Here is a 57,101-nt window from a genome sequence, read left to right on the forward strand (position 1 = left end):
GGGTGGCCGCCTCGTCGCGGCGGCCGGATTGGCCGCCCAGCCTGGCGGAAGCTTTTGAACAGGTGTGGCAGAAGGCTTGCGACGAAGCGGAGCAGCAATTGAGCGCGGTCCGGCAGGAGGTGGAGGCGGAGGCAGCCGAGCTGCGCGCGGCGCTGGATGCCAGCCGGGAGCAGGCGCAAAAAACCGAGGCCGAGCTGCAATCGTTGCGCCATGAGCTGGAATTGCGCGCCGCGCGGCAAGTCGAGCTGGACAGCCAGTTGCAGCGGGAGCGGCTGGAGGTGGAGTCGCTGCGGCGTGAGCGGCAGGAATTGCGGCAGACCGCCGAGTCGCAACGCCAGGCCCTGACCGTGGCGCACAGGGAGGCGGAATCCCGGCTGCTGGAAATGGCGGACCGCCACGAGCAGCAGCTGCGCGAGGTGCAGGAGGAGGCGAACCGCAAGGAGGCGTTGGCCTATGAACGCCTGGAAGGCTTGCGCGTTCGTCTGTATCAGCAGGTGGAAGACGAGCGCCAGGAAATGAAGGGGCAGCAGCAAAAGCTGGAGGGCGCGCTGCTGCAGGCGCGGCAGGACGCAGCCAAGGTGGAAAACCTGTGGCGCGAGCGGGTGCTGGAGCGGGAAAGGGAAAACGGCGGCCTGCAGGCCCGGCTCGATCTGCAGCAACAGCAGGGCGATTCGCTGCGGCAGGAGGCGCGCCAGCAGGAGCAGGCGGCGGAGGCCGCGCGGGAGAGGCTGCTGGGCGTGACGGCCGAACTGGCCGGGCTGCAGGCGCTGCACGCGATGCGGCGCGAGCAATGGCTGGAGCGGCTTGGCGCGGCGCTGCGCGCCGGCGCCTTGCCGGCGGAGCCGGAGGCGGTGCAGCCCTGGCTGGCCGCGCTGTTGGCCGAGCCTGTCCGGTAGCCGCGCGACCTGTCCTGTGGGACATGCCGGTTTTTCCGCGGCCGGCGCGGCCTTGGCTATGCTGAATGGGTTTCATCCCATCCAAGAAAGGAGCCGCTATGACTGTGCAAGGATATGCCGTTCTCTACCTGGCGTTCATCATCGTGCTGTTTGCCGCTTTGGTTTGGAAAACCCCCGTTCTGCGCGACCGCGGGCCGTTGGCGCCGGGCGTGGCCGATGGCCAGCAAACCTTCAGCCTGGCGCGCAGCCAACTGCTGTGGTGGACGCTGTCGGTGGCGCTGGTGGCGGGCTGGCTGCTGATCGTCACCGGCAATCTGCTGTCGCCCACGCCGCAGGTGCTGGCGCTGCTCGGCATCAGCGCCGGCACTTCGGGGCTGGCCAGCCTGGTGGGTCAGCCTGATGGCGGCGCGCAGGCCGCCGCGCTCGGCGGCTCCCGCGGCTGGGTGCGGGATGTGCTGGAGGACGGCCAGGGCATTTCGGTCCACCGTTACCAGGCCTTGCTGGCCAATGCCGGCATCGGCCTGGTGTTCATCTACAAATCGCTGGAGCTGAAGGCTTTCTACGCGATTGATCCGATGTGGCTGGGCGTGTTGGGCGTCAGCAGCGTGCTGTATGTCGGCATGAAGTCGCGCGAAACCGCGGCCGTCGGCGCGGAGGCGCTGTCGGCGCCGGCGCTCATCCAGCCGCAGGCGGTCAAGCCGGGCAACACGCCGCCGGCGCTGCAGGTCTGACGCCGCGCCGCTTTTCGCAGGCAGAGGCCGCCGCGGCGGCCTCTGGTCATTTTGACGCGGACCATGGCCAGTCCCGCCCCGATCCCCTACAATAACGGTCAATTCAATCAAGGCGGCCTCTGCGTGCAACGCGACCGGAGTCCGCTTTTTCATTACGGAAAGACAAATGGAACCTGTACGCCTGTCAAAACGCATGGCCGAGCTGGGGCTGTGTTCGCGCCGGGAGGCTGACAGCTATATCGAGCAAGGCTGGGTCAAGGTGGATGGCGAAGTGGCGGTGTTGGGGCAGAAAGTGCTGCCGCACAACCAGATCGAGGTCGACAAGAAGGCGCAGGATGCCCAGTCGGCTCGCGTCACCATCTTGCTGAACAAGCCGATGGGCTATGTTTCCGGGCAGGCGGAAGACGGCTACGAGCCAGCGGTGGTGCTGATCACCCCGGAAAACCACTGGGCCGAGGACGGCAGCCGCAAGCGCTTCCAGGCCTCGCACCTGCGCGGGCTGGCGCCGGCCGGCCGGCTGGACATCGATTCGGTTGGCCTGCTGGTGCTGACCCAGGATGGCCGCGTGGCCAAGCATCTGATCGGCGAGAACTCGTCGGTGGAGAAGGAATACCTGGTGCGGGTGGAAGGCCAGCTGAACGCCAACGGCCTGGCCCTGCTCAATCATGGACTGGAGCTGGACGGCAAGAAGCTGCTGCCGGCCAAGGTGAGCTGGCAGAACGAAGATCAGTTGCGCTTCGTGCTGCGCGAAGGCAAGAAGCGGCAGATCCGCCGCATGTGCGAGATGGTGGGCCTACGTGTGGTGGGGCTGAAGCGCATCTCCATCGGCAAGGTCAAGCTGGGCAACCTGCCCACCGGCCAATGGCGCTATCTGCGCGACGACGAACAGTTCTGATTCGACGGGAGGGGCGGCATGTTCGAACGGCTGCGGCGCATCCTGGGGCTGGACCCCGAAGCCCGGCGCGAGGCTAGGGCGCTGGCCGGCCAGGTGGAACAATTGATAGACGCTTGCGACAAGCGCCTGCGGCTGCTGCCCGGCTATTTCGACGCGCTGGCGCCGGGCATGCGCGTGTCGCAGGCCTATCTGTCCACGCTGACGGCGCAACTGCCGCCGGTGCTGGAGCTGTCCTTGCCTGGCTTTGCGCGCGATCCGCGCCTGGGCCTCTTGTTCGCCGGCCCCTCCAGCCTGCTTGCCTTTCTGGAAAGTAGCGAAGTGCTGCGCGACTTCTTTCTTCGCGCGGGCAACGGCGACGAAGCCTGGGCCTTGCTGACCATGCAGCGCAGCGAAACCAATCGCTTTGGCGTGGCGATGGAAAACGGCGAGCTGCGCAACGACGTGGCGCAGGTGGTGGTGAGTTTCGACGGCCACCGGCTGATGATGCCCAGCCCCAGCCAGGAACGCTTCCGGCTGGATTCGGGCGCGCACGCGCTGGACGTGATGGTTTCGGTGATCGCGCGCCGGCTAAGCCTGATGGAACAGGCGCGCCAGCAGCTGGAGGCCGAACAGGCGCGCTTGCAACTGCGCCGGCTGTCGCTGCAATCGAGCAATTGCGTGGTGGTGGATTGCCAGTCCGGTGATGAGAGCCTGCCGGAAACGGCGGCCGCCGTCGATGCCCGGCTGGCGGAAATCAACCCGCAGCTGGACGAGTTGCGCGGCCATGCCAGCCTGGAAGGCCTGCTACGCACGGTGCGCGAAGTACTGGAGCAGCCAGCGGATTACTTCAGCCTGCAGACGGTGACGTTGCGGCTGAGCCGGATGGGCGTCAAGGTGGATGGGGATGCGGAGGACGCCACCGAGCTGGCGCTGGAGGAAGTGGTGTTGGGCAGAATGCTGCCGATCCGCCGGGCTTTGGTGCCGGTGCGCATCCGCCGCGACGACATCGCCGAATTGCGCCGCCAGTTTGGCGGCGATTGAGCGAAAAGCCGGTGCAGGCGCGGCGGGAGCGGCTATGCTGAATACAGTGAGAGTTTCAATCGGCCTCAGGGCGGTCGGTTGAATCTGCCCCGACCTCCTGGCCGGGGCTTTTTTATGCGCGTCAGCCGCGCGGCTTGCCGTCCTGGCCAAACAAAATGGCGCGCGAGGCCTCGGTGAGCGTGGGGGTGGTGTTGACGCTTTCCGCCAGCTTGTAGGCCCTCTGCACCGCCGGCCGCGCCGCGATGCGGTCGAACCAGCGTTTCAGCGCCGGAAAATCGTTCAGATCCTGGCGCTGTTTTTCATGCGGCACGATCCAGGGGTAGCAAGCCATGTCGGCGATCGAGTACTCGCCGGCGATGTAGTCGCGGCCATCCGACAGCCGGGTGTCCAGCACCCGGTACAGGCGGGCGGTTTCGCGCACGTAGCGGTCTATCGCGTACGGGAGCTTCTCCGGCGCGTACTGGGTGAAATGGTGGTTCTGCCCGGCCATCGGCCCCAGGCCGCCCATCTGCCAGAACAGCCATTGCAGGACGTCGTTGCGGCCGCGCAAATCTTGCGGGATGAAGCGGCCGGTCTTGTCGGCGAGATACAACAGGATGGCGCCGGATTCGAACAGGCTGATGGCGGCGCCGCCGTCGGCCGGCGCCTGGTCGACGATGGCCGGGATGCGGTTGTTGGGCGAGATGCGCAGAAAATCAGGCTGGAATTGCTCGCCCTGGGAGATGTTCACCGGGAGCAGCCGGTAGGGCAGCCCGGTTTCTTCCAGGAATAGGGTGATCTTGTGGCCGTTGGGCGTGGTCCAGTAATGCAGGTCGATCATGGCGGGCTTCCTGTGGCTTTGGGTATGAAGTCATGACATGAGGGCATGGGAGCGTTTTCAAAGGGGCCGCGCGGGATTTCGCCTGCGCGCCTGGCTGCGAGGGTCCGGTCTGGAAAACGCCCGGCATGCGGTATGATGCGCCCATGAAAATCAACGGCACACAATCATGAGCCAAACATTGGACTCGCACTCCCGCTTCATCAGCCTGGTGCTGCGGCATCAGCCGCAGGCCATCGGGCTGGCGCTGGACGAGCAGGGATGGGCGTCTTTGGATGAGCTGGTGGCCAAGGCGCGCGCGGCGGGCCGCCAACTGAGCCGGGAGGTGGTGTTGGACATCGTCCGGAATAGCGACAAACAGCGCTTCGCCATCAGCGCGGACGGCCTGCGGATCCTCGCCAATCAAGGGCATTCGGTGCGGGTGGATCTGGACCTGACGGCGCAGGAGGCGCCGCCGCGGTTGTTTCACGGCACGGCGCGCCGCTTTCTCGCGGCTATCCGCGCAGAGGGCTTGCGGCCGGGGCAGCGCCATCACGTTCACCTGTCCAATTCGGCGGAATTGGCGGCCTCGGTCGGCGCGCGGCATGGCGCGCCGGTGGTGTTGACGGTGGATGCCGCGGCGATGCAGCGCGCCGGGCTGGCGTTTTATCAGTCGGCAAACGGCGTATGGCTGGCCGACGCGGTGCCGCCGCAGTTTCTGGCATTCCCGGAATGACGGCGATGCCAGGCGGGGCCGGCCGCCGGCGCGCGGGAGAGCGGCGATGTGCGTGAATTTTTTGCCGCCGTCCCGGCGCCAGATGCGGGAATGCTTCGGCGCGGAGATCGGCGACTGGCAGTGGCGGGACGAGGCCTGGCAGGATTACCTGGCGCCGATTCTCACCCGCGACGGCGTGAGGCTGGCTTCCTACGGTTTCATTCCCAAACGCCATCAGCCGCTGGGCGCGCGGCTGTCCACCATGAACGCGCGCGCGGAAACCATAGGCGAATTGCGCAGCTACCGCGATGCCTGGCGCCGTTGCCAGCTGTGCCTGGTGCCGATGCAAGCCTTTTTCGAGCCCTGCTACGAGCGCGGTCGCGCTGAGCGTTATCGCATCGGCCTGGCGGACGGCGCGCCGTTCGCCGTGGCCGGCTTGTGGCGCGAATGGCGCGAGGCCGACGGCTCGATCAGCGCCGCCTTCACGCAGATCACCATCAATGCGGACGAGCACGCGCTGATGAACCGCATGCATAGGCCGGGCGAGGAAAAGCGCAGCCTGGTGATCATCGAGCCGTCGCAGTACGACGCCTGGCTGAATTGCCGCAATCCGGAGGCCGCGCGCGCCTTTTTGGCGGCGTGGCCGGCGCAGGACATGGCCGCCGAAGCGCCCGACTTGCCGAGCCAAGGCTCCTTGTTCGACTAGCCGTCCGGCTGGGAATCAGGGCGCCCCGTCATTTGACCCGCAATATCTGGTCCAGCCGGGTGGAGTAGCAAGGTGAGCGCTGATCCTGGCGCATCTCCCAGTTTTTCGTCAGCGCTTCAGCTCCCAGCCGCAGGCTGTTGCGGCCGTATTCGCGGTTGATCGCGTCCATGGTTTGCATCAGCTTTTGCCGGCGCGGGTCGGGCGCCTGCTGAAACAGATCGGTCTGGCGAATGCCGCGCGGCGAGATTTCCATCAGGATCACGCCCGCTTTCTGGTAAAGCAGCCCACGCCGGTAGACCGCGCGCAGGCCGGCGAGCGCGGCGCGCGCCAGCGTTATGGTATCGTCGCTGGGCTGCGCCAGCGGCATGGCGACATAGCCGTTGTAGGGGGCGCCCAGGAAGGGGCTGGTGCGTATGCTCACCGCCACCAGCCCGGCCACGCTGTTCTGCTGGCGCAGCTTTTCCGCGGCATGGCTGACGTGGTGGCTGATGGCGGCCGCCAGCACGTTCAGGTCGCGCGGTTTTTCGCCGAAGGAGCGGCTGGATAGGATTTGCTGCCGGGCCGGCGCCACTTCGCCCAGCCGCAGGCAGTTGACGCCGTTCAGCTCCGCCACGGTGCGTTCCAGCGTCACGCTGAACTGGCGGCGGATCTGATGCGGATCGGCCTGTTTCAGCTGCAGGGCGGTATGGATCCCCAGAACTTCCAGTTTGCCCGCCAGCCGCGGGCCGACGCCCCAAACCTTGCCCGCCGGCAGCGTGGCCATCATCGCGTCGGCGTCCGCCGCGGACAGCCAGTCCCAGGAAAACACGCCGTCCCAACGCGGTTGTTTCTTGGCGATGTGGTTGGCCAGCTTGGCCAGGGTTTTGCTCGGCCCCAGCCCGACGCAGGCGGGGATGCCGATGCGGCGCAGCACGTCGCCGCGCATGCGCCGGGCCAGCGCCTCGGCGTCCGCCACGCCGGTGAGATCGAGGAAGCATTCGTCTATCGAGTACACTTCCTGGCCGGGCGCGTGGCCGGCCAGGATGGCCATCATGCGCCGGCTCATGTCGCCGTACAGCGTGTAGTTGGAGCTGAACACCGTCACGCCGTGATGCTTGCAAAGGCCGGCGATTTCGAAAAAGGGGCCGAACATCCGCAAGCCCAGCGCCTTCGCCTCCGCGCTGGCGGCCACCACGCAACCGTCGTTATTGCTCAGCACCACGATGGGTTTGCCGGCCAGGTCGGGCCGAAACACCCTTTCGCAGCTGGCGTAGAAGTTGTTGCCATCCACCAGCGCGTACTGGCTCATCGGAATTTCCTCACGCAGGCGGTCACCACCCCCCAGATTTGCAGCTCCTGCCCGGCGGCGGGCACGATGGCGGGGTAGGCCGGGTTTTCCGCCAGCAGCATCCAGCGGCCGTTTTTGCCATGCAGGCGCTTGACGGTGAATTCGCCGTCCATCGTCGCCACCACGATATCGCCATGGACGGGGGGCAAGCCCTTGTCCACCACCAACAGGTCGTCTTCCAGAATGCCCGCGTCGCGCATCGAATCGCCGGCCACCCGCACCATGAAGGTGGCGGGCGGGTCGGATACCAGATAGGCCTGCAGGTCGATGCTGGCGTCCATGCAGTCGCTGGCCGGCGATGGAAAACCGGCGCGCACCGGACATAGCGCCAGCGGAAGCGGGCGGGCGGCGGCCGACGGGCGGAGAGAGAGGGGGAAGGTGTTCATGCGCTGCGCAATTTGAAAATGTACAAATTCAAATTACGCCATTTTCTTACCGTTGGCAAATCCTGAGCCTGCGCGGTCGGCTCAGCCTACCCGCTGCAGCCGGTAGGTGTCGCGGCCGGCGTCCTTGGCGCGGTAAAGGCTCTCGTCGGCGATTTCCAGCAGGCGTTCCGGCGTGATGTCCGGGGTAAGGGCGAAGGCGATGCCTATGCTGGTGGACATGCGCAGCGTCTGCCGGTTGAGCTCGACATCCCGGCGCACCGCCGCCAGCAGCTTTTCCACCACGCTGACCGCGGTGCGCTCGGCGTCCAGGCCGATCAGCAGGATGACAAACTCGTCGCCGCCGAAGCGGGCGACGTGGTCGGTGGCGCGCACATTGCCGCGCAGACGGCGGGCGAATTCGCGGATCAGTTCGTCGCCGGCGGCATGGCCCAGGGTGTCGTTGACCTGCTTGAAGTGGTCGATGTCCAGAAACAGCAGCGCCAGCGCCTGGCGCTTCATGTAGTGGTGCTTGATCTCGTCGCCCAGCAGCTCCATGAAGGCGGAGCGGTTGAGCAGGCCGGTCATCGCGTCCTGCGTCACCTGGCTGCGCAGCTGGATTTCCCGCGCCCGCGCCTGGGTGATGTCCCAGATCATCACGTAAAAGCCCGACACCGAGCCGTCGGCGTGTTGCTGCGGGATGTAGCGGCCTTCCACATAGCGGCTTTCGCCGCGGACGTCCATTTCCTGCTCGAATGAAACCGCTTCGCCGGCCAGCGCCTTGCCGACATGGGGCAGGACCGCCGCGTAGGCGTCCTCGCCCAGGAAATCGCGCATGCGCATGGAAATGATTTGCTCCGGCCCGATGCCGAACAGCCGCATATAGGCCTTGTTGCAATAGCGGTAGCACTCTTCCCGGTCGACGAAGGCCACCAGCGCGGGGATGGAGTCGGTCACGGTTTTGAGCAGCGCTTCGCGCAGCACCAGATCGAGTTCGGCCAGCTTGCGCTGTGTGATGTCGCGCACGCTGACGCTGACGCTATCGCCGGCGCGGACGATTTCATGGTGGATCCAGGCGGGGTGCGAGGCGTCGAACACCTTGGGCACCTCTTCGGAGATGGCGTTGCCGGTTTCGATCACCTTCTTGTAGCTGTCGAAGTAATTGGGTATCCGGTAATCGGCCATCAGCCGCTTGAGCCTGCGGCCTATGGCTTCGTCGCGGCGCAGGTGCCACATCCGCTCCGCCTCGGCGTTGATGTAGACCACGTGGAAATCCTCCACTTCGCCGCCGGCGCCGCGCAGCGCCTCCATGATGATGAAGGCGTCCATATTGGCCTCGGCGGCATTGCGAAAGCGTTCCGCCGCCAATTCGGCCATCCGGTTGGACTGCAATACTTCATGCAGCAGCGGATGGGTGCGCCAGCGCAGGATCAGCGATCCCAGCGTCACCATCGCCAGCATGATCAGCGCGCTGGTTTCCAGGTCTTGCCGGATCGGCTCCATCAGGTCGGCCACCCGGATCTTGTAGCTGAAGGCCAGGCCGGTGCTGCCGACCGGCTCGTAGGCGCCGATCACGTTGCGGCCGGAGTAGTCGATGGTGTGCAGGGTGCCGCGTTGGCCGGAGAACGCCGGCCAGACGGTGAAGCGCGGGATATTGCCGGCCAGCGGGATGGTACTGCCCTTGTCCTGCGGCGACTGCGAAAAGCAGCGCAGGTAGCGGCTGTCGCGTCCGCACAGCGAGTAAATGCCGCTCAGGCCGCGGCTGGGCGCGGTGTCGGCGACGATGCGGTCGAACATGTCCAGCCGCTGCTCCAGCAGCAGCCGCGCGCTGCCGCCGGAGGTGCGGTAGGTGTCCACGGTGCGGTACAGGTAGTGGCCATTCCATAGCAGAAGGGCGCCGGCAGGGGAGTTTAGCGCCACCGACTGGCGCGGCCGGTTTTCGAAATAGCCGACCTGCACCAGCGTGCGGCCGGCGCTGTCCTGTATCGCGATGCCGTTCAGGTTCATGTGGTTCAGCGCCGCCAGCTTGGCGCCGGCGCCGGCGTCCACATGGCCGCTGCTTGCGGCCTCCAGCAGCGCCTGCATGTCCGGGCGTTGGTACAGGCGGCGGGCGATGTCGTTGCTGATATTGAATTGGGCATCCAGCAAGGCGGCGCGTTGCCGCGCGCTGTACAGCATCACCGTGCGCAGGCTTTGCTCGTGCGCGTTGCTGGAAATGCGGTAAACCAGCAGGCCAGTGGCGAGCGAAATGGCCACCAGCAGCGCGGTGGCGGTGAGAGAGGCCGAGTTGGCCAGGTCCTGCGAGCGCAAATGGCGGCGCGGCTCCAATCGCGTCAACGAGTACAGCCCCAGGCTGGCGATCATGACGCCGGCTGCGGTGAGCAGCGCCATCCGGGCCACCGTGCCCCAGCTGTACAGCAACTCCAGGCTGATCAAGTAGGCCGCGGCGCCCAGAACCCCCAGCAGCAGGGCGAAGGCGGCGCAGGCGCGCGCTGCCCGCCGCCAGCCGGCGTGGCCGGGCAGCAGGCATAGCCCGGCGCCCAGCGCTAGCAGCGCCAGCGCGGTGGAGGGCGCCATCCGCCCCGGGTGGGGCACCAGATCGTGCTTCCAGGCATGCAGGCGCGGAAAATCTATCCACCAGGTCTGCCCGCTGGCGTGCTCCAGCAATACCAGAACAGCGATGGCCAGCGTCAGCGCGGCCAGCAGGCGGTGCGCTTGCCAGCGGGGCCGCCACAGCGCCAGCCCCAGGCCCAATCCATACAAAACCAGACAGACAGCAGTGGATATCACCATGTGGACATTGTCCGGCAAAATGGATTCCGAATGCGCCAGCCAGCCGGCGATCACGCTAGCGCCCAGCAAAACCAGAGCCAGGCTGGCTACGCAGATCAGCAGCCGATGCCGGCGGTGAAGCAGTTGGCGCCGGAATTCGGCGATCGACAGGCTTATTTTGGGCACCGCTTCCATTGGGTAAGCCGATAGTGAAGGTCTCTAAGCCGAATGTTAGGACAAATACGCGGCGCGGGACGGGGTGCGGTAAGTGAAATTACATACCCACCGTCGGATCATGTGCTTGTCCGATGATTTGCGGCAAAACATTCCATGGGTATAAATTGCGAGGCAGGCGGATCCGCGTCAAGACGGCAGCCTCCCACCATGGAAAGAGAGAAACCATCATGCAAGCATCCAGGCAACCGCAGGCTGGGCTGATCGAGCGCCGGTCGATAGATTTCATTCCCGAAGACGAACGCCACGGGCGGGTTTTCAGCCAGTTCACCCTGTGGCTGGCGGCCAATCTGCAGATCACCGCGGTGATGACCGGCGCGCTGGCAGTAGTGCTGGGCGGCGATGTGTTCTGGTCCATCGTTGGCCTGCTATTGGGGCAGGCGCTGGGCGGAACGGTGATGGCGCTGCACGGCGCCCAGGGGCCGCGGCTGGGCTTGCCGCAGATGGTGGCCAGCCGCGCCCAGTTCGGAATCAAGGGCGCGGTGCTGCCGCTGGCGCTGGCCTGCGTGATGTATCTGGGTTTCAACGCCACCGGCATGGTGCTGTCCGGCCAGGCGCTGGGTCAATTGCTGAGCATCAGCGACCGCGCCGGCATCGTGTTGTTCGCGCTGACGGTGCTGGCTGCCGCCGCGTTGGGTTATCGCGCCATCCACAAGCTGGGACGCTACGCCAGCGCGCTGGGCCTGCTGGCTTTTCTGTACTTGTTTGTCCGGCTGGCCGCCGGTGTCGACCTGCCGGCGCTGGCATTGACGCACAAGCACTTCGATCCGGCCGCCTTCCTGACGGCCGTGTCGCTGTCCGCCTCGTGGCAGATCGCTTTCGCGCCATATGTGTCCGACTATTCCCGTTATCTGCCTTCCGCCACCTCGCCGTTCTGGACCGCTTTGGCGATAGGCCTGGGCTCAGGGCTGGGCGCGCAGATCGCCATGTCGCTGGGCGTGCTGGTGGCGGCGGTGGGCGGCGCGGCTTTCCGCGGCCATGAAGTAGCGTATTTTGTCGGCTTGGGGGCCAGCGGCGCCATCGCCTCCGGCCTGTTTTTCTGCGTGGCCTTCGGCAAAGTCACCATTTCTACGCTGAACGCTTACGGTGGTTTCATGTGTTGCAGCGCCATCGCTTCATCCTTGGGCGGGGCGCAGGCGACAATCGGGCAGCGGCGGCGCTGGGCGACGGTGGCCGCCATGGTGTTGGCGTCGGCGTGCATCGCGATCCTAGCCCAGCATGGCTTCCTGTCGCTGTTCAAATCCTTCTTGCTGTTTTTGCTGGCTTTCTTTACGCCATGGAGCGCCATCAACTTGGTGGATTTCTACCTGATCGCCGGCGGCAAGGCGGACGCGGCGGCGTTGGCCGACCCGCAGGGCAGGTACGCCGGCTGCGACTGGACCGGCATGGGCGTGTACCTGGCGGGCATCCTGTTGCAGCTGCCCTTCATCGACTGCGCCTTCTTCACCGGCCCGGTCGCCAAGCTGCTGGGCGGAGCGGACATTTCCTGGCTGGTAGGCTGGCTGGCCCCGGCGGCGCTCTACTACTGGCTGCGCCGGCCACAACGCCGGCACGTGGTGTCCGGCGCCATGCGCTGAGCCAGCCGGGCAGGCGCCACGGTATTCGGAGCGCCCGTCTTGCGAATCACCATAGAGGCTGGGCCGAAGGGCAGGGCGGCGCCACTGGGGCGTTGCTGCCGGTATCGAGGAAACCGTCGCTGATCCAGTGGCCGGCTGCGGTGCGGTTCCAGATGTCGGTGCGGCCCCATACGCCGTTCACCATCTCGCCGCGGACATGGCATTGCAGCGCCACCTGCTCCCCGCGGGCCGCCGAGCCCGCGACGTCGGCGCTCAGGCTGGGCGCGCGGCGCAGGTTGACGCGGCTGTCGCCGTTGCCGGGCGTGGCGATGCCGCTGACGCCTCCCGGTGCTGGAGTAGAGTCGCCAGCGCCGTAGTTGACTAGCCGGCCGCCGACATTCACCCGGTTGCCATTGCGCTGCGCGTAGCCTTGGTAGGCGCGGTTGCCGGCGAAAAACTGCCAGCCGCCGATCTGCTTGCGGTGCACCGGCTCGGCCTGTCCCTGATGGATCAGGGAAAAGTGCACATGGGGGCCGGTGGTGCTGCCGCCGCAAGGCAAGCCGTTGCCTATCGTGCCGAGATACGCGCCCTTGGCCACCCGCTGGCCATCCGGCGCGGCGCTGAGCTTGACCATGTGGTAGTAGGTGGTCGAGTAGCCGTTGTCGTGCACCAGCTTGACCAGCGCGCTGCCGTTGCGCACGCAGCTTTTGTAGATGACGCCGGCCAGCGGCGCCAGCACCCGCCCATCGCCGCCGGCGAAATCTATCGAATCGTAGGGCTGGCTTTCGCCGCTGTAGCCATGCGCGCCGCCGGTCAGGCTCCAGGCGGCGCCTTCCTGCCAGGGCAGGCCCAGGCCGGTGGCGTCCGGCGCCAGCCGTTTGCCGCGGGCAGCCTGGCTTTGCCAGGCGCGCAGCTCATCATTGCTCAGCCAACCTGCCGGCGCGGCGGCCAGCAGCGCGGCGAATGCCTCGCTGCCTTCCGGCGCCACTTGCCAGCCTTGCGGCGTTTGGCGCGCCAGGAACTGGCGGGATGGCGGCACCATGTCCGCCGCCGCGTCGCCGGCAAGCATCGGCAGCGGCTGGGTGAGCGCGCCCAGCACCCACAGGCGGTCCGCGCTGACGCGGCTCTCTTCCACTAATGGTTCCAGGACCTGTTTGGCCAAGGACGGCTGCGGCGCGAACGCGGCGATAGCTGCCTGGCGCAGCGACAGGTCGCTGGTCTCGGCCGCGGCGAAAGCGGCTGGCGCCGCCAACATGGCGATCCAGGAGGACAGGCGGGCAATGGCGGGTTTCATCATTACGGGCTCCTTGTCTGGTGGCAATGGCCGGCCATGTGCCGGCCATTGCCACCATATGGGGAGCGGTTGCTATTTTCATCTGGCCTTAAGAGGTGGGCGGGCGCGGGGAACCTTTTGCCGCGGCGCGCTTTGCTTGCGTGGATGGCCTGGGTGATCCCGACGGCCAATGGGGCTATCATGTTCTGGCAAACTGGCCATCGTGCCTGTCGTTCAACTCGACTCAACTCGACCCTCTTCATGGCCAAACCGATCAGCGTGATGACGTACAACATCCACAAAGGCATGTCGCCGCTGAATCGGCACCTGCGGGTGGAGGACATGGCTGACGCGTTGGCCGAACTGGCGCCAGACATGCTGTTTTTGCAGGAAGTGCAGGGAAAGAACCTGGAGCGGGCCTTGCGGCACCAGCGCTGGCCGGCGCAGCCGCAGCACCATTTTCTGGCCAACCGGCTGTCGCACCGGGCGGTGTATGGTCTGAACGCCGCCTATGACCACGGCCATCACGGCAATGCCTTGCTGACGCGCTTCGCGGTGCGCGAGTGGTGCAACCGCGACATTTCCGTCAATCGCTTTGAAAGCCGCGGCGTGCTGCAGTGCGTGCTGCAGCCGGATGGCTGGCCGCAGCCGGTGGTGGCGCTGTGCGGCCATTTCAATCTGCTGGCGGCGGATAGGCGCAAGCAGTACCTGGGTTTGGCCAGCTATGTGCAGCAGGCCATCGCCGAGGATTTGCCGCTGATCCTGGCTGGCGATTTCAACGACTGGCGTGGCGAGGCCAGCGCGCTGCTGTACCGCGAGCTGGGGTTGGAAGAGGCGTTTTTGCAGACTCGCGGCGCGCATGCGCAGAGTTTTCCGGCGCGGATGCCTATGCTGACATTGGACCGCATCTATGTGCGCGGCCTGAAGGTGGAGGCGGCGCGGGTCTTGTCGGGCCGGCCATGGTCGGGCTTGTCCGATCATCTGCCTTTATGCGCCGAAATACGCCCTTGCTAGCCCGTTGCCGAGTCATTTTGATAACTAAAAAAACTATACAAATAACTAGGCCACCGTAATTCATAGCGTTTTTTGCAATAACGCGACGGTTGCTTATAATTTTTCAAAAGGTGGTTGACGCTAAGCGAAAAAACATGTTCAATCTCAATCAAATTTATCGCCGATTTGAACACAGCTTGCGGGCGTAAAACAGCTAAAGCGTGGGTAAACAGACCCAGTCATCAGACCAACCTGTTTACAAGCAATCTCCCGGACATTCCGAAGATTCCCACCGCAAAGCCCGCCGCAGCCATCGGCGGGCTTTATGCATCTGGGAGTGTTAGGAATGATTCATCTGCAAAATGTCTGCAAGCGGTTTCCCAGCCCCGAAGGCGGCTGGTTCGATGCCGTGGCGGAAACCTCGCTGACCATCCACGCCGGAGAAGTCTTCGGCCTGATCGGCTTCTCCGGCGCTGGCAAGTCCACCTTGCTGCGCCTGATCAATCTGCTGGAGCGTCCGGACGCCGGCGCGGTGATCGTCGACGGCCAAGACCTTACCAGCCTGTCTCCCAAGCAATTGCGCGCCGCGCGGCAAAACATCGGCATGGTGTTCCAGCAGTTCAATCTGCTGGCCAACCGCACCGTGGCCGGCAATGTGGCCTTCCCGCTGGAGATCGCCGGCTGGAGCAAGGCCGACATCGAAAAGCGCGTGGCGGAATGCCTGGCCATCGTCGGCCTGGAAGACCGCGCCAACCACTACCCGGCCCAGCTGTCCGGCGGCCAAAAGCAACGCGTCGGCATCGCCCGCGCGCTGGCGCCCCGTCCGCACGTGATCCTGGCCGACGAGCCGACCTCCGCGCTCGACCCCAAAACCACCCAGTCCATCCTGGACTGCTTGAAGGACATCAACGCCCGTTTCGGCGTGACGGTGGTGATCGTCACCCATGAAATGCATGTGGTGCGCAGCATTTGCCACCGCGCCGCGGTGCTCGATCAGGGCTGCGTGGTGGAAGTCGTCGATGTGAACAATCAAGAAGTGGCCGCCGATTCCGACTTGGCCCGCTCTTTGCTGGAGGCCGCGTAATGGATGCCGCAACCCTGAACGAAGCGCTGCAAAACCTGCAATCGATGGCCCCGGAAATCTGGCAGGCCAGCCAGGAGACCGGCGTGATGCTGGGCCTGGGGCTGGCGGCCGCCATCCTGTTCGGCGGCCCGCTGGGCGTCGTCCTGTACCTGTCGCAGCAGGGCCAGATGTTCGCCAACCGTTTCGTCAACGGCGTGCTCAGCTGGCTGGTGAACCTGGTGCGTTCCTTCCCCTTCATCATCCTGATGGTGTCGCTGGTGCCGCTGACCCGGCTGATCGTCGGCAGCACCATCGGCCCGGTGGCCGCGTCGGTGCCGCTGGCCTTCGCCGCCATTCCGTACTTTGCCCGACTGGTGGAGCAGACGCTGCGCGAGATTCCGCGCGGCGTGGTGGAGGCGGCCGAGGCGATGGGCGCGAGCCCGGCGCAGATCATCTTCAAGGTGCTGGTGAACGAGGCTCGCTCCGGGCTGATATCCAGCCTCACCATCCTGACCATCAGCTTCCTCAGCTACACCGCGGTGGCGGGCGTGGTGGGCGGCGGCGGCATCGGCGACCTGGCCATCCGCTACGGTTACTACCGCTTCCAGACCGACGTGATGGTGGCGATGGTGCTGATGCTGGTGGTGCTGGTGCAGATCATCCAGCTGCTGGGCAACCGCCTGGCGGCCAAGTTGGACAAACGTTGAGCTTCAGACGCGCAAATTTAAAGGAGAAAACCATGCGTAGATTCGTCATCAAGGCAGTTGCAGCATCCGTAGTGGGCCTGGCGCTGGCCGGCAATGCCCTGGCCGCCGACCCGGCCAAGAAGGAAATCGTCATCGGCACCACCGTCGGCGACTTCGGCGACATGGTCAAGCAGTCGATCAAGCCGCAGCTGGAAAAGCAGGGCTATTCGGTCAAGCTGGTGGAGTTCACCGACTACGTGCGCCCCAATCTGGCGCTGCAGGAAGGCTCGCTGGACGTGAACGTGTTCCAGCACAAGCCTTACCTCGACAACTTCGCCAAGGAGCACAAGCTGTCGCTGAAAGAGGCTTTCCAGGTGCCGACCGCGCCGCTGGGCATCTATCCGGGCAAGCTGAAGTCGCTGAAGGACGCCAAGCCGGGCGTGACCCTGGCCGCGCCTAACGATCCGTCCAACTTCGCCCGCGCGCTGGTGATGCTGAACGACCTGGGCTGGGTGAAGCTGAAGCCGGGCGTCAACCCGCTGACCGCCTCCGAGCGCGACATCGCCGTCAACATCAAGAAAGTGAAGATCGTTCAGCTGGAAGCCGCGCAGCTGCCGCGCTCGCGCAGCGATGTGGACTTCTCCGTGATCAACGGCAACTACGCCACCAGCTCCGGCATCAAGCTGACCGAAGCGGTCTACCAGGAAAAGAGCTACGCCTATGTCAACTGGGGCGTGGTGCGCGCGGCCGACGCCGCCAAGCCGTGGGCCAAGGACGTGATCGCCGCCTACAATTCGCCGGCGTTCAAGGCCTACACCAAGCAGAAATTCGCCGGCTACAAGCTGCCGCAAGGCTGGAACTGAGTTTTTCTTGTAACACTCCTGGCTACAAGACTTGACGGAGGGCTGCGGCCCTCCTTTTTTGCGTCTGTTTTTTGCCGGCAGGGCGAAGCGCGGCGGTGATTGCCAACTTATTCTGAAAACACTATCGACAAAGCTTGCGCGGCGGTGTTGCTTGCGGCGGCGGCAGGAGGGCTGCGTCGGGCGGGCGACAAACGCCGGCCGGGCGGGCATTTGCGCGGTGTTTCATGATAGAATGGCGGGATTGTTACATCCATCGGTTGTCGTTGCCTGAGCGCCGTTTTGCAAACGTGGCGCGCGCCGGGCGGGCGGCGGCCGGATCATCCTTACGAATCAAGACACTATGACCGATAACCTGTTCGCCAAGGAAACGATTCCCATCAGCCTCGAAGAGGAGATGCGCCGTTCTTATCTCGATTACGCGATGAGCGTGATCGTGGGCCGCGCGCTGCCGGACGTGCGCGACGGCCTCAAGCCGGTGCACCGCCGCGTGCTGTATGCGATGCACGAGCTGTCCAACGACTGGAACCGCGCATACAAGAAGTCGGCCCGTATCGTTGGCGACGTGATCGGTAAATACCACCCGCACGGCGACACCGCCGTGTACGACACCATCGTGCGCATGGCGCAGGACTTTTCCTTGCGCTACCCGCTGGTGGATGGCCAGGGCAACTTCGGCTCGGTGGACGGCGACAACGCCGCCGCGATGCGTTACACCGAAATCCGCATGGCGCGCATCGCGCATGAACTGTTGGCCGACATCGAAAAAGAGACGGTCGACTTCGGCCCCAACTACGACGGCTCCGAGCACGAGCCGCTGATCCTGCCGGCCAAAGTCCCGAACCTGCTGGTCAACGGCGCCTCCGGCATCGCCGTCGGCATGGCCACCAACATTCCGCCGCATAACCTCAACGAGGTGGTGGACGCCTGCCTGGCCTTGCTGGGCAACAGCGAACTGACCATAGACGAGCTGATTGACATCATTCCGGCGCCGGACTTTCCGACCGCCGGCATCATCTACGGCACCGCCGGCGTCAAGGAAGGCTACCGCACCGGCCGCGGCCGCGTGATCATGCGTGCGCGCACCCATACCGAACCCATCGGCAAGGGCGACCGCGAAGCGATCATCGTCGACGAGATTCCGTATCAGGTGAACAAGGCCCGCCTGCTGGAGCGCATCAGCGAATTGGTGCGCGACAAGCAGATCGAGGGCATCTCCGACCTGCGCGACGAGTCGGACAAGTCCGGCATGCGCGTGGTGATCGAACTGAAGCGCGGCGAAATGCCGGAGGTGGTGCTGAACCACCTGTACAAGATGACCCAGCTGCAGGACAGCTTCGGCATGAATATGGTGGCGCTGGTCGACGGCCAGCCGCGCCTGCTGAACCTGAAGCAGATCCTGGTTGAATTCCTGCGCCACCGCCGCGAAGTGGTGACCCGCCGCACCATCTTCGAACTGAAGAAGGCGCGCGAACGCGGCCACATCCTGGAAGGCCTGGCCGTCGCGCTGTCCAACGTCGACGAAATCATCGCGCTGATCAAGGCGTCCGACGCCCCGCCGCAGGCCAAGGCCGCGTTGATGGCTCGCGCCTGGCGCTCGTCGCTGGTGGAGGACATGCTGTCCCGCGTCGAAGGCGACAAGGCGCGTCCGGAAAACATCGATCCGGCTTTCGGCCTGAAGGACGACGGCTACCACCTGTCCGACGTGCAGGCCCAGGCCATCCTGGACATGCGCCTGCAGCGCCTGACCGGCCTGGAGCAGGACAAGATCGTCGGCGAATACCGCGAGATCATGGACGTGATCCTCGACCTGCTGGACATCCTGGCCAAGCCTGAGCGCATCAGCCAGATCATCGGCGACGAGCTGACCGCCATCAAGCTGCAGTTCGGCGACGCGCGACGCTCGGAAATCGAGCCGTACGGCGGCGACATCAATATCGAAGACCTGATCACCCCGCAGGACATGGTGGTGACCATTTCGCACAGCGGCTACATCAAGGCGCAGCCGATCGACGACTACAGCGCGCAGCGCCGCGGCGGCCGCGGCAAGCAGGCCGCCGCCACCAAGGACGACGATTTCATCGAAACGCTGTTCGTCGCCAACACCCACGACTACGTGCTGTGCTTCTCCAGCCGCGGCCGCTGCTACTGGCGCAAGGTGTACGACCTGCCGCAGGGCGGCCGCCAGAGCCGCGGCAAGCCGATGGTCAACGTGCTGCCGCTGGAAGACGGCGAGAAGATCAATGCGCTGCTGCCGATCAGCGAGTTCCGCGACGATCAATACGTGTTCATGGCCACGGCCGACGGCACGGTGAAGAAAACGCCGCTGCGCGCCTTCTCCAAGCCGCGCGCGGCCGGCATCATCGCCATCAATCTGGACGAAGGCAATTATCTGGTCGGCGTGGCGCTGACCTGCGGCAAGAGCGTGGCCGGCCAGGGAGATGAGGAAGACGAAGTGGCGTCCGAAGACGACACCATCATCGAGGGCGAGCTGATCGAGGACGCGCAGTCCATCGAAGGCGATCAGGTGATGTTGTTCTCCGACGCCGGCAAATCGGTGCGCTTCAGCGAAAGCCAAGTGCGTCCGATGGGCCGCACCTCGCGCGGCGTGCGCGGCATGAAGCTGGGCGAAGGCCAGAAGCTGATCTCGCTGCTGGTGACCAACTCCGCGGACCAGATGGTACTCACCGCCAGCGACGGCGGCTACGGCAAGCGCACCCGCGTCAGCGACTTCCGCCTGACCAGCCGCGGCACCCAGGGCGTGATCGCGATGGACCTGACCGACAAGACCGGCTTCAAGCTGGTGGCGGCCAGCCTGGTGGAGGAAAGCGACGACATCATGCTGATCACCACCGGCGGCGTGCTGATCCGCACCAAGGTGGCGGAAGTGCGCGAAACCGGCCGTTCGGCCCAGGGCGTGCGCCTGATCAATCTGGACGACGGCGAAAAGCTGATCGGCCTGGAGATCGTGGCCGAAGCCGAGTGCGCGGATGCCGAAGGCGAGGGCGATGCCGCGCCGGAGCAGGGCGAAGCGTAATGATCCCGACTCCTGCCAACCCGCAGGTGCTGGAGGCGATGAGCCAGCTCTTCGTCTCCTTCCCTCATTGCGCGACGCTGGGCTTCGAGTATGTCGGCACCGAGGGCCGCAAGCCCACGCTGAAGCTGTCCTGGCGCGAAGACCTGGTGGGCAATCCCGCCACCGGCATCCTCCACGGCGGGGTGATCACCTCGCTGGTGGATACCTGCAGCGCCATCGCCGTCACCGCGCAGCTGCCGGGGGCGGAAACCATCGCCACGCTGGATCTGCGCATCGATTACCTGAAGTCCGCCACGCCGGGCAAGGCCATCCACTGCACTGCCGGATGCTACCGGCTGGCCAGCCAGATCGCCTTCACCCGCGCGGTGTGCTATCACGATAATCCGACCGACCCCATCGCCCACGGCGTGGCCACCTTCATGCGCGAGTCCAGCCGGACGCCGATGCTGCCGGAGGAGGGCCGCGAATGAGCGAATTCATGCAACGCTTCGCCGAATGGCGCGAGCGCAAGGCTTACGCCGAGATCGTGGACGCGCTGCCGTATGTCAAGTTGATGGGAGTGCAGCTGCGCGAGGACGAACAGGGCGAGCTGCGCTTCGATCTGCCTTTCGCCGAGCGCAACGTCGGCAATACCACGCTGCCGGCGCTGCATGGCGGCCTCATAGGCGGCTTCATGGAAAGCGCGGCGATGATACACCTGATGTGGAACCGCGAGTCGCTGGAAGCGCCGAAGATAGTGGATTTCTCTCTGGACTACCTGCGCCCGGGGCGCCCGCAAACGCTGAGCGCCCAGTGCGAAATCACCAAGCAGGGCAAACGGGTGGCCCACGTGCTGATAGAAGCCTGGCAAGACGACCGCCGCAAGCCGGTCGCCGTGGCCCGCGCCCATTTTCTGCTGAGCAACTGAGCCGCCCGCGATGGCGGCCCATGGAAAACCGGCGCATCCCTGGCGGGACGTGCCGGTTTTTTTATACACTCGTAGCGACAGCCGCAGCCGGCTGACCCCGCGCACGCAATAGATAAAGGATAGACATGGCCAAGGTTTACAACTTTTCCGCCGGTCCCGCCGTCCTGCCGCACCAGGTGCTGGCCGAAGCCCAGAGCGAACTGCTGGACTGGCACGGCTCCGGCATGAGCGTGATGGAGATGAGCCACCGCGGCAAGGAATTCATGAGCATCATCCATGACGCCGAGCATGATCTGCGCGAGTTGATGCGGATTCCCGCCAATTACAAGGTGCTGTTCCTGCAGGGCGGCGCTTCGCTGCAGTTCGCGATGGCGCCGCTGAACCTGCTGGGCGACAAGGACAGCGTCGACATCGTCAACACCGGCCATTGGTCCAAGCTGGCCATCAAGGAGGCGAAGCGCTACGCCAAGGTCAATGTGGTGGCCAGCAGCGAAGACCGCGACTTCAGCCTGGTGCCGGAAGAGGCGAGCTGGCAGCGCGATCCCAATGCCGCCTACCTGCACTACACCTCCAACGAAACCATCGGCGGCCTGCAGTTCCCCTATGTGCCGGGTTCGCTGCCTGGCGTGCCGCTGATCTGCGACATGTCGTCAGATTTCCTGTCGCGCGAGGTGGACGTCAGCCGCTTCGGCATGATCTACGCCGGCGCGCAGAAAAACATCGGCCCGTCCGGCCTGACGGTGCTGGTGATCCGCGAAGACCTGCTGGGCAAGGCCAGGGCGGACATTCCCACCATGATGAATTACCAGGTGCATGCCGACGCCGACTCGATGTACAACACGCCCGGCACCTACCCGATCTACATCGCCGGACTGGTGTTCAAATGGCTGAAGGAGCAAGGCGGCGTCAAGGGCATCGCCACCCGCAACGAAGAGAAGGCCGGCCTCTTGTACCATGCGATAGACAGCAGCGAAGGCTTTTACTCCAGCCATATCGAAGCGCCGTTCCGCTCCAGGATGAACGTGGTGTTCAAGCTGAAGGACGAGGCGCTGGACGAAATCTTCCTGCTGGAAGCGCGCAAGAACGGCCTGGCCCAATTGAAGGGCCACCGCGCGGTGGGCGGCATGCGGGCGTCGATCTACAATGCGATGCCGATCGAGGGCGTGAAATCGCTGGTCAATTTCATGCAGGATTTCGCGCGCCAGCATAGCTGACCGTAGAACGTCGTCTGGCCGAATGCGCCGCCGCCGTGACCGTCATGGCGGCGGCGGATTTTTTCCCTGCTTGTCGTTGGTGCAGCTGGGATAGGGAGGCGCTTCGCCAGGCGTGCGGTTGCAAAGCCTGATCGGTTCGACTAAAAGCTGGTAACGGGCGGTCCATTTATCGGTGTCGATAGGCAGCGGCGCGCTCGAGGGGCTGGATCGCTCCGCCCATTGCACGGTGTAATAGTCGCGCGCCCCCTTGATGACGGTGATCAGCGCCGATTCGCTGGTGCGCCCGCCTGTGGCCGGCGAAGTGCCGCATTGCATCAGCATGGTGAAAGCGTCGTATCCGTCCAGTTTGCCTTGTCGCAAGGCCTGGGCGCTGAACGAGTCCGGGCAGTCTTTTTTAAACCCGCCGGCTATCGCCATAGCCAGTTTTGGCAGCGTGACGTTGGGATTCAGCGCCAGATCTTTCCTGCCGGTTAGCGTGATCATTTGCGACCATCGTTCCACCGTTTCTCCACTCAGGACCGACTCCTGGATATAGGCGACAGGTTTTGCCTCTTCATAGGCTTGATCGAAACCCCGAGGCATGGGCACTAGCAGCAATTGGCTGTAAATCGGGGTGATGGTTTTGACCGAATAGCCTGGCGCGGCAGTGGGTCTGCTTGCCGCCGGCTTGGCGTCGTCGGCTGCGGCGAAAGCGGAGTATCCCCAAAAAGCGCAGCATAGCGCGCCGATGATGGCTTGGTTTCGCATGGTTGCGTAGCGCCGGTGATGAACGTGGGTGTTTGCGGCCGCGTCTGGCCATTGAGATGGCGAAGCGGAATGATAGCGCCCAAGCAACCCGCCTCCAAGTTCGCCGTGGGGAAAGCTGCGGTGCCGGAGCTTAGCGCGCCTTGGGCTCGGCGCTGGCTTGCAGCGCCAGCCGGATGCCTCGGCTGATGTTGCCGTCGCCCAACGCCAGCGCGATGTCTATGCTTTGCGCGTCGAGATAGACATTGCGGCGCGCGCCGCCTTGCATCTTGAGCGGCGCGCCGGCATTGCTGCCTATGCCCAGCGCCTTTTTCACCTGCCGCTGATCCAGCGGACGCAGCATGCTCGAATTGACCATGCTGTAGACGCCGTTGCTGTATTTGCGCACCAGCGCGCCGCTGCGGCCGGCCAGTGTGATCACGCCCACCACCTCGTAGCCGGGCAAGTCGTCCAGCTGATACAGCCTGGGCCGGCCGGGTTGTTCGATATGGATCCGATGTCCGTGATTGTCGCGCATGGCATGCTCCGCTTGGATCGGCAAGCCCTAAGAATGAGGATTTCTGCCTGCCATAATCAATTTTGTACACACCCAATCAAAGCGCAAGCCAAAAATATGTGTGTATGAAAAAAACGGCATCCATGAGATTTGGCGCTGCTTAAAAGAAGAAGCCCGGCGGGGCCGGGCTGCTGAATGGATGGGAGGCGCTATGGCTTGGCGGCGCTATCCGCTTCGCGCGGCTTGGCGTGCTTGACATACTGATCCAGCCAGCGGTCCTCCTCCCACAGCATGTGCAGAATGGACTCGCGGGCGCGGTAACCGTGGCTTTCCGCCGGCAGCATCACCAAGCGGGCAGTGCCGCCCAGGCCCTGCAGCGCCTGGTACATCCGCTCGCTCTGGATCGGGAAAGTGCCGGGATTGTTGTCGGCCTCGCCGTGTATCATCAGCAGCGCGTCCTTGATCTGGTCTGCGTAATTGAACGGCGACATGGTCTGGTACACGTCCTTGGCCTGCCAGAAGTTGCGCTCTTCGGATTGGAAGCCGAACGGCGTCAGCGTGCGGTTGAAAGCGCCGGAGCGGGCGATGCCGGCGCGGAACAGCCGGGTGTGCGCCAGCAGGTTGGCGGTCATGAAGGAGCCGTAGGAGTGGCCGCCGATGGCGATGCGGTCGCGGTCGGCGACGCCCAGCCTCACCACCTCATCCACCGCCGCCTGCGCGTCCATTTTCAGCTGCGGCAGGTAGCTATCGTTCGGCTCCTTGCTGCCTTCGCCTACGATCGGCATGGTGGGGTCGTCCAGCACCGCATAGCCGCGGGCGAGCAAGGGCTCCGGTCCCCAGTAGCCGATGCGGTTGAAGCGGTACGGCGAATCGGTGACCTGGCTGGCGGCCTCGGCGCTCTTGAATTCAGCCGGGTAGGCCCACATCAGCATCGGCAGCGGGCCGTCGCGCTTGGCGTCGTAGCCGGGCGGCAGATACAGGGTGGCGGTTAGGTCGACGCCGTCCGCGCGCTTGTAGCGCAGCTGCCGCTTCTGCACGCCCTTGAGTTGGGGCGTGGGGTGGGTGAAGAAGGTCAGCTGGCGCAGGCCGTCATTCTGTCCCAATGTTTTGATATACAGATTGGCTGGCTGCTCCACCTGCTCGCGGCTGAGCAGCGCCTTGCCGCTGCTCAGCACTGCCAGCGGCTGTTCGAACCACGGCGCCTGCGAGCGCCACAGCCGACTGCTTTGCTTGGTTTTCAGACTGAATGCGTCGATGAAGGGGCGGTCGCCTTCCGGACTGGCGCCGTCGCCCAGCAGGTAGAGGCTGTCGCCGTCGGCGCTGGTTTGCAGCAGCGACTGGCCCCGGCCGTTGCTGATCATCGCCGGCACGCCCGGATCGGCGTAACGGTCTTCGGATTTACGGCTGTTCAGCAATTCCGCGGCCTGGCCGGGGCGACCCGGCTGGATGCGCCAGGTCTTGATGTCACGAGTTTTCCACCAGTATTCGCTGACCAGCGCCAGATCGTCGCGGCCCCACTGGATGTCGGCGAAACGGCTGGCCAGCTCCTGCAGTTTGAGCGGCGGCTTGGTGAACGGCGCCGCTTGCAGGTACAGGGCATCCCGGACCTTGGCCGCCGCGGCCGGATCGCCGCCGTCCTGGGCTTCGGCCCAGAACAGCGACGCCGGCGCGTCGGCGCGCCACTCCACTTCGCGCGGGCCGGTTTCCACCGCGTCGTTGCCGGAAGGCAGGCGCTCCAGCAGCGGGCGCTGTGTCACTAGGTGGACGCTGCGGCCCTTCATGTCCAGCACTTCTATCCGTTGCGGGAAGCGGCTGATCGGCACCAGCGTGGAGTAGGGGCGCTGCAAGCGCACCGACAGCAGGTATTGCCGGTCGGGCGATGGGCGCACCGCCAGGTAGCGGTCGGGTTTGCCGATGCGGTTTGCCTTGCCGTTCAGGTCCACCAGCGCCAGCTGGCTGGTCAGCTCGTAATCCAGCAAGTCGGCGTCATAAGGGGTTTTCAGCAGGTCAGGATAAGTGCGGGTTTGCGACAGCTTGCCACCCAGGCTTTGCTGGATGTTGGGGCCGGCCGGGATCGTCGGCTTCTCCGGCGCCGGGCCTTGCTCGGCGGGGCGCAGCTTCGCCAGCAATTGCGAGCCCAACCAGGAGAATCCCGCGCCGCTGCTGGCGTTGAGATGGAAGCTGCCCAGCCGGTGCGCCCGCGCCTGGGAGACGTCCAGCAGCCACAACTCCACGCCTTTGTCGCCCCACAGGCTCAGCGCCACCCGTTTGCCGTCCGGCGACCATTGGCTGTCGGCGATGCGCGGGGAAGCCGGCAGGCCGGAGACCGGGCGGCTCTTGCCGTCGGCCAGAGTGAGCAGGGTCAGCGCCGTGCCGAATTCGAAACGGCTGCCGGCATGCATCCTGGGATTCAGCCGCAAGCCGGCCAGCCGCAGCTCCGGCTGCGATACGTCAGCGATGCCGGGCAGGCCGGGGCGGTGGATTTGCAAAATGGTGTCGCGCTGAGGGTTGAGCGACTGCGACGGCGTGCGCGGCGCATCGACGATGGCCGCCAGCTCCGACGGCGGCGTTTGGTAGCCGCTTTCCGCCGCGAGGCAAGGGGACAGCAAACCGGCCAGAACCAGGCCGGCCAAGGGTTGGTGATTACGGGCCATGCAGTCTCCAGATTAGGACAATGCCGCTGACTGGGCGGAAAGCAGCCAAACTGCACCACTCGCGCCGCGCAGTCAAGCGCTTGGCATGTTGCCTTAGGCCAACTGGGTGCCCAGCATGGCGTCCGGCTGCAATCCCGCCGGCGAGAGAGTGGGGTAGTCGAAGAATTGCAGGCTCAGGCCGCCGCCATCGGAATGGAAGCGCGCCGGATAGCCCAGCGGCAGCGTGGTCTTGTTGGCGATGTGGCCGAAAGGCACGCCGGTGAAGACCGGCACGCCGCTGATGCGCCGCAGCTCGGCCACCACCGCGTCGAAGTTGTAATGCGGATCGTAGACGTCGACATGCTTTTGCATCGAGAAGTCGCCGAGGAAAATGGCTTTCTGGCGCGACAGCACGCCGGCCAGATGCAATTGCTGCAGCATGCGCTCCACCCGGTACGGCTGTTCGCCGACATCCTCCAAAAACAGCAGGCCGCCCTGGATTTCCGGCAGATAGGGCGTGCCGGCCAGGCTGGACAGCACGCTGAGGTTGCCGCCCCAGAAAATGCCTTCGCCGCGGCCTTGGGGCTGCGGTTGCGCCGCCGCGATGCGCAGGCTGCGTTGCGGCGTGGTGATCGCGCTGAAGAACTCGTTGATGGCATAAGGGCTGGGGCTGGGGGCGCCGAAATCGCCCAGCATCGGGCCGGCGAAGCTGCCGACGCCGCTCTTGGCCAGCACCGCCAACTGGATGGCGCAAAAATCGCTGTAGCCCACCAGTGAGGATCGGGACTCCTTCAGCCGCGCCCCCAGCCGCGAGAAGTCTAGGTGCGGCAGCAGCCGCATCGCGCCATAGCCGCCTCGAGCCGCCAAGACCAGCGGCGGCAATTGCGGTTCGGTCAGCAGGGTTTGCAAATCGCTCAGCCGCTGGGCGTCGGTGCCGGCGAAGCGTTGATGGCTGCGTTCGAGCGCGGCGGTGTTTTCCAGCTGGAAGCCTGCCTGGGCCAGCCGCGGCAGCGCCAGCTGGCGTTGCTTCGGCGGCACGATGCCGGAGCAGGCGGTCAGGTAGAGGCGGGTGTTGGCGACGCGGGTGGGCAGGGCGTTTTGATCCGGCATAGAGCGGCATCCTTGCAGGATCCCGGCGCCGGCCCCGAGGGCAAGGCACTGCAGCAGCTGACGGCGGGAATGATTGATGTCTGGTGTCATGGAAGTCGGACGGGGCGGCCGGCTGGGAGTTCCGGGCCTGGCGCTGGTGGCGGAATGGCCAAGAGTATACGGCAAAAGAAAAGGCGGCCTCCAGCATGAAGGCCGCCCGGGAGAGGAAAAGGTATCAGCCGACCAGATTGGCCATGCTGGTGGAAGCTTGCTCCATCTGCGCCAGTTCGCTGTTGAGATTGGAGTATTCCGTCAGCAGGCTGCTCTGCTCATTGGAGAGCTGGCTTTGCAGCTGGCTTTGCAATTGCTGTTCGCTGGTCACCTGGGAATTCAGGTTGTTTTGGTCGATGGTTACCAAGCCGGTCGGTCCTAGCAGATTGTTGATGGCGGTGTTGAAGACGTTGCCGATGCCGGTGTTCTGGGCGTTGCCGAACAGATTGGTCACCGCGCCCGGGTTCGACGACAGCGCCGAATTGAAGGTGGTGGAATTCAGCGCCAGCGTGCCGTCGGCGTTCTGGGTGATGCCCACTTGCGCCAAGTAGGCGAAGGAGTTGACCGGATCGGCGCCGGCCACCGGAGTGCCGAGGATCCCGGCGAGCTGTTCCTGCAGGCCGGTCAGATCGCTGCTGATGTCGGTATTGGCCGGCGTGCTGCCCACGGTCTTCGAGCTGGTGGTGGCGGAGTTGGTCGCCGACACCACCTGGTTGTAGGCCGAGACGAAGGTCTGCAGCGTGGAGGTGATGTTGGCGGTATTCTGGCTCATGTTCACCGTCACCTGGCCCAATTTTTCCAGATTGACCGTCGCGCCGGTAATCACATTGCTGACGGCATTGCTGCTGGACGACACGTTGACGCCGTTCACGGTCATCAGCGCGTTTTGCGCATTGGTCGACTCGGTGGCCGCGGTGCTGCTTTGCTGCAGTCCGGCGAGGGTGTTGCCCGAGGTGCCGTTGCTGTCGGTGCCGCCGGCGGTGATGGTAAAGGCATTGCTGGGGCCAGCCTGGGCGGAGTTGAGCACCAGCGAGTAGTTGTTGTTGTACTGCACGATGGAGGCGTTCACGCCGATGCCGGCGCCGTTGATGCTGCTGGCGATGGAGGACAGCGTTACCGGACTGCCGCCATTGCTCAGGTTGACCGTGCTGCTGGTGCCGCCGATGTTGAAAGTCAGCGAACTGGGCGCGCCGCTCAGCGCCGCGTTTTCATTGGTGATGGGCGAACCGTTGGAGTTCTGGTCGAAAACCAGCTGCCGGGCTTGCGCCAGCTGGGTCACGTTCAATACGTAGGAGCCGGCGGTGCCGCCCGAGGTCGTGGAGACATTGGCTACCGTGCTGTCCGACGAGGTTGCGGCGAATTGCTGCAGAAAGGTGCCGGACGACAGGGTGGTCGCCGCGGTCTGCAGCGCGGACAAGGCGGAGCTGACCTGGCCGAGCGTGCTCAGTTCGGACTGGTAATTGGAGACGCGCTGCTGGCTTTGGGTAAGCGGCTGCGAATCGGCGGCGACCAGCTGGCTGACAATGGACTGGACGTCCAGCGGGCCGACGTTACTGCTGATGGATGAAGCTGACATGACGTCGTCTCCCAAACCCCGGTCTGATCTGCCATCAGGCCGGCATGTTGCAAAGTAGGGCGAATGAGCTGCCAAGCTGTCATCACGGACGGGTGCTGCTGTCGTTGTTTTGGTAAAGTTCTTTGAATCGCTATCGGCCGGTTTGGCGGCAACTTGAGCCTCTTGCCGGCTTTTTTTCATGTTACACCGCTTGCCAGGCGGCTTGCTGGCGGAAACGTTTATTCTTCGATTTCATATTTTAAGATTTGCTAAGTTTATATTGATATATCCAATCGGTTTTGAACGTCCCCGGATGTTTCCGGTAGATTGAGTCCATCAAAGAACAGGCTGCAAGCATGGATATCGATCAAGCAAGGCTGACTCACCTGCAACAACTGGAAGCCGAGTCCATCCACATCATCCGCGAGGTGGCGGCGGAATTCGAAAACCCGGTGATGCTTTACTCCATCGGCAAGGATTCGGCGGTGATGCTGCATCTAGCCAAGAAAGCTTTCTATCCGGGCAAGCCGCCGTTCCCGCTGATGCACGTGGACACCACCTGGAAATTCCGCGACATGATCGCGCTGCGCGACAAGCAGGCCAAGGAAAACGGCTGGGATCTGATCATCCATGTCAATCAGGACGGCGTGGACGCAGGCATCAATCCCTTCACCGCCGGTAGCGCCAAGCACACCGACGTGATGAAGACCGAAGGCCTGAAGCAGGCGCTGAACAAGCACAAGTTCGACGCGGCCTTCGGCGGCGCGCGCCGCGACGAGGAAAAAAGCCGCGCCAAGGAGCGCGTTTACTCTTTTCGCGACAAGAACCACCGCTGGGACCCGAAAAACCAGCGGCCTGAATTGTGGAACATCTACAACGGCAAGATAGATAAGGGCGAGAGCATCCGCGTGTTCCCGCTGTCCAACTGGACCGAGCTGGACATCTGGCAATACATCTACCTGGAAAACATCGAGATCGTGCCGCTGTATTTCGCCGCCGAGCGGCCGGTGGTGGAGCGAGACGGCATGCTGATCATGATCGACGATGATCGCATTCTCGAATATCTGACGCCGGAAGAAAAAGCTCGCATCGAAACCCGCAAGGTGCGCTTCCGCACCCTGGGTTGCTACCCGCTGACCGGGGCGGTGGAGTCCGCCGCCGCCTCCTTGCCCGAAGTGATACAGGAAATGCTGCTGACGCGCACTTCAGAGCGGCAGGGCCGGCTGATCGACCATGACAGCGCCGGCTCGATGGAAAAGAAGAAAATGGAAGGGTATTTCTGATGTCGCATCAATCCGAACTGATTTCCGGGGACATCCTGGAATACCTGCGCCAGCATGAAAACAAGGACATGCTGCGCTTCATCACCTGTGGCAGCGTGGATGATGGCAAGTCCACGCTGATAGGGCGCTTGCTGCACGATTCCAAGCTGATCTTCGAAGACCAGTTGGCAGCGATAGAGCGCGATTCCAAAAAATACAACACCACCGATCAGAACATCGATCTAGCGCTGCTGGTCGACGGCCTGCAGGCGGAGCGCGAGCAGGGCATCACCATCGATGTCGCCTACCGCTATTTCAGCACCGACAAGCGCAAATTCATCATCGCCGATTGCCCGGGCCACGAGCAGTACACCCGCAATATGGCCACCGGCGCATCCACCAGCAACCTGGCCATCATTCTGATCGACGCGCGGCGCGGCGTGCAGACGCAGACCCGCCGCCACAGTTACATCGTCAGCTTGCTGGGCATCCGCCACGTCATCGTCGCGGTCAACAAGATGGACCTGGTGGATTACGACGAAAGCGTGTTCAACCGCATCCGCGACGACTACCTGACTTTTGCCGAACACCTGGACATTCCCGACATCCATTTCGTGCCGCTGTCCGCGCTGCGCGGCGACAATGTGGTCAGCCGCAGCGAGGCCGCTCCCTGGTACCAGGGGCCGACCCTGATGCACCTGTTGGAAACCATCCAGGTCAGCCATGATGTGGCGCTGGATGCGTTCCGGCTGCCGGTGCAGTATGTCAACCGGCCCAATCTGGACTTCCGCGGCTTCTGCGGCACGGTGGCGTCTGGCAGCATCCACCCCGGCGACCGCGTCGTGGCGCTGCCTTCCGGCAAGCAAAGCCGGGTGAAGGAAATCGTCACTTACGGCGGCCAATTGCCGAGAGCCTCGTCGGGCCAGGCGATCACGCTGACCCTGGAGGATGAGATCGATATCTCGCGCGGCGACATGCTGGTAAGGGCCGACGAGGCGGCGCCTCATGTATCGCAGAGTTTCGACGCGCATCTGGTAGCCATGGGCGAAACACCGCTACGGCCGGGCAAGGAGTATGGTTTCAAACTGGCCGGCAAATACGTGACTGGCCGCATTGAGTCGATCCTGCACCGCACCGATGTCAATACGCTGCAAAACGGCCCGGCCGAGGCGCTGGCGCTGAACGAGATAGGTCTGTGCCGCATTTCCCTCAATAGCCTCGCGGTTTTCGACTCCTACCGCAGTTGCCGCGGCAGCGGCAGCCTGATTCTGATCGATCGGCTGAGCAATGGCACCGTGGCCGCCGGGATGATAGGCCAGACAGTGGAAAGCGCTGTCGACAGCCAGTCGCCCTGGCAACGGTTCGAGCAGGAACTGAGCCAGTTGCTGCGCAAGCATTATCCAGACATGACCTTGGCTCAGTTGGCGCAGCGCTTGGCAGAGCGCGCCGGAGACTGACTCCCGATACGCCCAAAACAGCCCCGGCATGCCGGGGCTGTTTGCTTCCCTGAGAATGCCTGGGAGCGGAAGTGCCGTATATGCTGCGAGATGGGGGCGGGCACGGCTTTAATCGGCGCGGGCGCGTTGAGGCGGCAAGCATCTATAAGTTCGCATAATCTGTGATTTTGTCATATCCGAATGGTATAAATTAGACGCCATAGACTTTTCGGATATTGTTGCGCCTGCGCCTATCGTAATCGCTAGGAACAAAGCGGCAACGCGCTGCGAATACCGAAAAAAAACGCTCTTCAGGTACTCCCGCTGTGCTTCGTCCTTGGTTTGTTCGTATGCTAAACAAGTACATACCTCGCGATGGTCCTGTCCTAGTAGGTCTGCGATTATGTATCCTGTTGCTGGTGGGGGATTTCGTTTTCCTTCGAGCATATATCCTATTTTTGTAGGGTCGATAAGCAGTAGTTTTGCTACTGCATAATCGCTCTCAACTCCTTGTTTTTTCTTGATTTCCTGTACGTATTCAAAGAACGTTTTCATTGTCTACTGTCCTTTTTGGCATATTGTAATCCCCAATAGGGAATAGTCTATCATTCGACTATTCCCCAATAGGGAATATTTTCTGTCTATCCACTAGGTCGAAAGGTTCCCAAATGTCCGAAGTTGCCGCTGCTCCCGCCCCGCAAAAACAGGCTCTTGGTCCGAATCAGTGCGTAGTCCTGGGCCGCATCAAAGAGCGCCGTTCTCATAACGGCTACATCTTCACCACCATCATCCAGCCTGCTGCAGACGAATACAGCATGCCCGGCATCGTGGAAGTCCGTTCCAAGAAGTCGCTCGGTCAGGTAGGCGATGATGTTCGCCATCTGTGCCAGTGCTCTGGCTACACGAACAAGCCGTTCGAGAGCCGCGACAAGGAAACGGGTGAAGTGGTTATCCGCCGTACCGTCTCCAACGTTTTCATTGCTATCGAATGATAGCAGCGATCACAGCCAGTTATTGGCACTGCACGGCGTAGGGGCTCCGCCCCCGCGTGCAGTGCAATAACTGGCGTGTTTGAGGTCTCGCCATGGCTCAGTGTGTATTTGTTTCTGCTGATGGCTCGTTGGCTTTCACGGCTGACAGTTCCCAGTCGTGTCAGGGTTATCTCTTGCTCACGCCTCAAGAGGTGGCCAGTTTGCAGTCGCCGTTTCGCCCGCTTTCCATTGCAGAGGGCAGCGCTATTTCGGTTGCCATCATTGGTTTGTGGGGTGCGGCATGGTTATGGCGTGTGATAGGTAATTCCATTTCTTCACCATCTGGAGAGTCATCATGAAATTCCGTTCCGTTGCCAAGAAGTTCGCCCCCCGCATCAATGTGAAGCACGCCGTTTTCGCGCTGGCCGCTGCTCCGCTGGCCGCCTTCGCTGACGGCACTGGCGCGCCGGACGTGTCCACGGTCGTGGCCGCCATCGTCGCCGGTGGTGTAGCCATCGCGCTGATCGGCAATGCCAAGTCGGGCGTCCAGGCTGTGATGGCGCTGTGGGGCATGATCAAGGGTGCTATCGGCCGCGGCTAACGCCTGGGCATCTACCTGCTGATTAGAGGGGCGTCCGCGCCCCTCGTTTTTTTAGGGGAGTGCAATGTGGCGGGCTACTTCATTATTTTGGCTTTGTGCGGTGCTTCTTGGATTTTGTTCCGGTAGTGCGCGCGCCGATTCCACCTATCCTGCCCATGTCACCTATACGTGGTATGGCCAGACGTTCGGCTCTATGGATGCCGTCGCTGCTGCCTGCGCCAATACGCTGTTAAATGGTCAGGGCGGTGTGTGGTCCGGCTACAGCTGCATTTTTGGCGGTGTCAGTTTGTTTCCGTCCACGTCCTACAGCTGCGATTCTGACGACAGCCTGGACGCGAACGGGCAGTGCCACAAAGCTGGCCCGCCGCCTCCGCCGCAATGTCCCTCCCCGGATGTCATGGCCATCACCTGCATGGCGATTAAAGGGACGCACCAGAAGTCCGGCATGATCACGCCTACCAGCGGGCCGGGCTGCGATACGGGCGGCGGCAGTCCCGATATGCAGCGCTGTGGCGCCGGCTGCTCCATGACGACGCAAACGGTCGTCACGCCTACCGCCTCCTATATGGACCACGTCTATAACGGTGCCGCGTGTACGCCGGGCGGTGGCGTCTCGAATCCGGGCGGGTTCGTCCCCACGCCGCCGACGAATCAGGTCTGCGGCAATAATCAGGTTTACGGGGAAATAAACGGCACGCCCACGTGTGTGGACAACGCTCAAAAACCGGGCACTCAGCCCCCTGAGACTACGTCTCCCGACTCATGCCCTCAGGGTTCGGTCGCGCTCATCAGCCCGACGACTGGCAAGCCCATTGCCTGCATTGACCCGCATGACTCGTCTACGCCATGCCCCAGCGGTCAATACTCCGTCTCTCAGGGAGGTAGCACGATCTGCATGGGCTCGCCGTCCAATCCCACGCCATCCAGCCCGGCCGGCACGGGCTCGTCGTCTGGCCATTCTGGCAGTTCGTCCGGCTCCAGTGGTTCCAGCGGCTCGTCTGGCTCCTCCGGCTCTACGGGCTCCAATGGTGGCAAACCCGGCGATGGCTCCAAACCGCCTGATAGCTCCGCTCCGCAGCCTGAGACCTGCGACGACAAATTCCCGGATGGTCTGAAGTGGATTTGCGGGCTCGGCGCGGGCCTCTCCGGCCCGGACGGCTCCGACAAATTGACGACGCAATCGGGCGGGGATGTTTCCGGGATGCTGGACACGTCCGACATGTTTGGCGGTGGCAGCTGCCCGGCGGTCAATCATTTGGTCGTTCCGGTTGGGGATTCTAATTTCACATGGGATATCGATTACGGCCCGTTCTGCCATTTCGTTTTGATGATGAAGCCGGGGATTATCGCCATCGCCATGCTATCGGCCTTATTCATCATATTTAAGCGAGGAGGGTAATCTCATGCCGGTTTGGCTCGTTCCCTTATTGTGGGGCGTCGTGAATGCGTTGCTGTATTCAGTGATCGCCCGCATCATTACCGCGCTAGGTATTGGTGCCATCTCGTTTCTCGGCGCTAATGCCATTCTCTCCAAAGTGAAGAGCGCTATTCAGTCCGTTGCCACGGGCCTTCCAGCTGACGCATTGAATATATTGGGCATGTCCGGGCTCGGCATCGCGTTCTCAATCATTCTGAGCGCATTCGCCATCCGCATGACGTTGGATGGTGTGGACAGTGCCGGCAATTTTGTTACAACGAAATTCAGCGGATTTGGAGGTTCCAAATGATTTACTTGGTCACGGCGGTTCCCGGCTCCGGCAAATCGTTGTATACGCTGGATTGGCTGCGCAAGAAATCCGACAACGAGTCTCGACAGGTCTACTACAACAATATTCCGCTCAGCAAAACGGGATTGGATTTGTTGCAGTGGATAGAATTTCCTGACCCGACTAAATGGATGCATCTCCCGCCCGGCGCTATTTTCGTGATGGATGAATGCCAGTTCTCGTTCCCGGTTCGCAAATCCGGCAAAGACACACCGGAGCACATCGAGAAGTTTTCAACGCACCGGCATTTGGGCATCGACATCGTTCTTATTACTCAGCATCCCGGTCTGCTGGATTCATTCATCCGCCGCTTGGTGGGTACGCATATTCATTTGGTTCGGCAATTCGGCGCGGAACGCTCCACGGTTTTGACGTGGCAAGAGGGATGTCAAGAGAATCCGAACTCCAAGAGCGCGCAAAAGGCCTGCCTTGATCGCAGGACGTTTGTTTTTCCGAAAGAGGTATATTCGTGGTACAAGTCCGCAGAGGCGCATACGCATAAATTCCAAATGCCTCTGCGCCTGAAGCAAATGATTATGTGGTTGATTGCGGTGGTTTTCCTGATTGCCGCGTCTGTCTGGTATCTCTATCACAACATGATTGCCAAGCCTCGCGAAGAGGCTGAGCGCCTCCAGAATAAAACCAATGCTTCACAGCCAGTCTCTCAAACGCCTTCGCCTCAACAGTCACAAAATGCAGGGCAGGGCGGCAACTCGAATCAGCGCATTATCAAAACGGCTCAAACGTTTCTACAGGATCGTCAGCCTCGCGTGGACGGCATTCCTGAATCCGCTCCCGCTTACGACGAATTGACCACGCCTAAAACTTTCCCAAAGGTCACGGCGTGCGTTGCCAGTAATTCGAAATGCTCTTGCTACAACCAGCAGGGCGGTTTGATTCAGATGGATGATTACCGCTGTCGCTATTATGTCGACAAAGGCTGGTTTGACCCGTATATGGACAAAGGGGAAATGCAGGACAGACAGATTATGGCCTCTCGGCAAAACGCCTCTGCTCCTGCTGCCATTGCTCGCCAAAAGCCAGCCCGTCCCGAAGTGCTGGCTATGTCCAGTTCGAACATTTTCCCTCGCATTGATCAACGAAAAGGAAATTGACATGAACAATCAGCCGACGATTACCTTAAGTCAGGCCATTGGCCATTTGAAGGCGAGTGGTTTTCAGGCCAACGGTATGCAGGTTCTCGCCTATATCGCCTCATTCAACGCCGCCATGGAGTTTTACCGCCAGCAGGTAGGGGAGAGGCAGAGCATGGACGTTGCCACTCAGGATGCTTCGCAATGATTCCCGCATCGTCGATTGCTCAGTTGCTTGTTGCCGTGGCGGTTTGCTCGGCGATTATCTCGGTGCTCATGTTTGTTTTGCTTCAGCATTTGAGGCCGTTTTTTCGGCGTCTGCTGCGACGGATTTTTCGTTGACTGTGACTGGCCGGCCGTGACTCGTCCTGGACAAGTCACGCCAGGTGAGTCACACTTCTTTTGTGACTCACCTGGTGGAGCCTGCTTCATGTCGTCACAGTTGATTCTGAGCTTGTTTCCGGGCATTGACCTGTTTGGCCGCGGTTTTGAGGCTGAGGGTTTCTGCGTTGTTCGAGGGCCTGACGTTATCTACGGTGGTGATATCCGTAGTTTTCATCCTGTGTCTGGCCGTTTCGATGGCGTCATTGGCGGTCCGCCATGTCCAGATTTCAGCCGCGCTCAGCGAGGCGAGCCGACAGGCTACGGCCTGGAGATGCTGGAGGAGTTCCGCCGCTGTGTTGTGGCCGCCTCGCCGCTCTGGTGGCTTATGGAAAACGTCTCCGGCGTTCCAGACATGCGCATCGACGGTTACAGCCACCAGCGCATTGACATCAACGCTTCCGAGTGCGGTTTGCAGCAGAATCGCCTCCGGCATTTCCAGTTTGGCCATCGTGCTGGTTTGATTCTGACCGTCCAGCGCCAGCAGGCGCGTGCTGATGTCGAGCCGTGCTGCACTGCCAGCGAGGGTTCGCAGTTGGGGCGGCGTGATTGGCTCCGCTTTTGCCAGTTGCAGGGGCTGCATGATGGTATTGACCTGCCTTCCTTCACGCTCTCCGCTCGCTATCGCGCTGTTGGCAATGGCGTTCCGGTGGATATGGCTCGGATGCTGGCGCGCGGCGTGTTGTCGCTCCGCTCTCCGGATGATGTCCGGGTCTGCGAGTGTGGCTGTGGTCGCGAGGTTGAGGGTAGGGCGCGTCTGGCCACGATGGCGTGCCGCCAGCGCGTCAGCCGTCGTCGTCGTGTGACAGATCCTGGATCGTTGGCGATCGTCTAGTCACTGTGACTGTGCCGGCATGACTCGTACCAGGTCCGTCACCGTGACTGACCTGGTGCGGCTCCTCCCCGGGCGGTCACAGTGACTGAGCTGCGGTGACTCGGCGCCGGCCAGTCACTCCAGCTCGGTCACAGTAGAACCTCAGCCGCTGCCTTTCCTGCAGACCTTCAAAAACCTCTCGGCGTATGCCAAGCCTCACCAGCCCCCCCGAAGGGCCGCTAGGGACCCGCCCCGGACGTTGTTTGTCCGGGGAAGGGGTAGCGGGGCTAGGCCGCGCTTTTGCGGCCGTAGCAGGGCGCAGCGGTGGGCAGCGTATCGCGCAGCGTCACTAGCTGACCCCCGTCCTGTAACACGGGGGTCAACCCCCCTCCAAGGCTCCGAGACGGGCGCGTCTCGGCCCTGAATTTCCCTGCCTTTTGTTGCGGGTGTGTTTCGTCCGCCTTGAATTCATTCCCTTTTAGGGATTAATATGCAAAGTGTTTTAGGCCTGCCCAACGTTGGAAGCGTTGCGCACGGCTGAAAAAGCGAAAGCCCGGCATGTTGGAAGCATGGCCGGGCGTTCTTGAACTCAACCGTCGAGACCGGTTAAGCCCATGCCTGAATTATACCAGCCATTCAAGGCGCTTCAAGCGTCTTGTGCGTCCATCGCTCAGTCTGAGCGCCTCGATGTTGACCACTGGCACGCCGCCGCCATTCGCTGCCAGTCTCTCGATTCTGGCGGCCAGCCGCTGCCCCTCAAATTGGACTATTTGACCCTGATTGCCGACTCCCTGGACAGCGACAGCGTTCAAGAGCAGCTGACCCTTCATCGACTTCACCTGACGCCACGCAAGGCCAAATTCGGCTATCAACGCGGCGTCTCGGTGCACCTACAGGAATTTTGCCTTGATGATCCGGTGTTCGAGGTGTTCTGGGGCGGCGACAGCCAGCGCGGCACGATGATGTTTGATCGCTCCGGGCCACTGTCGGCGCTTGCTGCCGGCATCCTGTGCCGCATCTTCGGTGCTGAGCAGTTTCGCCTTTCGCGTGCTGATGTGGCGCTTGATCTGCAATACCCGGACTGTTATCGCGAGGTGAAGTCGTTTCTCGATCAGCAGTTCTCGGATTGGCATATAGGCGGTCGCGGCGGCCAGAAGCCGGCGTATCGAGAGATTTCCGATTGTGGGACGGGAAAGGGCTGCACTACGTATCTGGGCTCCGGCGATGTCCACATGCTGCGCGCCTACGAGAAAGGCAAGCAGCTTCAGCGCCTGGACGCGCTTGACTGGGTGCGCGTGGAAGTACAGCTGAGGCCAGGCAAGCGCCCGGCGCAGTTTCTGGCTTGGAGCGCCGTCGCTGCCGGCCGGTTTTTCCAGATTTGGCAGATGACGCCGTATGTTCGGTTCTCGGATTACTTCTTGTGCCAGCAGGCCGGCCGCATCATGGCTGAGCAGCCGTCGCGCGACTCGGCATTGGAGGCGAAGGCTAAGCACTTGGTCACGCAATACTACGGCGTGATGCAGCAGCTAGTTGGCCTTCACGCGCATGGCGACTGGTCTGAGCTTGGTAATATCATTCAGCGTGTGAAGGGTGCGCTTGATGCTGGCAGCGGCTCTACGTGGCATGTGGAACAAGCGCTTTTGGATCAGTCTACGGGTCAGACGCTTGTAGAATTTTCTGATTCTGATGGTTCGCATAATCTATATTATGTCAAATTGACGATACGGATAAAAACGACGAAAACTGCACCCGCAACAACAAAGAGCCCCGCCCGCCGGGGCTCAATAATTTGCGGAGCCCATGCAATGAAACGACGAGTGTTCAGCCCTAGGACGAATTTTGCATGGACCAATGGAACTGGCAGTGTTGTGATGTTCACCAGCGACGATAAGGCAACTGCACGAAGAATACGAGCGTGACCGGGAACGCATGGGACCGTGGCGAGGCTTCGTTGGCCAGCCCGCCATCATTAGCCCTGCCCGCACCGACCATCCAGCGGGTGCCAGTCATCAGCTACCAACCAACAAGACTCACCCCATCATGCGCGGAAATACGTCACCAGCGCGACTACTACAGGTCAACCATGGAGCTGAATAGCACCATCAAAGAAAAAGATGTTAAGAAGTGTTCAAGTGGAGCAAGCGAGGAAATGGATAAACGAGAGTGCAGAATATAAAGCGATAAAATAATTCATTAACGGACAGGCCTATCTGGAATTGAAACTAAAAAATAACGTCTATATCATCCAGTCCAGCCGCATCAATGGTGGTGTATGGCTAATTAAAAGGATTTAACAATGACTCTTCCCGCAGGTACAAAGGCAAGAACTGGTGAAAAATGCCCTCAAGGTGGCGTATGGCATCCGGTTGGAAACACGAAAGAAACTCGATCAATCGGTATCGGAAATGTAATGCCACCGACCCCAAATAAAGAAACCCATTGGGTGCTCAAGACCCCGACTGGTGATAAAAAATAACGTAATACCATACGCAAAGATAAGCCGCCTTCAGGCGGCTTTTTGCTTCATCAATAGAATAGGTCTGCGCCCTGCTATGGCCGCAAAAACGCGGCCTAGTCCCGCTACCCCTTCCCCGGACACAAACCGTCCGGGGCGGGTCCCTAGCGGCCCTGTCGGGGGGCTGGAAGGTCTATAGAAACCTGCCAGAGGTTCACCGAGATAGACGTCGACTATTAGATGCAGCAATATGCCAGCCCGTAATAGATGGCAACCATTCTTCATATCTGCTTGCGATAGAAAGCGCATCATCCGGGCTTAAAGAAGTTAGGCTGCGGCCACAGAGCGTGGAATTTAAAACGCGCTTAAAGTCATCGCAGATAAAATAGGCAAAACCACCACCACAACGTTCCGAGCAAAAAAGACCATTACATTCCAAAACTGATGAAATAAACCAAGAAGGCAGGCCAAAGGCGGAAATGTTATTACATATTGAAGCTGTAAATTTCTCTTCGGAAATCAACCCAATCAAGAGGTCTTTTGCCTCAATTATGACACAAGCAATTTCATATTGATCTGGAACAGATATGGAAATGGTCATGTAAGAGCCTCGTCTTGGGGTAAGTGTATTGTAATGGTAGTCAATAGAATTTTCCATAATCCACAAGCAAACGCTACCCTTGATAGAAAATCCGTCGCAGCAGCCGCCGAAAATACGGCCTCAAGTCATCCAGCAAAACGAACATGAGCACAGCGATAATCGCCGATCAAACAAACACGGCAACCAGTAACTGAGCGACAGCCGATGCCGGAATCATTGCGAAACCTCCGGCGTAGCAATATCCATGCTCTGCCTCTCCCCTACCTGCTGGCGGTAAAACTCCATGGCGGCGTTAAATGAGGCGATAAATGCGGGTCAAGCCAACTCTTGCCAACATAATGGAAACCGAGTTGGGAGGTCATCCGCATAAAATTTTTCGCAAAATTACACCGTCAGCATGAATTGCATATTTGCGCCTCTATCATACAGCCTTGCCATTTCACCAAGTTTCCATCTTGAATGATGCTGATGTGAAAAGTACAATCCGCGGCTTTTGCGTTTTTTCTCAGGTTTGCATGCAACTGACGGACAACGCGTTTTTTCAGGCGGCAAGACTTGTATTTTCACTTCACCGACAGACACGCAAATCGTCTGCCAAAACGCTTTGCCCTCGCTATTGCCTTTTTGCTGATATCCGCCGACGCCGCAGCACAGGAAACCAGCAACAGCATCAATCCATTCGGCAACACGCAGATGGAAAATCGGATAAAAGATTTTCCCAAGCTGAAGGTTACCGCCGATATCGCCTCGATCAGCGATATCCACCAAGCCTGCGGCATGACGCGCTGGATATGGGTCATTGGCGCTTTCATGCAAGGCTGCACCAGCTTCGACCAGGACATGCAATGGGCGCATATCCGCATTGCGAAATTCGCCGCCACCCGCGACCTGCGCCATGAAGTCGCGCATACCTGCGGCGAGTATCACGGCGACGCGATGCCGCGCTATGTGGAAAACTGGAAACATCGGGTGAACTGGCAACCCCGCACCGACAATCGCTGCTCGCCGCAATACGAAGCGGAAACCTACCAGCATCTTTATCAGGCGCTGAAGCAGGCAGGCTGGCAGCCCTGCGACGAAGAGCACGAACGACTGGCCCAGGACCGCACCCGCCGCGGCGGCTGAACTCGCCGCCCCCTGCCCTGCCCGACATGCAAAACTAGGCTGCCGACGCCGGGCTTTTTAACGCTCCAGCACATAGCGTCCCGGCGCCGGTTCTAGCGGTGGATATTGCGCGCAACCCAGCGCGGGCACCGCCGACAGCGTGCCCGACTGTTTGCCTAACCATTCCTCCCACGCCTCCCACCATGACCCATTTTGCGGAGCGGTTGTTTGCAGCCACGTGTCCGGGTCGATATAGCGGTCTTCGCTGCGGCAGGCCGACAAGCGAAAATACCTGCCGGGATGGCCCGGCTCGCTCACAATGCCTGCATTGTGTCCGCCGCTGGCGAGGAGAAACTGGCTGTCGGTATCCAATGCCAACTTGATCTTGTGAACGGAACGCCAGGGCGCGACGTGGTCTTTTTCCGTGGCCACCACGAACACCGGCGCCCGGATGTCGTGCAGCACCACCGGCCGGCCATCTACCTGATAGCGCCCTTCAAACAAATCATTGTCGAGAAACAGTCGCCGCAGGTATTCGCTGTGCATGCGGCACGGCATGCGCGTGCTGTCGGCATTCCAGGCCATCAGGTCCGTCAGCGGCTCGCGCTTGCCCAGCAGATACTCCTGCACCATCTGCGACCAAATCAGATCATTGGAGCGCAGCAACTGAAAGGCGCTGGCCATTTGCTTGGCGTCCAGGTAGCCATGGTCCCACATGATGTCTTCCAGAAAGGCGATCTGGCTTTCGTCGATGAACAACGTCAATTCGCCGGCCTCGGTGAAGTCGACTTGCGCCGCCAGCAGCGTGATCGATTGGATGACGGAATGGTTCTCGCGCGCCAGGTAAGCTGCGGTGATGGCCAGCAAGGTGCCGCCAAGGCAGTAGCCGATGGCGTTGACCCGGCAATCAGGCAGGATTCGGCCGATGACGTCCAGCGCATCCAATATGCCGAGGCGCAGGTAGTCGTCCATCCCCAGATTGCGGTCTTCCGCTCCGGGATTGCGCCAGGAGATCATGAATACGGTGTAGCCTTTCCCTACCAGATAACGCACCAGGGAATTGCGCGGCGATAGGTCCAGGATGTAGTACTTCATGATCCAGGCGGGGATGAACAGCACGGGCTGCGTCCTCACCCGCGGCGTGCAGGGCGAGTACTGGATCAATTCCATCAGGTGGTTGCGGAAGACAACCTTGCCGGGCGTGGCAGCCACCGTTTCGCCGGGAATGAACTGCTCCGCGCCGCATGGCGGCAGCCCTGCCCTGCGGCGCTCCCAATCCTCCTGGAGGTTGCGCCAGCCGCGCAGCAGATTTTGTCCCCCCTCGAGAAAAGTGGCCTCTTGCACCAGAGGATTGGTGGCCAGAAAATTCACCGGGGAAATCATGTCCAGCAACTGGCGCGCCACGAAGGACACCACCTGCTCATGATGGGGGGATACGCCGCGGATGCTGGTGGTGGCGTTGAGCCACCATTGCTGCTGCAGCAAAAAGGCTTGCGAATACAAGTTGAACGGCCAGCGCTGCCAGGCCTCGTCGCTGAAGCGCTTGTCCTGCTCATGAGGCGCGATGCAGGGCGCGCAAGCCGAGTCGAGGCAAGCGCGCGGCAGATAATGCGTAAGCTTGGCCCACTTGCCAGTGCCGTTCTCCGCCAGGTGCGCCCATTTTCCAGGCGATATGGCGAAGTGTGTCGCCCAATCGTAAAAAGCCAGCGCGAGGCTGGCTGGGGAAATGCCCAGCGTGGCGCGCGACATCTGGGCATGCAGCATCTGATCGAAAGTGTTGGACCATGCGGAATCCACCGCATCGGCGGTCTGGCCATATCCTGGGCCGGCAAGGCTTATCCACGGCGCCAGCCAGTGTTCCGCGGCAAGCGCATGCCATGCTTTTGGCGCTTCGTGCGAATCGTGGAGAAGGCGGCTGTCGTTCATACTGTCTCCTTGGCATCCTGCGGCCGGTGGGACGCTGCCTAGAAATCATATTTTCGCAATTGCCGCGAAAACTCCGACAATCCATCAATCCCGCTGTTTTCCGCGCGCTTGCACCAGTCTTCCAATTGACCGGACAACTGCTCTGTCGAATTGGCGGATCGCTCCCACAATGATGCCAGCTCGGCTCTCATGGTATAGATGGTATTCAGCGCCATGCTGAGCGGCAGTGTCCGCTCCAAAAGTTCGCAATCCGGCAGCGGCTCGCGCGCGGCGTGGCGCAGCCATCGGCGGATGGCCTCGACGCCTGCGGCAGGTTGCAGCGCCTCCAGGCGAAAGCGAAGCCGGCGCAATTCCGCCGCCGCTACCCGCCGCAAGGCGTGGTCGAATCGGGACAATACCAGATAACGATGGGCGATCACCGCGCTCAACGTTCCTTCGTCGCAATGGAGTTTGCGCGGATTCAGGCGCAGAGGCGCCAGCGGCTGGCGCACCATGGCCAAGCCCAGGCAGGCGAGCAAGCGGATGTACAGCCAGCCGACATCAAATTCCCACCAGCGGATGGACAACTTGGCGGACGTGGCATAGGCGTGATGATTGTTATGCAGCTCTTCGCCCCCTATCAGCAGCCCCAATGGCAAGATGTTGCGAGAGGAATCGTTGGTGGCAAATGAGCGATAGCCCCAATAGTGGCCGACTCCGTTGATGACGCCGGCCGCGAAAATGGGAATCCACAGCATCTGCGCCGCCCAAACGCTGAGACCGACGGGGCCGAACAACAGCAGGTCGATCACCAGCATCAGGCTGACGCCTAAGCGGGAATGGCGGGCGTACAGCCGGCGCTCCAGCCAGTCATCCGGGGTGCCGCCACCATACTGATCCAGCATCGCCTGGTCGCCGGCCGCGCGGCGGTACAGCTCGCTGCCCTCCAGCAGCACCCTCCAGATGCCGAGACATTGCGGACTGTGAGGGTCGTCGAGGGTATCGGTGGCGGCATGGTGCTTGCGATGAATGGCGACCCACTCCCGGGTGATCATGCCTGTGGTCAGCCATAGCCAGAAACGGAAAAAATGGCTGGCCAGCGGATGCAGCCGCAAGGACTGGTGCGCCTGGTGGCGGTGCAGAAAGATAGTGACCGAAGCGATGGTGGCATGGGTGAGCCCCAACATCGCCAGGCCGGCTCCCCACCAATGCAGATCAAGTAAATTCAGTTGCATGGCGCCTCCTTCGGCAAGCGGCGCTAAACCGCTTGTCTCTTAACGGGTGCCGCCTGTTTTGGCCAAATCGATCTTCAGCGGACTGGCGTGATTGGCCACGGCGGCTGCCGCGGCATGGCGGGGCGAAGCCTTTTTGCCGATGGCGGCCAGCGGATTCAGGCTATCCACCATGGCGCTGGGTATCAGAATCGTGGTGCCGCGCTCCTTGGTGGTTTCATAGATAATGTTCATCGCCCGCAATTGCAGCGCGGCGGGATGTTCCGCGTAGATATTCGCCGCCTCGACAAACTTGCCGGCGATTTCAGCCTCGGCGGAGCCCAGGATGATCCGGGCCTGTTTTTCCCGCTCGGCCTGCGCCTGGCGCGACATGGCGTCCTGCAGCGCCACCGGGATGGCGACGTCACGGATTTCCACCGAGCGCACGGTGATGCCCCACTCCGCCGTTTTGTCGGCGATCTTGGCGCAAAGCGCTTGGACCGTGCCTTGCCGGTCGCTGAGCAGCACGGCCAGCATCGAGCTGCCTATCATTTCACGCAAGGAAGTCTGTGCGATTCTATCAATCGCCTGCGTGTAATCGGTGATGGCCAGCGCCGCCTTCTGCGCATCATGCACATGCCAGAAGATGATCGCATCCACATTCACCGGCACCGTGTCGCGGGTCAGCGCCTGCTCGGCATTGAAGGCGGTGGTCTGGATTCTTTCGTCTATGGTGGCCACCACGCGGTCCACGACCGGGATGATCAGAAACAGCCCGGGTCCGTTGACGCCGCGCAGCTTGCCGGCGCGCAGCACGACGCATTTCTGCCAGGTGTTGGCCATGCGCAAGGCTTGCGCCACGATCGCGGCGCATACCCAAAGCAAAATGGCCAGCGGCAGATAGCTGGACGCATAAGCCAGCAGGCCAGATAAAAAGAAAACAGCGACAATGAACGAGGTGATGGGATTCATGGCGGGACTCCTTGCCGAGGATTTGAGCGCCGGGCTGGCTATGCTTTAGCATCGGCGCGTTTGCCGCGCGCCATCTGTACGCTGTCATACATAGGGATGAATATTGAGGCCTTGTGTCATTTCAAGCACATCGCTGCTCCTGGGTGCAGAACGCAATGGATAGGGCGATGACGGCCTGCCCCAACCCGCGCGCTTGTGACTCGCTTTCGGCAATGCGGTTTGCTTTCAAATGGCTTGAAGACTGGAGAAGACATGAGCGGCAATGATGATCCCAGGCGCAATGGCGTGCTCGCCGACCTGCCAGAGCTCGAGTGGCAAAGGCTGGCCCCGCAGCTGGAGCCGGTGGAAATGCCATTGGGCAAGGTGCTGTATGAGCCCGGCTGCACGCTAAGCCACATTTACTTCCCGACCACTGCCATTGTCTCGCTGCTCTACGTGATGGAGGATGGCGCCTCTGCGGAAATCGCCGTGGTCGGCCATGAAGGCATTGTCGGCATCGCCTTGTTCATGGGCGGAGAGACGACGCCGAGCCGCGCGGTGGTGCAAAGCGCCGGCACGGGCTACCGGTTGAAGGCCCAGATCTTGAAGGACGAATTCAATCGAGCGGGGGCGATGATGCACCTGCTGCTGCGCTATACCCAGGCGCTGATCACCCAGATGGGGCAAACCGCCGTATGCAATCGCCACCATTCGCTGGATCAGCAGTTATGCCGCTGGCTGTTGCTGAGCCTGGATCGGCTGCCCGGCAATGAGCTGGTCATGACGCAGGAGCTGATCGCCAATATGCTGGGCGTTCGCCGCGAGGGCGTCACCGAGGCCGCGCTCAAGCTGCAGAAAGCCGGCTTGATCCACTATGCGCGCGGCCATATCACCATTGTGGATAGAGACGGACTGGAGCGACGCACCTGCGAATGCTACGACGTCGTGCGAAAAGAGTATCAACGCTTGTTGACCGTGCCGCTGGCGCGGCGTTGAGTGCGCGGCATCGCGCCGCCGCGACAAGGCGGACACGCTCACCGCGCCCCCAGCAACTGCCGCAACACATAGGGCAGAATGCCGCCATGGCGGTAGTACTCCACCTCCACCGGGGTGTCGATGCGCAGCAGCAACGACAGTTGCCGGGTCTGCCCATCCGGACTCCGCGCCGTCAGCGTCACCGCTTGCCGCGGCTGGATGCCCTGTTCCAGCCCGCTCAAGTCGAACACTTCATCGCCTTTCAAGCCGGCCGCGCTGTCGGAACCGGTGAATTGCAGCGGCAACACGCCCATGCCCACCAGGTTGGAGCGGTGGATGCGCTCGAAGCTGCGGGCGATGACCGCTTTCACTCCCAGTAATCGAGTGCCCTTGGCTGCCCAGTCGCGGCTGGAGCCGGTGCCGTACTCCTCGCCGGCGAAGATCAGTGTTGGCGTGCCGGTCCGCTGGTATTCCATCGCCGCATCGTAGAGGAAGCGCTGCGCGCCATCCGGCTGGCTCAGCGTCAACCCGCCCTCCACCGGCTTGCCGTCGGCGTCCAGCGGCAGCATCAGATTGCGGATGCGCACATTGGCGAAGGTGCCGCGCATCATCACTTCGTGGTGGCCGCGGCGCGAGCCGTAGCTGTTGAATTCCAAGGGCGCGATGCCCCGTTGTTGCAGGTATTGCCCGGCCGGGGAGCTTGCCTTGATCGAACCGGCCGGACTGATATGGTCGGTGGTGACCGAATCGCCGAAGATGGCCAGCGCCCGCGCGCCCTGCACCTGGGGCACCGCCGCCGGCTGCAGGGCAAAATCCTGGAAGAACGGCGGCTCGGCGATATAGCTGGAATCCTCCCAGCCATACACCTGCCCGGTCGGCGCGGCGATGCCGCTCCACAGCGGATTGCTGTCGACAAAATCCTGGTACAGGCGGCGATAGGTGGCCGGATCGGTCGCCTGCGCCAGCGCGGCGGCCACTTCCTGGCCGCTGGGCCAGATTTCGCGCAGCCACACCGGCCGGCCGGCGCTGTCCACGCCCAGGGGCTCGCTGTCCAGGTCGATGTCCACCCGGCCGGCCAGCGCGAACGCCACCACCAGCGGCGGGCTCATCAGGAAATTGGCCTTGATAGCCGGATGGATGCGCGCCTCGAAATTGCGGTTGCCGGACAGCACGGCGGCGCAGATCAGGTCCTTGGCGGCGATTTCCGCCTCCAGCGCCGGCTCCAGCGGCCCGGAGTTGCCGATGCAGGTGGTGCAGCCGTAAGCCACCACCCGGAAACCCAGCTGCTGCAAGGACGGCAGCAGGCCGGCCTTGTCCAGATAGTCGGTGACCACCCGCGAGCCCGGCGCCAGCGAGGTCTTGATGCGCGGCGCCACCTTCAGGCCGCGCGCGGCGGCCTTTTGCGCCAGTAGGCCGGCCGCCAGCATCACGCCGGGATTGGAGGTGTTGGTGCAGGAGGTGATGGCGGCGATCAGCACCGCGCCATGTCCCAGCGCGCCATCCGACGCCGGCGCGGCGCCGGCCTTGCCGTAACCGCCGCTGGACGCCGGCTGCGCCAGCAGCTCATGGAAGCGGGACTTCAGCGCCGGCAGCGCGATGCGGTCTTGCGGCCGTTTCGGGCCTGCCACGCTGGGCACAATGCCGGCCAGATCCAATTCCAGCGTCTGGCTGTAGTCGATCGCGCCGGCCTGCGGCATGCCGAACAGGCCCTGCGCCTGAAAATAGCGGCGGAAGGCATCGACCTCCTCCTCGCTGCGGCCGGTGGCGGCGAGATAGGCCGCCGCTTGTTCGTCCGGCGGAAAGAAACCCATGGTGGCGCCGTATTCCGGCGCCATATTGGCCAGCGTGGCGCGGTCCGGCAGCGTCAGGCTGGCGGCGCCCGCGCCGAAGAATTCGACGAACTTGCCCACCACCTGCGCCTGGCGCAGCCTCTCCGTCACAGCCAGCACCAGATCGGTGGCGGTAACGCCCTCGCGCAGCCTGCCGGTCAGATGCACTCCCACCACGTCCGGCGTCAGCAGATAGACCGGCTGCCCCAGCATGCCAGCCTCGGCCTCGATGCCGCCCACGCCCCAGCCGACCACGCCCAGCGCGTTGATCATGGTGGTATGCGAATCGGTGCCCACCAGCGTATCCGGGTAATAAACCTCATCCTTGCGCAGCACGCCGCGCGCCAGATATTCCAGATTCACCTGATGCACGATGCCGATGCCCGGCGGCACCACCCGGAAAGTCTCGAACGCCTGCATCCCCCATTTGATGAAGCGGTAGCGTTCGGCATTGCGGCGGAACTCCAGCTGCATGTTCAGATCCAGCGCATTGCCTTCGCGATAGTGATCGACCTGCACCGAATGGTCCACCACCAGGTCCACCGGCACCAGGGGTTCGATCAGCTTGGCCGGCTTGCCGAAGCGTTCCGCCACGCCGCGCATCGCCGCCAGATCGCACAGCAGCGGCACGCCGGTGAAGTCCTGCAGCACAATGCGCGCCACCACGAAGGGGATCTCCTCGCTGCGCGCCGCCCGCGGCTGCCAGCTGGCCAGTTGCCGCACATGCTCCTCGGTGATGCGCCGCCCATCCAGATTGCGCAGCAGCGACTCGAGCACGATGCGCAGCGACACCGGCAGGCGGCTGACATCGCCGACGCCCAGTTCGGCCAATGCCGGCAAGGAGTGGAAACAGGCCTGCCGGCCGGAGGCCAGCGGGAACTTGCGTAAACTGTCTTCAGCGCTAAGGGGCATGACCGGCTCCTGTGGAAATGGGGAACAGCGACGATGCGGATGGGATTCGCTTGGACTATGGCTGATGGACGGAGTTCTTCGCCCTCGCCTGCGCAGCGCCTTGGCCGTAAGGATGCCTGCCGGGACAAGAGGCTTTCGGCAAGGCGCGCGCCCATGAAAAACGCCGCCCACCCTTGCGGGCGGACGGCGCGATCACCAAGGCAATCGGTTCGGCTATCAGGCTTTGCTGGCGGCCAGTTCCTGATATTCTTCGATCTGGTCGAAGTTCAGGTACTGGTACACTTCAGCGCCCTTCTCGTTGATGATGCCGATATTGGCCTGATATTCCTCCACCGTCGGGATCTTGCCCAGCTTGGAGCAGATCGCCGCCAGTTCGGCCGAGCCCAGGAACACGTTGGAGTTCTTGCCCAGACGGTTCGGGAAGTTGCGGGTGGAAGTGGACATCACGGTGGCGCCTTCGCGCACCTGCGCCTGGTTGCCCATGCACAGCGAGCAGCCTGGCATTTCCATCCGGGCGCCGGCGCGGCCCAGCACGCCGTAGTGGCCTTCTTCGGTCAGTTGCTTGGCGTCCATCTTGGTCGGCGGAGCCACCCACAGCTTCACCGGGATGTCGGCCTTGCCTTCCAGCAGCTTGGAGGCGGCGCGGAAGTGGCCGATATTGGTCATGCACGAGCCGATGAACACTTCGTCGATCTTGGTGCCGGCCACTTCGGACATGAACTTCACGTCGTCCGGGTCGTTCGGGCAGGCGACGATGGGCTCTTTCACGTCGGCCAGGTCGATCTCGATCACGGCCGCGTATTCGGCGTCGGCGTCAGCCTTCAGCAGCTGGCCCTTGGCGATCCACTCTTCCATCGCCTTGATGCGGCGCTCCAGCGTGCGCGCGTCCTGGTAGCCATCGGCGATCATCGCTTTCATCAAGGTGATGTTGGAGCGCATGTACTCGACGATAGGCTCTTTGTTCAGGTGCACGGCGCAGCCGGCGGCGGAGCGCTCGGCGGAAGCGTCGGTCAGCTCGAACGCTTGCTCGACCTTCAGATCCGGCAGGCCTTCGATTTCCAGGATGCGGCCGGAGAAGATGTTCTTCTTGCCGGCCTTGGCCACGGTCAGCAGGCCCTGCTTGATCGCGTACAGCGGAATGGCGTTGACCAGGTCGCGCAGGGTGACGCCCGGCTGCAGCTTGCCCTTGAAGCGCACCAGCACCGATTCCGGCATGTCCAGCGGCATCACGCCGGTGGCGGCGGCGAAGGCCACCAGGCCGGAGCCGGCCGGGAAGGAAATGCCGATCGGGAAGCGGGTGTGGCTGTCGCCGCCGGTGCCGACGGTGTCCGGCAGCAGCAGGCGGTTCAGCCAGCTGTGGATCACGCCGTCGCCCGGGCGCAGCGATACGCCGCCGCGGGTGGAGATGAAGGACGGCAGCTCCTTGTGCATCTTGACGTCCACCGGCTTGGGGTAAGCGGCGGTGTGGCAGAACGACTGCATCACCAGGTCGGCGGAGAAGCCCAGGCAGGCCAGGTCCTTCAGCTCGTCGCGGGTCATCGGGCCGGTGGTGTCCTGCGAGCCGACGGTGGTCATCTTCGGTTCGCAGTAGGTGCCCGGACGCACGCCCTTGCCTTCCGGCAGGCCACAGGCGCGGCCGACCATTTTCTGGCCCAGCGTGAAGCCCTTGCCGGAATCAACCGGCGACTTGGGCAGGCGGAAGGCGGTGGAAGCCGGCAGGTCCAGCGCTTCGCGCGCCTTGGAGGTCAGGCCGCGACCGATGATCAGGTTGATGCGGCCGCCGGCGCGCACTTCATCCAGGATCACTTCGGATTTCAGCTTGAACTCGGCGACGGTCGCGCCGTTCTTCTCGATCTTGCCGCTGTACGGGTAGATGTCGATCACATCGCCCATTTCCAGCTTGGACACATCCACTTCAATGGGCAGCGAGCCGGAGTCTTCCTGGGTGTTGAAGAAGATCGGCGCGATCTTGCCGCCCAGGGTGACGCCGCCGAAGCGCTTGTTCGGCACGTAAGGGATGTCCTGGCCGGTGGCCCACACCACCGAGTTGGTGGCGGATTTGCGCGAGGAGCCGGTGCCGACCACGTCGCCGACGTAAGCCACCAAGTTGCCCTTGGCTTTCAGGTCGTCGATGAACTGCATCGGGCCGCGCTTGCCCTCTTCTTCCGGCACGAACTTGGCGTCCGGGCGCGGGTTTTTCAGCATGGCCAGGTAGTGCAGCGGGATGTCCGGACGACTCCAGGCGTCCGGCGCCGGCGACAGGTCGTCGGTATTGGTTTCGCCCGGCACCTTGAATACGGTGACTGTGATCTTCTCGGCCACTTCCGGACGGCTGGTGAACCATTCGGCGTTGGCCCAGGACTCAACCACTTCCTTGGCCACGGCATTGCCCTTGTCCATTTTTTCCTTCACGTCGTGGAAGGAGTCGAACATCAGCAGGGTTTTCTTCAGGCCGGCGGCGGCGATCTTGGCGACGGCGGCGTCGTCCAGCAGGTCGATCAGCGGCTTGATGTTGTAGCCGCCCAGCATGGTGCCGAGCAGTTCGGTGGCCAGTTCGCGCGAAACCAGCGGCGACTGCACGCTGCCTTCGGCGACGGCAGCCAGGAAGGATGCCTTGACCTTGGCAGCGTCGTCCACGCCCGGCGGCACGCGGTGGGTAATCAGGTCGACCAGGGTGCTTTCTTCGCCTTTGGGCGGATTTTTCAGCAGTTCGACCAGTTCTTCAACCTGCTTCGCGGACAGCGGCAGGGGCGGAATGCCCAGCGCTGCGCGCTCGGCAACGTGCTGACGATAAGCTTGTAGCATGACTTGGGACCTTCTTGGCTTGGTTGTTGGCAAGCTCGCCGCCGCAAGCCATGCGGCTGGCAAGCTTCACCCGGCGATTTTGCACCATTCCTCGCGGATGGCGTAGTGAATGATGCTCTTTGTAGTGACTGAAGATTACGCGTTTAGACGATTGCATACAAACGAGTAATGGCAACATGGATTGTGAGTTAAAATCACAGCATGAGCACATACCCCCCATTGAACTCCCTGCGGATTTTTGAAGCCGCAGCCCGACTGGAGAGCTTTTCCGCCGCTGCCGGAGAGCTGTTCGTCACCCATGGCGCTGTGAGCAAACAGATAAAGCAGCTGGAGGACTGGCTGGGGATTTTGCTGTTCGAGCGCAGCGGCGGCCGCGTCAAGCTGACCGACGCCGGCTGGCGCTACCTGGTGCAGGTGCAAGATGGCCTGGACCTGATCGCCAACGCCACTTCGCAGCTGCTGCAGCCCAATAATCAGCGCCGGCTGAGCATCAACTCCACCCCCACTTTCGCCAGCTACTGGCTGCTGCCCAGGCTGGGCGGATTTCGCGCCCGCTTTCCCGACCTGGAGCTGCACCTGGCCACATCGGACCGCGACATCAGCCGACTGGACGCGCCGTTCGATCTGGCCATCCGCCGCGGCCCGGGAGACTGGCCGGGCCATATCGCCAAACCCTTTTTGAAAGAGTGGGAACTGCCGCTGTGCAGCCCGGCGCTGTTGGCGCGCATACCGCTGCACAGCCCGGCCGACCTTACCGCCCACACCCTGCTGCATGCCGATACCCGGCCCACCGCCTGGCCGCGCTGGTTGACGCTGGCCGGCGTGCCGGAGTTGAAGCCGGCCAGCAGCATGCATTTCGACAAGTTCTCATTGGCTTTGCAGGCGGCTACCGATGGGCTGGGCGTGGTGCTGGGGCCGATGCCGATGGGGCAGGCGCAGATAGACGCCGGCTTTCTGGTATCGCCTTTGCCAGAGCCGGTGGTGACCGTACGCGATTATTGCTGGGTGGTGCCGCGCATGGCGGCGGAAGACCCCACCGTGTCGGCGTTTTGCCGCTGGCTGGAAAGCGAGGCCGGCGCCTAGCGGACCGGCCCGGGCGGCACGCCTATCAGCCTGACGTCCATGGGCGCGGCATCGCGCGGCAGCCACTTGTTGTAGATGCGCTTGTAGGCGCCGTCCTTCTTGATGGCGGTAAAGCCGTCCTGCCAGCGTTTGACTTCGTCGGCCGGAGTGCCGCGGGAAAACGCCAGGTAGAGCTCAAGCGATTCCAGCACGCGCACCAACTCCACCGAGTCCGACGGCTGATGGATGTCCTTCAATACCGAAGACACCACGAAGCCGCCCTCCACCCACATATCGTAGCGGCCCAGCAGCAACTTCTGCGCCGTCACCTGCGGCGTCGGCGCCAAGTCAACTTCCACAAAGCCAGCCGCGGATGCGGCATCGGCGAAGATGCTGCCGCGATAGGCGCCGACCGGGCGCTGGTAAATGCCGGCTCCCAGCGCCAGCAGTTTCGCCGCTTCGCCCTTGCGCGCCAGCAAAACCGTTTGCGACACCGCTATCGGCCCCAGCAGCGACATCTGCCTCTCCCGCGCTTCGTTGCGGCCGACGGTGAACAGCATCACGCCAGGATTAGTCAGCAGTTCCTTGTAGCCGCGCGCCCAGGGCACCACTTCGATCTGGCTGTTGTCATGAATGCGGGATTGGATTTCCCGCACCACCTCCACCGCCATGCCGTCAGCCACGCCATTGCGCTGGAAGGTGATGGGCGGCCAGTCTTCGGTATAAATGGTAAGCGCGGGAGCGGGGGCGGACCAGGCGGCCAAGCTGAACAGCAGCAGCGCGATAGTGCGGGAGAGCATGGCGGCTCCTACGTAAAACTACTAGCTTCTTGATAGCCCTTCCCAAGCCCGGCCGCCGACTTATTCGCTATAATGCCGCGTTGTGCCCGGCAGCGCGCCGGCATTACCATTTGCGCACCCACCCATTCCCGAAGGAACGACATGAGCCGCATCACCCTCTCCCGCTTTCTGATCGAACAGCAACGCAAGGCCGGCACGCTGCCGCCGGAATTGCGCCTGCTGATCGAAACCGTTGGCCGCGCCTGCAAGGCGATCAGCTATTCGGTCAACAAGGGCGCGCTGGCCGGGGTGCTGGGCGAAGCCGGCACCGGCAATGTGCAGGGCGAGGCGCAGAAGAAGCTGGACGTGATCGCCAACGACTTTCTGCTGGACGCCAATGAATGGGGCGGCAGCCTGGCGGCGATGGCTTCCGAAGAGATGGAACTGCCCTACCACATCCCCGGCGAATACCCGAAAGGCGAATACCTGCTGATGTTCGATCCGCTGGACGGCTCGTCCAATATCGACGTCAACATCTCGGTAGGCACCATCTTCTCCATCCTGCGCTGCCCGGAAGGCGTGACGCAACCTAGCGAGGCCGATTTTCTGCAGCCCGGCACCCGCCAGGTGGCCGCCGGCTACACCGTGTACGGCCCGCAAACCATGCTGGTGCTGACTTTCGGCAGCGGCGTCCACGGTTTCACGCTGGACCGCGAGCACGGCTCCTTCGTGCTGACCCACCCGGACATGCAGGTGCCGGAGCGCACCGGCGAATTCGCCATCAACATGTCCAATATGCGTCACTGGGAAGCGCCGGTGCGCCGTTATGTGGACGAACTGCTGGCTGGCAGCACCGGCCCGCGCGGCCGCGATTTCAATATGCGCTGGGTAGCGTCGATGGTGGCGGAAGTGCACCGCATCATCACCCGCGGCGGCATCTTCATGTATCCGAAGGATGCGCGCGACCCGGGCAAGGCCGGCAAACTGCGTCTGATGTACGAAGGCAACCCGATGGCCTTCGTCATCGAACAGGCCGGCGGCGCGGCCACCAATGGCCTGCAGCGCATCATGGACATCCAGCCGCAGAAACTGCACGAGCGCGTGGCGGTGTTCCTGGGCTCCAAGGAAGAAGTGGAACTGGTGAGCCGCTACCATCTGGAGCAAAAGTAAATCCGGAGTGCCCGCTCCAAGCCAAAGCCCGCCATCCGGCGGGCTTTGTTTTTATCATGCCGCAATCACGCCTGCGCGGGCTTGAGCGCCGATGCCAGCATGCGCCAGCCGGCATAAGCGAACGACACGGACAACGCGCCATCGAACAAGCGGCTCACCCGCAAAAAGCCCTCCCGCACCCGCGGCAACGAAAACACCGCCGCGTAGCCGCCGAATACCAGCAGCCCTATCGCCCAGTACCCGGCCACCATCCACAGCCCATCCCGCAGCGAGCCGCCGGCCGGCATAGCCAGCGCGACAATGGATAACCAGACGAAAATCGCCTTGGGATTGGTCAGGTGCATGGCGGCGCCGCGCAGAAACATCTTCCGTCCAGCTTCCCCGCCCGGCATACCCGCCGGCACGCGCAGACCGGCGATGGCGGTGCGGCCGGAGCGATACGCCAGCCAGAACAGGTAAAGCCCGCCGGCCATTTTGATCGCCAACAGGGCCATCGCGCTGTCGGCCAGCACCGCCGACAAGCCCAGAGCGGCAAGGCAGCCCCAGAACAGCGAGCCGCAAACGACGCCAAGCGCAAGCATCAGCGCCGGGCGCGGCCCCGCGTGCATGGCGGCGGACATGATGGCCAGATTGCTGGGCCCGGGGCTGGCCGTGCCCAGCAGATAAGACGAATAGGCCAGCAGCAGATCGACTGGGACGGCATGCGGAGAAATCATGGCGGGCTCCAATTGGGCTAGACCCCTCATTATGCCAACATCCTTACATGGCTGCGCATTCGGACAAGAGCCACCGCCGGGCATCCGGCCAACCGCTCGGCCAGGCGCTTGGCAATGAGAGCGCTGGCCAACTGGTGTAGAATGGGGGAATACCAATCATTAGCAGCCGGACGAGGCTTGATGGTTTGGTTGGGCAATTCTCGAATTTGCCCGGCCAGCCCCCCTGCCAAACCCTGCCACCCACTGAAAACAACAGGCATTATCAAAAAATGGCTATTCAACTGAAAGACGCCCAGGACATCGAAAAAATGCGGATCGCCGGCCGCCTGGCCTCCGAGGTTCTGGACTTCATCACTCCGCACATCCAGCCCGGCATCACCACCGAAGCGATAGACAAGCTGTGCCATGACTACATGGTGCGCGAGCAAGGCACTATCCCGGCGCCGCTGAATTACGCGCCGGATGGCCACATCCCCTACCCCAAGTCCATCTGCACCTCGGTCAACCACGTCATCTGCCACGGCATCCCCAACGACAAGCCGCTGAAGAACGGCGACATCGTCAACCTGGACATCACCGTCATCAAAGATGGCTACCACGGCGATACCAGCCGGATGTTCTACGTCGGCGAAGTCAGCCCGCACGCACGCCGTCTGTGCAAGATCACTTACGAATGCATGTGGAAAGGCATCGAAAAGGTCAAGCCGGGCGTCAAGCTGGGCGACATCGGCTACGCGATCCAGCAGCACGCCGAAGCCGCCGGCTACAGCGTGGTGCAGGAATTCTGCGGCCACGGCATCGGCAAGAAATTCCACGAGGAGCCGCAGATCCTGCACTACGGCCGCCCGGGCACCGGGCTGGAAATCCAGGCCGGCATGATCTTCACCATCGAGCCGATGATCAACCAGGGCAAACGCCACCTGCGCATGCTGGCCGACGGCTGGACCGTGGTCACCAAGGACCGCAGCCTGTCCGCGCAGTGGGAACACACGGTGCTGGTTACCGAAACCGGCTATGAAATCCTGACCCAGTCCGCGGGCACGCCGGAAAAGCCTTCGTTCAAATAAGCCCGGCGTTGTCAAATGCCTGCCGTCCGACCCGCGCGCCGCGCGGGTTTTTTATTGGCGCGATAACCGCGACGGCGACAGAATTGTTGCGATTTTTAAATTGCCATTGTGTCGGCAAGCCATTGTTTCTAAACTGAACCAATAGTATTGTCTTGAGCAGTCCGCCTGCGGGAGAAGCACCATGTCACTGACCATCAATAGCAATCTGGCCTCGCTGGCCGGACAGACCCAACTGAGCAAGACCCAGAAGTCCATCCAGCAATCACTGGCGGAACTGGGATCTGGCCAGGCCTCGGTCAATGCGGCCAATCAGGCGATCTCGCAGCAACTGCAGGCTCAGATCAACGGCAACAATCAAGCGTTGAACAATACCAACGACGGCGTTTCCCTGGTGCAAACCGCGGATTCGGCCCTTGGGCAATTGCAAAGCAACACCCAGCAGATCCAGACCCTGGCGATCCAGGCCGGCGACGGCGCCCTCAGCGGCAGCAACCGCCAAGCGCTGCAGCAGCAGGTAGACCAATTGACCCAGGCCAACTCGCAGATCGTGCAGAGCGCCCAGTATAACGGCACCCCGCTGCTGACCGGCGGCAACGCCACCACTTTCCAGGTGGGGCCGAACG

At 62.5% G+C, this 57,101-nt stretch carries 50 protein-coding genes (2 of these 50 only partly in view); 31 read left to right on the forward strand and 19 right to left on the reverse strand.

Annotation, left to right across the window (positions count from 1 at the left end):
* From MY55_RS08440 to MY55_RS08455, 4 genes are all read left to right on the forward strand, one after another.
* Positions 1–896: the 3' portion of a DNA-binding protein gene (locus MY55_RS08440; RefSeq protein WP_047249361.1), read on the forward strand. Its footprint begins 160 nt before the window's first position; only the last 896 of its 1,056 coding nucleotides appear in the window; its start codon lies off the left edge, out of view; it ends in the stop codon at positions 894–896.
* Positions 897–994: 98 nt separating this feature from the next.
* Positions 995–1,627, forward strand: coding sequence for a hypothetical protein (locus tag MY55_RS08445; protein WP_043572097.1), 633 nt, complete (start codon positions 995–997; stop codon positions 1,625–1,627).
* A 166-nt stretch (positions 1,628–1,793) separates the two neighbouring features.
* Complete coding sequence (locus MY55_RS08450) at positions 1,794–2,522, forward strand: pseudouridine synthase (protein ID WP_043572099.1); 729 nt, start codon at positions 1,794–1,796, stop codon at positions 2,520–2,522.
* A gap of 18 nt (positions 2,523–2,540) precedes the next feature.
* Positions 2,541–3,542: a hypothetical protein gene (locus MY55_RS08455; protein WP_043572101.1), complete on the forward strand. Its 1,002-nt coding sequence runs from the start codon at positions 2,541–2,543 to the stop codon at positions 3,540–3,542.
* A 121-nt stretch (positions 3,543–3,663) separates the two neighbouring features.
* Here MY55_RS08455 and MY55_RS08460 read toward each other — a convergent pair whose 3' ends face one another.
* Complete coding sequence (locus MY55_RS08460; RefSeq protein ID WP_043572103.1) at positions 3,664–4,362, reverse strand: glutathione binding-like protein; 699 nt, start codon at positions 4,360–4,362, stop codon at positions 3,664–3,666.
* A gap of 166 nt (positions 4,363–4,528) precedes the next feature.
* Between MY55_RS08460 and MY55_RS08465 the strand changes: the two genes are divergently transcribed.
* Positions 4,529–5,074, forward strand: a complete 546-nt coding sequence (locus tag MY55_RS08465; protein WP_043572105.1) for an RNA 2'-phosphotransferase — start codon at positions 4,529–4,531, stop codon at positions 5,072–5,074.
* Positions 5,075–5,120: 46 nt separating this feature from the next.
* Positions 5,121–5,759: an SOS response-associated peptidase gene (locus MY55_RS08470; RefSeq protein WP_043572106.1), complete on the forward strand. Its 639-nt coding sequence runs from the start codon at positions 5,121–5,123 to the stop codon at positions 5,757–5,759.
* Between the two features lie 28 nt (positions 5,760–5,787).
* Here the strand turns inward: MY55_RS08470 and MY55_RS08475 are convergent, their stop codons facing one another.
* The 3 genes from MY55_RS08475 to MY55_RS08485 all read right to left on the reverse strand — a co-directional run bounded on the left by MY55_RS08475 (position 5,788) and on the right by MY55_RS08485 (position 10,415).
* On the reverse strand, positions 5,788–7,047 hold the full coding sequence (locus tag MY55_RS08475) for a Y-family DNA polymerase (protein WP_043572108.1): 1,260 nt from the start codon (positions 7,045–7,047) through the stop codon (positions 5,788–5,790).
* Positions 7,044–7,472 (reverse strand): LexA family protein, encoded by a 429-nt coding sequence (locus tag MY55_RS08480; protein WP_047257641.1) that lies wholly within the window; start codon positions 7,470–7,472, stop codon positions 7,044–7,046. Before MY55_RS08480 ends, MY55_RS08475 begins: the two co-directional genes overlap by 4 nt.
* Before the next feature lie 81 nt (positions 7,473–7,553).
* Positions 7,554–10,415: a diguanylate cyclase gene (locus MY55_RS08485; protein WP_065202253.1), complete on the reverse strand. Its 2,862-nt coding sequence runs from the start codon at positions 10,413–10,415 to the stop codon at positions 7,554–7,556.
* 209 nt (positions 10,416–10,624) lie between these two features.
* On the opposite strand from MY55_RS08485, the gene MY55_RS08490 reads away from it, so the two are divergent.
* Positions 10,625–12,031, forward strand: a complete 1,407-nt coding sequence (locus tag MY55_RS08490; RefSeq protein ID WP_065202254.1) for a purine-cytosine permease family protein — start codon at positions 10,625–10,627, stop codon at positions 12,029–12,031.
* A 46-nt stretch (positions 12,032–12,077) separates the two neighbouring features.
* On the opposite strand, the gene MY55_RS08495 is transcribed toward MY55_RS08490, so the two are convergent.
* On the reverse strand, positions 12,078–13,307 hold the full coding sequence (locus MY55_RS08495) for a M23 family metallopeptidase (RefSeq protein WP_047238532.1): 1,230 nt from the start codon (positions 13,305–13,307) through the stop codon (positions 12,078–12,080).
* A gap of 237 nt (positions 13,308–13,544) precedes the next feature.
* Here MY55_RS08495 and MY55_RS08500 point away from each other — a divergent pair, with 237 nt between their 5' ends.
* From MY55_RS08500 to serC, 8 genes are all read left to right on the forward strand, one after another.
* Complete coding sequence (locus tag MY55_RS08500) at positions 13,545–14,297, forward strand: endonuclease/exonuclease/phosphatase family protein (RefSeq protein WP_047249370.1); 753 nt, start codon at positions 13,545–13,547, stop codon at positions 14,295–14,297.
* Between the two features lie 325 nt (positions 14,298–14,622).
* Complete coding sequence (locus MY55_RS08505) at positions 14,623–15,360, forward strand: methionine ABC transporter ATP-binding protein (protein WP_052877916.1); 738 nt, start codon at positions 14,623–14,625, stop codon at positions 15,358–15,360.
* Positions 15,360–16,046 carry a methionine ABC transporter permease gene (locus MY55_RS08510; protein ID WP_043572129.1) on the forward strand — a complete coding sequence of 229 codons (687 nt, stop codon included), beginning with the start codon at positions 15,360–15,362 and terminating at the stop codon, positions 16,044–16,046. The genes MY55_RS08505 and MY55_RS08510 overlap by 1 nt, the downstream gene beginning before the upstream one ends.
* Positions 16,047–16,078: 32 nt before the next feature.
* Positions 16,079–16,888 carry a MetQ/NlpA family ABC transporter substrate-binding protein gene (locus tag MY55_RS08515; protein WP_047238521.1) on the forward strand — a complete coding sequence of 270 codons (810 nt, stop codon included), beginning with the start codon at positions 16,079–16,081 and terminating at the stop codon, positions 16,886–16,888.
* Between the two features lie 340 nt (positions 16,889–17,228).
* The gene (gyrA, locus tag MY55_RS08520) at positions 17,229–19,922 is read left to right on the forward strand and encodes a DNA gyrase subunit A (RefSeq protein ID WP_043572135.1); all 2,694 of its coding nucleotides are present in this window, start codon (positions 17,229–17,231) and stop codon (positions 19,920–19,922) included.
* Positions 19,922–20,392, forward strand: a complete 471-nt coding sequence (locus MY55_RS08525; RefSeq protein WP_065202255.1) for a PaaI family thioesterase — start codon at positions 19,922–19,924, stop codon at positions 20,390–20,392. The genes gyrA and MY55_RS08525 overlap by 1 nt, the downstream gene beginning before the upstream one ends.
* Positions 20,389–20,829: a PaaI family thioesterase gene (locus MY55_RS08530; RefSeq protein WP_047238523.1), complete on the forward strand. Its 441-nt coding sequence runs from the start codon at positions 20,389–20,391 to the stop codon at positions 20,827–20,829. Before MY55_RS08525 ends, MY55_RS08530 begins: the two co-directional genes overlap by 4 nt.
* Positions 20,830–20,954: 125 nt before the next feature.
* On the forward strand, positions 20,955–22,043 hold the full coding sequence (serC, locus tag MY55_RS08535; RefSeq protein WP_065202256.1) for a 3-phosphoserine/phosphohydroxythreonine transaminase: 1,089 nt from the start codon (positions 20,955–20,957) through the stop codon (positions 22,041–22,043).
* 42 nt (positions 22,044–22,085) lie between these two features.
* Here the strand turns inward: serC and MY55_RS23385 are convergent, their stop codons facing one another.
* The 5 genes from MY55_RS23385 to fliD form a co-directional block, all read right to left on the reverse strand.
* Positions 22,086–22,790 carry a hypothetical protein gene (locus tag MY55_RS23385; protein ID WP_065202257.1) on the reverse strand — a complete coding sequence of 235 codons (705 nt, stop codon included), beginning with the start codon at positions 22,788–22,790 and terminating at the stop codon, positions 22,086–22,088.
* Positions 22,791–22,920: 130 nt separating this feature from the next.
* Entirely contained in the window at positions 22,921–23,304 is a 384-nt protein-coding gene (locus tag MY55_RS08545) for a hypothetical protein (RefSeq protein ID WP_047243164.1), read from the reverse strand.
* 188 nt (positions 23,305–23,492) lie between these two features.
* Positions 23,493–25,937, reverse strand: a complete 2,445-nt coding sequence (locus MY55_RS08550; protein ID WP_043572150.1) for an alpha/beta hydrolase family protein — start codon at positions 25,935–25,937, stop codon at positions 23,493–23,495.
* A gap of 93 nt (positions 25,938–26,030) precedes the next feature.
* Entirely contained in the window at positions 26,031–27,026 is a 996-nt protein-coding gene (locus MY55_RS08555) for an LD-carboxypeptidase (RefSeq protein WP_244270672.1), read from the reverse strand.
* Between the two features lie 214 nt (positions 27,027–27,240).
* Positions 27,241–28,632, reverse strand: a complete 1,392-nt coding sequence (fliD, locus tag MY55_RS08560) for a flagellar filament capping protein FliD (protein WP_043572154.1) — start codon at positions 28,630–28,632, stop codon at positions 27,241–27,243.
* A 335-nt stretch (positions 28,633–28,967) separates the two neighbouring features.
* Between fliD and cysD the strand changes: the two genes are divergently transcribed.
* Both cysD and cysN read left to right on the forward strand, forming a co-directional pair.
* On the forward strand, positions 28,968–29,894 hold the full coding sequence (cysD, locus tag MY55_RS08565) for a sulfate adenylyltransferase subunit CysD (protein ID WP_043572157.1): 927 nt from the start codon (positions 28,968–28,970) through the stop codon (positions 29,892–29,894).
* The gene (cysN, locus tag MY55_RS08570) at positions 29,894–31,330 is read left to right on the forward strand and encodes a sulfate adenylyltransferase subunit CysN (protein ID WP_043572160.1); all 1,437 of its coding nucleotides are present in this window, start codon (positions 29,894–29,896) and stop codon (positions 31,328–31,330) included. The genes cysD and cysN overlap by 1 nt, the downstream gene beginning before the upstream one ends.
* Positions 31,331–31,438: 108 nt before the next feature.
* On the opposite strand, the gene MY55_RS23390 is transcribed toward cysN, so the two are convergent.
* A complete protein-coding gene (locus MY55_RS23390) occupies positions 31,439–31,864 on the reverse strand; it encodes a hypothetical protein (RefSeq protein ID WP_157889279.1) in 426 nt (141 codons plus the stop codon).
* 113 nt (positions 31,865–31,977) lie between these two features.
* Here MY55_RS23390 and MY55_RS08575 point away from each other — a divergent pair, with 113 nt between their 5' ends.
* From MY55_RS08575 to MY55_RS08610, 8 genes are all read left to right on the forward strand, one after another.
* Positions 31,978–32,301, forward strand: coding sequence for a hypothetical protein (locus tag MY55_RS08575; protein WP_065202259.1), 324 nt, complete (start codon positions 31,978–31,980; stop codon positions 32,299–32,301).
* Between the two features lie 334 nt (positions 32,302–32,635).
* Positions 32,636–32,881 carry a major capsid protein gene (locus MY55_RS08580; RefSeq protein ID WP_065202260.1) on the forward strand — a complete coding sequence of 82 codons (246 nt, stop codon included), beginning with the start codon at positions 32,636–32,638 and terminating at the stop codon, positions 32,879–32,881.
* A gap of 64 nt (positions 32,882–32,945) precedes the next feature.
* Positions 32,946–34,280, forward strand: a complete 1,335-nt coding sequence (locus MY55_RS23395; protein ID WP_157889280.1) for a virulence factor TspB C-terminal domain-related protein — start codon at positions 32,946–32,948, stop codon at positions 34,278–34,280.
* 4 nt (positions 34,281–34,284) lie between these two features.
* Positions 34,285–34,608 carry a DUF2523 domain-containing protein gene (locus MY55_RS08590; protein WP_065202262.1) on the forward strand — a complete coding sequence of 108 codons (324 nt, stop codon included), beginning with the start codon at positions 34,285–34,287 and terminating at the stop codon, positions 34,606–34,608.
* Positions 34,605–35,762 carry a zonular occludens toxin domain-containing protein gene (locus MY55_RS08595; protein WP_065202263.1) on the forward strand — a complete coding sequence of 386 codons (1,158 nt, stop codon included), beginning with the start codon at positions 34,605–34,607 and terminating at the stop codon, positions 35,760–35,762. The genes MY55_RS08590 and MY55_RS08595 overlap by 4 nt, the downstream gene beginning before the upstream one ends.
* A 1-nt stretch (position 35,763) precedes the next feature.
* Positions 35,764–35,949 (forward strand): hypothetical protein, encoded by a 186-nt coding sequence (locus tag MY55_RS08600; RefSeq protein ID WP_065202264.1) that lies wholly within the window; start codon positions 35,764–35,766, stop codon positions 35,947–35,949.
* Between the two features lie 222 nt (positions 35,950–36,171).
* Positions 36,172–36,957 (forward strand): DNA cytosine methyltransferase, encoded by a 786-nt coding sequence (locus MY55_RS24600; protein ID WP_081284653.1) that lies wholly within the window; start codon positions 36,172–36,174, stop codon positions 36,955–36,957.
* A gap of 593 nt (positions 36,958–37,550) precedes the next feature.
* Complete coding sequence (locus MY55_RS08610; protein ID WP_065202266.1) at positions 37,551–38,855, forward strand: replication initiation factor domain-containing protein; 1,305 nt, start codon at positions 37,551–37,553, stop codon at positions 38,853–38,855.
* A gap of 750 nt (positions 38,856–39,605) precedes the next feature.
* On the opposite strand, the gene MY55_RS23400 is transcribed toward MY55_RS08610, so the two are convergent.
* Positions 39,606–39,992 (reverse strand): hypothetical protein, encoded by a 387-nt coding sequence (locus MY55_RS23400; protein WP_155419439.1) that lies wholly within the window; start codon positions 39,990–39,992, stop codon positions 39,606–39,608.
* A 555-nt stretch (positions 39,993–40,547) separates the two neighbouring features.
* Here MY55_RS23400 and MY55_RS08615 point away from each other — a divergent pair.
* Positions 40,548–41,117 (forward strand): hypothetical protein, encoded by a 570-nt coding sequence (locus MY55_RS08615; protein WP_152681552.1) that lies wholly within the window; start codon positions 40,548–40,550, stop codon positions 41,115–41,117.
* Between the two features lie 57 nt (positions 41,118–41,174).
* On the opposite strand, the gene MY55_RS08620 is transcribed toward MY55_RS08615, so the two are convergent.
* The 3 genes from MY55_RS08620 to MY55_RS08630 are packed head-to-tail and all read right to left on the reverse strand — an operon-like array spanning position 41,175 to position 45,184.
* The gene (locus MY55_RS08620) at positions 41,175–43,022 is read right to left on the reverse strand and encodes a PHA/PHB synthase family protein (RefSeq protein WP_081284655.1); all 1,848 of its coding nucleotides are present in this window, start codon (positions 43,020–43,022) and stop codon (positions 41,175–41,177) included.
* A gap of 38 nt (positions 43,023–43,060) precedes the next feature.
* A complete protein-coding gene (locus MY55_RS08625; protein WP_043572165.1) occupies positions 43,061–44,236 on the reverse strand; it encodes a DesA family fatty acid desaturase in 1,176 nt (391 codons plus the stop codon).
* A 39-nt stretch (positions 44,237–44,275) separates the two neighbouring features.
* On the reverse strand, positions 44,276–45,184 hold the full coding sequence (locus tag MY55_RS08630; RefSeq protein ID WP_080509418.1) for a slipin family protein: 909 nt from the start codon (positions 45,182–45,184) through the stop codon (positions 44,276–44,278).
* Between the two features lie 252 nt (positions 45,185–45,436).
* Here MY55_RS08630 and MY55_RS08635 point away from each other — a divergent pair, with 252 nt between their 5' ends.
* Complete coding sequence (locus MY55_RS08635; RefSeq protein ID WP_043572167.1) at positions 45,437–46,159, forward strand: Crp/Fnr family transcriptional regulator; 723 nt, start codon at positions 45,437–45,439, stop codon at positions 46,157–46,159.
* Positions 46,160–46,197: 38 nt separating this feature from the next.
* Here MY55_RS08635 and acnA read toward each other — a convergent pair whose 3' ends face one another.
* Entirely contained in the window at positions 46,198–48,879 is a 2,682-nt protein-coding gene (gene acnA, locus MY55_RS08640) for an aconitate hydratase AcnA (RefSeq protein WP_065202267.1), read from the reverse strand.
* Between the two features lie 216 nt (positions 48,880–49,095).
* Positions 49,096–51,684 (reverse strand): bifunctional aconitate hydratase 2/2-methylisocitrate dehydratase, encoded by a 2,589-nt coding sequence (gene acnB, locus MY55_RS08645; RefSeq protein ID WP_065202268.1) that lies wholly within the window; start codon positions 51,682–51,684, stop codon positions 49,096–49,098.
* Between the two features lie 201 nt (positions 51,685–51,885).
* Between acnB and gcvA the strand changes: the two genes are divergently transcribed.
* Positions 51,886–52,767, forward strand: coding sequence for a transcriptional regulator GcvA (gene gcvA, locus MY55_RS08650; protein ID WP_043572176.1), 882 nt, complete (start codon positions 51,886–51,888; stop codon positions 52,765–52,767).
* On the opposite strand, the gene MY55_RS08655 is transcribed toward gcvA, so the two are convergent.
* Entirely contained in the window at positions 52,764–53,546 is a 783-nt protein-coding gene (locus tag MY55_RS08655; protein WP_052257909.1) for a substrate-binding periplasmic protein, read from the reverse strand. The two genes, gcvA and MY55_RS08655, sit on opposite strands and share 4 nt — an antisense overlap.
* 141 nt (positions 53,547–53,687) lie before the next feature.
* On the opposite strand from MY55_RS08655, the gene MY55_RS08660 reads away from it, so the two are divergent.
* On the forward strand, positions 53,688–54,695 hold the full coding sequence (locus MY55_RS08660) for a class 1 fructose-bisphosphatase (protein WP_043572179.1): 1,008 nt from the start codon (positions 53,688–53,690) through the stop codon (positions 54,693–54,695).
* Between the two features lie 65 nt (positions 54,696–54,760).
* Here MY55_RS08660 and MY55_RS08665 read toward each other — a convergent pair whose 3' ends face one another.
* Positions 54,761–55,411, reverse strand: a complete 651-nt coding sequence (locus MY55_RS08665) for a LysE family translocator (RefSeq protein WP_065202269.1) — start codon at positions 55,409–55,411, stop codon at positions 54,761–54,763.
* 233 nt (positions 55,412–55,644) lie between these two features.
* Between MY55_RS08665 and map the strand changes: the two genes are divergently transcribed.
* A complete protein-coding gene (map, locus tag MY55_RS08670) occupies positions 55,645–56,478 on the forward strand; it encodes a type I methionyl aminopeptidase (protein ID WP_255361819.1) in 834 nt (277 codons plus the stop codon).
* 181 nt (positions 56,479–56,659) lie between these two features.
* Positions 56,660–57,101 carry the 5' portion of a flagellin N-terminal helical domain-containing protein gene (locus MY55_RS08675; protein WP_047243169.1) on the forward strand. Its footprint extends 404 nt past the window's final position, so only the first 442 of its 846 coding nucleotides appear in the window; it begins with the start codon at positions 56,660–56,662; the stop codon falls past the right edge of the window.

Origin of the sequence: Chromobacterium subtsugae, assembly GCF_001676875.1 — a bacterium.
GTDB lineage: Bacteria > Pseudomonadota > Gammaproteobacteria > Burkholderiales > Chromobacteriaceae > Chromobacterium > Chromobacterium subtsugae.

What these genes read in the sequence shown, in the direction of transcription:
- gcvA (WP_043572176.1), top strand. Translation starts at nt 51,886, where the DNA reads ATGAGCACATACCCCCCATTGAACTCCCTGCGGATTTTTGAAGCCGCA.
- MY55_RS08550 (WP_043572150.1), bottom strand. Translation starts at nt 25,937, where the DNA reads ATGGCCCGTAATCACCAACCCTTGGCCGGCCTGGTTCTGGCCGGTTTG.
- MY55_RS08620 (WP_081284655.1), bottom strand. Translation starts at nt 43,022, where the DNA reads ATGAACGACAGCCGCCTTCTCCACGATTCGCACGAAGCGCCAAAAGCA.
- MY55_RS08465 (WP_043572105.1), top strand. Translation starts at nt 4,529, where the DNA reads ATGAGCCAAACATTGGACTCGCACTCCCGCTTCATCAGCCTGGTGCTG.
- MY55_RS08480 (WP_047257641.1), bottom strand. Translation starts at nt 7,472, where the DNA reads ATGAACACCTTCCCCCTCTCTCTCCGCCCGTCGGCCGCCGCCCGCCCG.
- MY55_RS08500 (WP_047249370.1), top strand. Translation starts at nt 13,545, where the DNA reads ATGGCCAAACCGATCAGCGTGATGACGTACAACATCCACAAAGGCATG.
- cysD (WP_043572157.1), top strand. Translation starts at nt 28,968, where the DNA reads ATGGATATCGATCAAGCAAGGCTGACTCACCTGCAACAACTGGAAGCC.
- MY55_RS08590 (WP_065202262.1), top strand. Translation starts at nt 34,285, where the DNA reads ATGCCGGTTTGGCTCGTTCCCTTATTGTGGGGCGTCGTGAATGCGTTG.
- MY55_RS08555 (WP_244270672.1), bottom strand. Translation starts at nt 27,026, where the DNA reads ATGCCGGATCAAAACGCCCTGCCCACCCGCGTCGCCAACACCCGCCTC.
- MY55_RS08530 (WP_047238523.1), top strand. Translation starts at nt 20,389, where the DNA reads ATGAGCGAATTCATGCAACGCTTCGCCGAATGGCGCGAGCGCAAGGCT.
- MY55_RS08515 (WP_047238521.1), top strand. Translation starts at nt 16,079, where the DNA reads ATGCGTAGATTCGTCATCAAGGCAGTTGCAGCATCCGTAGTGGGCCTG.
- MY55_RS08635 (WP_043572167.1), top strand. Translation starts at nt 45,437, where the DNA reads ATGAGCGGCAATGATGATCCCAGGCGCAATGGCGTGCTCGCCGACCTG.
- MY55_RS08510 (WP_043572129.1), top strand. Translation starts at nt 15,360, where the DNA reads ATGGATGCCGCAACCCTGAACGAAGCGCTGCAAAACCTGCAATCGATG.
- MY55_RS23385 (WP_065202257.1), bottom strand. Translation starts at nt 22,790, where the DNA reads ATGCGAAACCAAGCCATCATCGGCGCGCTATGCTGCGCTTTTTGGGGA.
- MY55_RS23390 (WP_157889279.1), bottom strand. Translation starts at nt 31,864, where the DNA reads ATGAAAACGTTCTTTGAATACGTACAGGAAATCAAGAAAAAACAAGGA.
- MY55_RS08485 (WP_065202253.1), bottom strand. Translation starts at nt 10,415, where the DNA reads ATGGAAGCGGTGCCCAAAATAAGCCTGTCGATCGCCGAATTCCGGCGC.
- MY55_RS08455 (WP_043572101.1), top strand. Translation starts at nt 2,541, where the DNA reads ATGTTCGAACGGCTGCGGCGCATCCTGGGGCTGGACCCCGAAGCCCGG.
- MY55_RS08595 (WP_065202263.1), top strand. Translation starts at nt 34,605, where the DNA reads ATGATTTACTTGGTCACGGCGGTTCCCGGCTCCGGCAAATCGTTGTAT.
- MY55_RS08445 (WP_043572097.1), top strand. Translation starts at nt 995, where the DNA reads ATGACTGTGCAAGGATATGCCGTTCTCTACCTGGCGTTCATCATCGTG.
- MY55_RS08470 (WP_043572106.1), top strand. Translation starts at nt 5,121, where the DNA reads ATGTGCGTGAATTTTTTGCCGCCGTCCCGGCGCCAGATGCGGGAATGC.
- MY55_RS08575 (WP_065202259.1), top strand. Translation starts at nt 31,978, where the DNA reads ATGTCCGAAGTTGCCGCTGCTCCCGCCCCGCAAAAACAGGCTCTTGGT.
- serC (WP_065202256.1), top strand. Translation starts at nt 20,955, where the DNA reads ATGGCCAAGGTTTACAACTTTTCCGCCGGTCCCGCCGTCCTGCCGCAC.
- MY55_RS08665 (WP_065202269.1), bottom strand. Translation starts at nt 55,411, where the DNA reads ATGATTTCTCCGCATGCCGTCCCAGTCGATCTGCTGCTGGCCTATTCG.
- MY55_RS08505 (WP_052877916.1), top strand. Translation starts at nt 14,623, where the DNA reads ATGATTCATCTGCAAAATGTCTGCAAGCGGTTTCCCAGCCCCGAAGGC.
- MY55_RS08600 (WP_065202264.1), top strand. Translation starts at nt 35,764, where the DNA reads ATGAACAATCAGCCGACGATTACCTTAAGTCAGGCCATTGGCCATTTG.
- acnB (WP_065202268.1), bottom strand. Translation starts at nt 51,684, where the DNA reads ATGCTACAAGCTTATCGTCAGCACGTTGCCGAGCGCGCAGCGCTGGGC.
- MY55_RS08475 (WP_043572108.1), bottom strand. Translation starts at nt 7,047, where the DNA reads ATGAGCCAGTACGCGCTGGTGGATGGCAACAACTTCTACGCCAGCTGC.
- MY55_RS08625 (WP_043572165.1), bottom strand. Translation starts at nt 44,236, where the DNA reads ATGCAACTGAATTTACTTGATCTGCATTGGTGGGGAGCCGGCCTGGCG.
- MY55_RS08655 (WP_052257909.1), bottom strand. Translation starts at nt 53,546, where the DNA reads ATGCTCTCCCGCACTATCGCGCTGCTGCTGTTCAGCTTGGCCGCCTGG.
- MY55_RS08545 (WP_047243164.1), bottom strand. Translation starts at nt 23,304, where the DNA reads ATGCGCGACAATCACGGACATCGGATCCATATCGAACAACCCGGCCGG.
- gyrA (WP_043572135.1), top strand. Translation starts at nt 17,229, where the DNA reads ATGACCGATAACCTGTTCGCCAAGGAAACGATTCCCATCAGCCTCGAA.
- cysN (WP_043572160.1), top strand. Translation starts at nt 29,894, where the DNA reads ATGTCGCATCAATCCGAACTGATTTCCGGGGACATCCTGGAATACCTG.
- MY55_RS08495 (WP_047238532.1), bottom strand. Translation starts at nt 13,307, where the DNA reads ATGATGAAACCCGCCATTGCCCGCCTGTCCTCCTGGATCGCCATGTTG.
- MY55_RS24600 (WP_081284653.1), top strand. Translation starts at nt 36,172, where the DNA reads ATGTCGTCACAGTTGATTCTGAGCTTGTTTCCGGGCATTGACCTGTTT.
- MY55_RS08450 (WP_043572099.1), top strand. Translation starts at nt 1,794, where the DNA reads ATGGAACCTGTACGCCTGTCAAAACGCATGGCCGAGCTGGGGCTGTGT.
- acnA (WP_065202267.1), bottom strand. Translation starts at nt 48,879, where the DNA reads ATGCCCCTTAGCGCTGAAGACAGTTTACGCAAGTTCCCGCTGGCCTCC.
- MY55_RS08525 (WP_065202255.1), top strand. Translation starts at nt 19,922, where the DNA reads ATGATCCCGACTCCTGCCAACCCGCAGGTGCTGGAGGCGATGAGCCAG.
- fliD (WP_043572154.1), bottom strand. Translation starts at nt 28,632, where the DNA reads ATGTCAGCTTCATCCATCAGCAGTAACGTCGGCCCGCTGGACGTCCAG.
- MY55_RS08660 (WP_043572179.1), top strand. Translation starts at nt 53,688, where the DNA reads ATGAGCCGCATCACCCTCTCCCGCTTTCTGATCGAACAGCAACGCAAG.
- MY55_RS08610 (WP_065202266.1), top strand. Translation starts at nt 37,551, where the DNA reads ATGCCTGAATTATACCAGCCATTCAAGGCGCTTCAAGCGTCTTGTGCG.
- MY55_RS08460 (WP_043572103.1), bottom strand. Translation starts at nt 4,362, where the DNA reads ATGATCGACCTGCATTACTGGACCACGCCCAACGGCCACAAGATCACC.
- MY55_RS08580 (WP_065202260.1), top strand. Translation starts at nt 32,636, where the DNA reads ATGAAATTCCGTTCCGTTGCCAAGAAGTTCGCCCCCCGCATCAATGTG.
- MY55_RS08490 (WP_065202254.1), top strand. Translation starts at nt 10,625, where the DNA reads ATGCAAGCATCCAGGCAACCGCAGGCTGGGCTGATCGAGCGCCGGTCG.
- MY55_RS08630 (WP_080509418.1), bottom strand. Translation starts at nt 45,184, where the DNA reads ATGAATCCCATCACCTCGTTCATTGTCGCTGTTTTCTTTTTATCTGGC.
- MY55_RS23400 (WP_155419439.1), bottom strand. Translation starts at nt 39,992, where the DNA reads ATGACCATTTCCATATCTGTTCCAGATCAATATGAAATTGCTTGTGTC.
- MY55_RS23395 (WP_157889280.1), top strand. Translation starts at nt 32,946, where the DNA reads ATGTGGCGGGCTACTTCATTATTTTGGCTTTGTGCGGTGCTTCTTGGA.